At 33.3% G+C, this 57,671-nt stretch carries 54 protein-coding genes (1 of these 54 only partly in view); 46 read left to right on the forward strand and 8 right to left on the reverse strand.

Going from position 1 to position 57,671, the window contains the following annotated elements; translation table 11 throughout:
• The 8 genes from DWX29_RS08370 to DWX29_RS08405 all read left to right on the forward strand — a co-directional run.
• A partial coding sequence (locus tag DWX29_RS08370) for a fibronectin type III domain-containing protein (protein ID WP_199663687.1) occupies positions 1 to 706 on the forward strand: 706 nt, incomplete at its 5' end.
• A gap of 234 nt (positions 707 to 940) precedes the next feature.
• On the forward strand, positions 941 to 3,691 hold the full coding sequence (locus DWX29_RS08375) for a CotH kinase family protein (RefSeq protein WP_118565611.1): 2,751 nt from the start codon (positions 941 to 943) through the stop codon (positions 3,689 to 3,691).
• Between the two features lie 511 nt (positions 3,692 to 4,202).
• Positions 4,203 to 7,361 carry an isoleucine--tRNA ligase gene (gene ileS / locus DWX29_RS08380; protein ID WP_118565612.1) on the forward strand — a complete coding sequence of 1,053 codons (3,159 nt, stop codon included), beginning with the start codon at positions 4,203 to 4,205 and terminating at the stop codon, positions 7,359 to 7,361.
• 119 nt (positions 7,362 to 7,480) lie between these two features.
• Positions 7,481 to 9,952, forward strand: coding sequence for a glycogen/starch/alpha-glucan phosphorylase (locus DWX29_RS08385; RefSeq protein WP_118565613.1), 2,472 nt, complete (start codon positions 7,481 to 7,483; stop codon positions 9,950 to 9,952).
• Positions 9,953 to 10,200: 248 nt separating this feature from the next.
• On the forward strand, positions 10,201 to 11,223 hold the full coding sequence (locus tag DWX29_RS08390) for a SpoIID/LytB domain-containing protein (RefSeq protein WP_118565614.1): 1,023 nt from the start codon (positions 10,201 to 10,203) through the stop codon (positions 11,221 to 11,223).
• A gap of 91 nt (positions 11,224 to 11,314) precedes the next feature.
• Positions 11,315 to 12,115 (forward strand): peptidoglycan DD-metalloendopeptidase family protein, encoded by an 801-nt coding sequence (locus DWX29_RS08395; protein WP_158562667.1) that lies wholly within the window; start codon positions 11,315 to 11,317, stop codon positions 12,113 to 12,115.
• A gap of 372 nt (positions 12,116 to 12,487) precedes the next feature.
• Entirely contained in the window at positions 12,488 to 12,796 is a 309-nt protein-coding gene (locus DWX29_RS08400) for an autorepressor SdpR family transcription factor (protein WP_118565615.1), read from the forward strand.
• Positions 12,797 to 12,966: 170 nt separating this feature from the next.
• Complete coding sequence (locus tag DWX29_RS08405) at positions 12,967 to 13,605, forward strand: SdpI family protein (protein ID WP_158574522.1); 639 nt, start codon at positions 12,967 to 12,969, stop codon at positions 13,603 to 13,605.
• Between the two features lie 272 nt (positions 13,606 to 13,877).
• Here the strand turns inward: DWX29_RS08405 and DWX29_RS08410 are convergent, their stop codons facing one another.
• The gene (locus DWX29_RS08410; protein ID WP_118565617.1) at positions 13,878 to 17,579 is read right to left on the reverse strand and encodes a glycosyl hydrolase family 28-related protein; all 3,702 of its coding nucleotides are present in this window, start codon (positions 17,577 to 17,579) and stop codon (positions 13,878 to 13,880) included.
• A 236-nt stretch (positions 17,580 to 17,815) separates the two neighbouring features.
• Between DWX29_RS08410 and DWX29_RS08415 the strand changes: the two genes are divergently transcribed.
• Positions 17,816 to 19,114 (forward strand): leucine-rich repeat domain-containing protein, encoded by a 1,299-nt coding sequence (locus DWX29_RS08415; RefSeq protein ID WP_022088975.1) that lies wholly within the window; start codon positions 17,816 to 17,818, stop codon positions 19,112 to 19,114.
• A 733-nt stretch (positions 19,115 to 19,847) separates the two neighbouring features.
• Here DWX29_RS08415 and DWX29_RS08420 read toward each other — a convergent pair.
• The gene (locus DWX29_RS08420) at positions 19,848 to 20,393 is read right to left on the reverse strand and encodes an NADH peroxidase (protein WP_022088974.1); all 546 of its coding nucleotides are present in this window, start codon (positions 20,391 to 20,393) and stop codon (positions 19,848 to 19,850) included.
• 42 nt (positions 20,394 to 20,435) lie between these two features.
• Positions 20,436 to 20,816 carry a transcriptional repressor gene (locus DWX29_RS08425; RefSeq protein WP_022088973.1) on the reverse strand — a complete coding sequence of 127 codons (381 nt, stop codon included), beginning with the start codon at positions 20,814 to 20,816 and terminating at the stop codon, positions 20,436 to 20,438.
• A 487-nt stretch (positions 20,817 to 21,303) separates the two neighbouring features.
• Between DWX29_RS08425 and glpK the strand changes: the two genes are divergently transcribed.
• Both glpK and DWX29_RS08435 read left to right on the forward strand, forming a co-directional pair.
• Complete coding sequence (glpK, locus tag DWX29_RS08430; RefSeq protein ID WP_118565670.1) at positions 21,304 to 22,797, forward strand: glycerol kinase GlpK; 1,494 nt, start codon at positions 21,304 to 21,306, stop codon at positions 22,795 to 22,797.
• A 121-nt stretch (positions 22,798 to 22,918) separates the two neighbouring features.
• Positions 22,919 to 23,851, forward strand: coding sequence for a glycosyltransferase family 2 protein (locus tag DWX29_RS08435; protein ID WP_022088971.1), 933 nt, complete (start codon positions 22,919 to 22,921; stop codon positions 23,849 to 23,851).
• Positions 23,852 to 24,035: 184 nt separating this feature from the next.
• Here DWX29_RS08435 and gltA read toward each other — a convergent pair whose 3' ends face one another.
• Positions 24,036 to 25,424: an NADPH-dependent glutamate synthase gene (gene gltA / locus DWX29_RS08440; protein WP_118565619.1), complete on the reverse strand. Its 1,389-nt coding sequence runs from the start codon at positions 25,422 to 25,424 to the stop codon at positions 24,036 to 24,038.
• A complete protein-coding gene (locus DWX29_RS08445; protein WP_117910032.1) occupies positions 25,424 to 26,269 on the reverse strand; it encodes a sulfide/dihydroorotate dehydrogenase-like FAD/NAD-binding protein in 846 nt (281 codons plus the stop codon). The genes gltA and DWX29_RS08445 overlap by 1 nt, the downstream gene beginning before the upstream one ends.
• Before the next feature lie 522 nt (positions 26,270 to 26,791).
• Here DWX29_RS08445 and thiS point away from each other — a divergent pair.
• From thiS to DWX29_RS08470, 5 genes are all read left to right on the forward strand, one after another.
• Positions 26,792 to 26,986 (forward strand): sulfur carrier protein ThiS, encoded by a 195-nt coding sequence (gene thiS, locus DWX29_RS08450; RefSeq protein WP_118565620.1) that lies wholly within the window; start codon positions 26,792 to 26,794, stop codon positions 26,984 to 26,986.
• A gap of 215 nt (positions 26,987 to 27,201) precedes the next feature.
• Positions 27,202 to 27,972, forward strand: coding sequence for a thiazole synthase (locus DWX29_RS08455; RefSeq protein ID WP_117910033.1), 771 nt, complete (start codon positions 27,202 to 27,204; stop codon positions 27,970 to 27,972).
• Between the two features lie 106 nt (positions 27,973 to 28,078).
• Complete coding sequence (thiH, locus tag DWX29_RS08460; RefSeq protein WP_347497671.1) at positions 28,079 to 29,215, forward strand: 2-iminoacetate synthase ThiH; 1,137 nt, start codon at positions 28,079 to 28,081, stop codon at positions 29,213 to 29,215.
• Positions 29,216 to 29,345: 130 nt separating this feature from the next.
• Positions 29,346 to 29,969, forward strand: coding sequence for a thiamine phosphate synthase (locus DWX29_RS08465; RefSeq protein ID WP_022088965.1), 624 nt, complete (start codon positions 29,346 to 29,348; stop codon positions 29,967 to 29,969).
• A 124-nt stretch (positions 29,970 to 30,093) separates the two neighbouring features.
• Positions 30,094 to 30,510, forward strand: a complete 417-nt coding sequence (locus DWX29_RS08470) for a PH domain-containing protein (RefSeq protein WP_022088964.1) — start codon at positions 30,094 to 30,096, stop codon at positions 30,508 to 30,510.
• A gap of 224 nt (positions 30,511 to 30,734) precedes the next feature.
• On the opposite strand, the gene DWX29_RS08475 is transcribed toward DWX29_RS08470, so the two are convergent.
• On the reverse strand, positions 30,735 to 31,418 hold the full coding sequence (locus DWX29_RS08475) for a TIGR00266 family protein (protein WP_022088963.1): 684 nt from the start codon (positions 31,416 to 31,418) through the stop codon (positions 30,735 to 30,737).
• A gap of 311 nt (positions 31,419 to 31,729) precedes the next feature.
• On the opposite strand from DWX29_RS08475, the gene DWX29_RS08480 reads away from it, so the two are divergent.
• Positions 31,730 to 33,004, forward strand: coding sequence for an adenylosuccinate synthase (locus tag DWX29_RS08480; RefSeq protein WP_022088962.1), 1,275 nt, complete (start codon positions 31,730 to 31,732; stop codon positions 33,002 to 33,004).
• A gap of 141 nt (positions 33,005 to 33,145) precedes the next feature.
• On the opposite strand, the gene DWX29_RS08485 is transcribed toward DWX29_RS08480, so the two are convergent.
• The gene (locus DWX29_RS08485; protein ID WP_118565622.1) at positions 33,146 to 33,334 is read right to left on the reverse strand and encodes a hypothetical protein; all 189 of its coding nucleotides are present in this window, start codon (positions 33,332 to 33,334) and stop codon (positions 33,146 to 33,148) included.
• A gap of 452 nt (positions 33,335 to 33,786) precedes the next feature.
• Between DWX29_RS08485 and DWX29_RS08490 the strand changes: the two genes are divergently transcribed.
• The 5 genes from DWX29_RS08490 to DWX29_RS08510 all read left to right on the forward strand — a co-directional run bounded on the left by DWX29_RS08490 (position 33,787) and on the right by DWX29_RS08510 (position 38,539).
• A complete protein-coding gene (locus DWX29_RS08490) occupies positions 33,787 to 34,299 on the forward strand; it encodes an SEC-C metal-binding domain-containing protein (protein ID WP_022088960.1) in 513 nt (170 codons plus the stop codon).
• Between the two features lie 129 nt (positions 34,300 to 34,428).
• On the forward strand, positions 34,429 to 35,172 hold the full coding sequence (locus DWX29_RS08495) for a class I SAM-dependent methyltransferase (protein ID WP_118565623.1): 744 nt from the start codon (positions 34,429 to 34,431) through the stop codon (positions 35,170 to 35,172).
• Between the two features lie 57 nt (positions 35,173 to 35,229).
• A complete protein-coding gene (gene hslO, locus DWX29_RS08500; RefSeq protein WP_118565624.1) occupies positions 35,230 to 36,099 on the forward strand; it encodes an Hsp33 family molecular chaperone HslO in 870 nt (289 codons plus the stop codon).
• 195 nt (positions 36,100 to 36,294) lie between these two features.
• Positions 36,295 to 38,145 (forward strand): glycoside hydrolase family 16 protein, encoded by a 1,851-nt coding sequence (locus DWX29_RS08505; protein WP_118565625.1) that lies wholly within the window; start codon positions 36,295 to 36,297, stop codon positions 38,143 to 38,145.
• A 100-nt stretch (positions 38,146 to 38,245) separates the two neighbouring features.
• Positions 38,246 to 38,539, forward strand: coding sequence for a YerC/YecD family TrpR-related protein (locus DWX29_RS08510; RefSeq protein WP_022088956.1), 294 nt, complete (start codon positions 38,246 to 38,248; stop codon positions 38,537 to 38,539).
• 171 nt (positions 38,540 to 38,710) lie between these two features.
• Here the strand turns inward: DWX29_RS08510 and DWX29_RS08515 are convergent, their stop codons facing one another.
• The gene (locus DWX29_RS08515) at positions 38,711 to 39,337 is read right to left on the reverse strand and encodes a DUF1836 domain-containing protein (protein ID WP_022088955.1); all 627 of its coding nucleotides are present in this window, start codon (positions 39,335 to 39,337) and stop codon (positions 38,711 to 38,713) included.
• Between the two features lie 173 nt (positions 39,338 to 39,510).
• On the opposite strand from DWX29_RS08515, the gene pcrA reads away from it, so the two are divergent.
• The 24 genes from pcrA to DWX29_RS08630 form a co-directional block, all read left to right on the forward strand.
• Entirely contained in the window at positions 39,511 to 41,769 is a 2,259-nt protein-coding gene (gene pcrA / locus DWX29_RS08520; protein WP_118565626.1) for a DNA helicase PcrA, read from the forward strand.
• A 66-nt stretch (positions 41,770 to 41,835) separates the two neighbouring features.
• Positions 41,836 to 42,078: a hypothetical protein gene (locus DWX29_RS08525; RefSeq protein ID WP_022088953.1), complete on the forward strand. Its 243-nt coding sequence runs from the start codon at positions 41,836 to 41,838 to the stop codon at positions 42,076 to 42,078.
• Positions 42,079 to 42,413: 335 nt separating this feature from the next.
• Complete coding sequence (rlmD, locus tag DWX29_RS08530) at positions 42,414 to 44,075, forward strand: 23S rRNA (uracil(1939)-C(5))-methyltransferase RlmD (RefSeq protein ID WP_118565627.1); 1,662 nt, start codon at positions 42,414 to 42,416, stop codon at positions 44,073 to 44,075.
• A gap of 42 nt (positions 44,076 to 44,117) precedes the next feature.
• Entirely contained in the window at positions 44,118 to 45,029 is a 912-nt protein-coding gene (locus tag DWX29_RS08535; protein WP_118565628.1) for a hypothetical protein, read from the forward strand.
• Positions 45,029 to 45,580 (forward strand): Bsp6I family type II restriction endonuclease, encoded by a 552-nt coding sequence (locus DWX29_RS08540; protein WP_118565629.1) that lies wholly within the window; start codon positions 45,029 to 45,031, stop codon positions 45,578 to 45,580. The genes DWX29_RS08535 and DWX29_RS08540 overlap by 1 nt, the downstream gene beginning before the upstream one ends.
• Positions 45,581 to 45,799: 219 nt before the next feature.
• Positions 45,800 to 45,985, forward strand: a complete 186-nt coding sequence (locus DWX29_RS12685; protein WP_118565630.1) for a hypothetical protein — start codon at positions 45,800 to 45,802, stop codon at positions 45,983 to 45,985.
• Between the two features lie 159 nt (positions 45,986 to 46,144).
• Positions 46,145 to 46,702 (forward strand): DUF4417 domain-containing protein, encoded by a 558-nt coding sequence (locus DWX29_RS08550; protein WP_118565631.1) that lies wholly within the window; start codon positions 46,145 to 46,147, stop codon positions 46,700 to 46,702.
• Positions 46,695 to 47,195, forward strand: a complete 501-nt coding sequence (locus DWX29_RS08555; RefSeq protein WP_158574523.1) for an AHH domain-containing protein — start codon at positions 46,695 to 46,697, stop codon at positions 47,193 to 47,195. Before DWX29_RS08550 ends, DWX29_RS08555 begins: the two co-directional genes overlap by 8 nt.
• Before the next feature lie 14 nt (positions 47,196 to 47,209).
• Positions 47,210 to 47,647, forward strand: a complete 438-nt coding sequence (locus tag DWX29_RS08560; RefSeq protein WP_158574524.1) for a DUF4274 domain-containing protein — start codon at positions 47,210 to 47,212, stop codon at positions 47,645 to 47,647.
• Between the two features lie 539 nt (positions 47,648 to 48,186).
• Entirely contained in the window at positions 48,187 to 48,687 is a 501-nt protein-coding gene (locus DWX29_RS08565) for a replication initiator protein A (RefSeq protein ID WP_118565634.1), read from the forward strand.
• A 2-nt stretch (positions 48,688 to 48,689) separates the two neighbouring features.
• The gene (locus tag DWX29_RS08570) at positions 48,690 to 49,046 is read left to right on the forward strand and encodes a hypothetical protein (protein ID WP_118565635.1); all 357 of its coding nucleotides are present in this window, start codon (positions 48,690 to 48,692) and stop codon (positions 49,044 to 49,046) included.
• 6 nt (positions 49,047 to 49,052) lie between these two features.
• Positions 49,053 to 49,526 carry an ATP-binding protein gene (locus DWX29_RS08575; protein ID WP_118565636.1) on the forward strand — a complete coding sequence of 158 codons (474 nt, stop codon included), beginning with the start codon at positions 49,053 to 49,055 and terminating at the stop codon, positions 49,524 to 49,526.
• Complete coding sequence (locus DWX29_RS08580; protein WP_118565637.1) at positions 49,513 to 49,719, forward strand: hypothetical protein; 207 nt, start codon at positions 49,513 to 49,515, stop codon at positions 49,717 to 49,719. The genes DWX29_RS08575 and DWX29_RS08580 overlap by 14 nt, the downstream gene beginning before the upstream one ends.
• Positions 49,720 to 49,761: 42 nt before the next feature.
• Positions 49,762 to 50,109 (forward strand): helix-turn-helix transcriptional regulator, encoded by a 348-nt coding sequence (locus DWX29_RS12955; RefSeq protein WP_243053248.1) that lies wholly within the window; start codon positions 49,762 to 49,764, stop codon positions 50,107 to 50,109.
• Complete coding sequence (locus DWX29_RS12960) at positions 50,096 to 50,626, forward strand: hypothetical protein (protein ID WP_243053249.1); 531 nt, start codon at positions 50,096 to 50,098, stop codon at positions 50,624 to 50,626. Before DWX29_RS12955 ends, DWX29_RS12960 begins: the two co-directional genes overlap by 14 nt.
• 82 nt (positions 50,627 to 50,708) lie before the next feature.
• Positions 50,709 to 52,508: a recombinase family protein gene (locus DWX29_RS08590; RefSeq protein WP_347497669.1), complete on the forward strand. Its 1,800-nt coding sequence runs from the start codon at positions 50,709 to 50,711 to the stop codon at positions 52,506 to 52,508.
• A gap of 24 nt (positions 52,509 to 52,532) precedes the next feature.
• A complete protein-coding gene (locus DWX29_RS08595) occupies positions 52,533 to 53,558 on the forward strand; it encodes an FRG domain-containing protein (RefSeq protein WP_118565638.1) in 1,026 nt (341 codons plus the stop codon).
• Positions 53,559 to 53,831: 273 nt separating this feature from the next.
• Positions 53,832 to 54,164: a recombinase family protein gene (locus DWX29_RS08600; protein ID WP_118565639.1), complete on the forward strand. Its 333-nt coding sequence runs from the start codon at positions 53,832 to 53,834 to the stop codon at positions 54,162 to 54,164.
• Positions 54,165 to 54,217: 53 nt separating this feature from the next.
• Positions 54,218 to 55,231 carry a DUF4238 domain-containing protein gene (locus DWX29_RS08605; protein ID WP_118565640.1) on the forward strand — a complete coding sequence of 338 codons (1,014 nt, stop codon included), beginning with the start codon at positions 54,218 to 54,220 and terminating at the stop codon, positions 55,229 to 55,231.
• A 94-nt stretch (positions 55,232 to 55,325) separates the two neighbouring features.
• The gene (locus tag DWX29_RS12815) at positions 55,326 to 55,853 is read left to right on the forward strand and encodes a hypothetical protein (RefSeq protein ID WP_199663688.1); all 528 of its coding nucleotides are present in this window, start codon (positions 55,326 to 55,328) and stop codon (positions 55,851 to 55,853) included.
• A 137-nt stretch (positions 55,854 to 55,990) separates the two neighbouring features.
• Complete coding sequence (locus DWX29_RS08615) at positions 55,991 to 56,461, forward strand: helix-turn-helix transcriptional regulator (RefSeq protein WP_118565641.1); 471 nt, start codon at positions 55,991 to 55,993, stop codon at positions 56,459 to 56,461.
• A gap of 4 nt (positions 56,462 to 56,465) precedes the next feature.
• Positions 56,466 to 57,011: a hypothetical protein gene (locus DWX29_RS08620; protein WP_118391183.1), complete on the forward strand. Its 546-nt coding sequence runs from the start codon at positions 56,466 to 56,468 to the stop codon at positions 57,009 to 57,011.
• A 10-nt stretch (positions 57,012 to 57,021) separates the two neighbouring features.
• Entirely contained in the window at positions 57,022 to 57,312 is a 291-nt protein-coding gene (locus DWX29_RS08625) for a hypothetical protein (protein ID WP_118565642.1), read from the forward strand.
• Positions 57,313 to 57,314: 2 nt separating this feature from the next.
• On the forward strand, positions 57,315 to 57,671 hold the start of the coding sequence (locus DWX29_RS08630; protein WP_118565643.1) for a hypothetical protein. Its footprint extends 1,020 nt past the window's final position; only the first 357 of its 1,377 coding nucleotides appear in the window; it begins with the start codon at positions 57,315 to 57,317; its stop codon lies off the right edge, out of view.

Here is a 57,671-nt window from a genome sequence, read left to right on the forward strand (position 1 = left end):
ACAGACAACAAAAACGCCTGAGACAACAACTAAGATTGCAGAAACAACTACAAAGAAGCCTGAGCAGACTACAAATAAACAGGAACAGACAACAAAAACGCCTGAGACAACAACTAAGATTGCAGAAACAACTACAAAGAAGCCTGAGCAGACTACAAATAAACAGGAACAGACAACAAAAACGCCTGAGACAACAACTAAGATTGCAGAAACAACTACAAAGAAGCCTGAGCAGACTACAAATAAACAGGAACAGACAACAAAAACGCCTGAGACAACAACTAAGATTGCAGAAACAACTACAAAGAAGCCTGAGCAGACTACTAATAAACAGGAACAGACAATAAAAGTTACAGAAGCAACAAATAATGACGGAGCAAATCAGTCAACTATACAACCGACAGCTGATAAAAATATTTTAACTGTTGGAAAGGCAAAGATTACTAAAAAGAAATCATTAAAAAAGAAAATTAAGATAACCTTAAAAAGAGTAACAAATGCCAAAGGATATATTGTTCAGTATTCAACAAGTAAGAAGTTTACAAAAAAGACAACAAAGACAATTAATGTAGCAAAGACAACAGTTGTTTTGAAAAAATTAAAGAGTAACAAAAAATATTATATAAGAGTAAGAGGGTATGCTGTTTCAAATGATGAAAAGGTATATGGAAAATGGTCAGGAAAAACATCAGTTAAGACTAAATAATTAAAATCAGAATATTAGAAAAATAACTATGATATAAAAAAAGCATGTTGCGTTAGTGTAAAGAAGCCGCTAATGTAATGTGCTTTTTGTGTGCAATGATTCACAGAGATAAAATAACTCTATAAAAATTATTTCCCATATGAGCTTATTATTGTGAAAAACATTTTTATTAGATAAAATATTTAGTAAGAGATTTGATGAAAAAGGGAATTATTTAAGGAGATAACAGATTTTATGAATCAAAAAAAATTAAGAAAGGTATTCGCAATAGTTCTTGCAATGGTTATGATGATATCGGGAGTTAATTTCAATTACATTGCCAGGGCAGATGAAACTGAGGAGTCAACATCAACCAAGGCTCCAACAAACTTTAAGGTTATTAATTATGGAAAGTATACGGGAATTTATGTGCTGAAATTTGATTCAGTAGAAAATGCAACATCATATAAAGTATACATCGATAACGAAACAACTGCTGTGAAATCAGTAAAGAGCAGTGGTGAATATTTAACAAATAAGCAATTGAGCAAATATTCAAATGGTGAGCATACATTTTACCTTACAGCTGTTTACGCAGATGGTACGGAATCTGACAAATCAGAAGGAGTTATAGTTGATAAAGAAAACTCATCAGGAGATGATGATATTGCCCAGATTTATATTGAAACGGATAAAAATGTAGACGCCTTAAAAATTAATAAAGACATGGGAAAATTGACAGCATCAATTACAGCAATAGATAATCAGGGAAAGTATAAAGATATTGTTGATGCTACAAATAAAACAACAATTAAGGTGCGTGGAAATTCAACTGCGTTAGCAGACAAAAAAGCATATAATATTACATTTAACAAAAAGAAAGATTTGTTCGGCTTAAGCTCTGCATTTGACGGTACCGGAGCAGGAGCAAAGAAATGGAGCCTTCTTGCAAATGCATTTGATAAATCTTTAATAAGAAACAAACTTGCACTGGATTTAAATACAGCATTTGGAATTCCATTTACATCACAGTCAAGATTTGTTGACTTATATTTAAACGGCCGATATATGGGAAATTATCTTTTAGTTGAATCCGTTGAAGCCGGTACGGACAGAGTTAATATTGATTCGGAAAATCCGGAAAGTGATGATATTTTAATTGAGTTAGAGAACAATGAAAAAGATGAAGAAGGTGTAGATTATCTTATTACAACAAGATATGAACAGAGATTTAACATAGGTTCCCCTGAAAGAGGAGATATGTTTGATTCCGATACACCGGAAGACACTGCGGCAATACAAAAAAAGAAAGAAAGCACTTTAAAAATACTCAATGGTTTTGAAGATGCCCTTGCAACAGGTGATTTTTCAAAAGTAGAAAAATATATTGATGTAGAGTCATTTGTTAATTTTTATCTTGTAAGTGAAATATTTAAGAATCAGGACATCTCGTACAGCTCAACAAGATTTTACATTACAAAAAAGACAGGTGATGAAAAGTATAAAATATACGCAGGCCCGGCATGGGATTTTGACCTCTCAAGTGGAAATGTAGCCCCTCATTACTATGGAGATGCAGCTACAGACTATAAATATTGGAAAGCAACTGATATGAAATGGTTTGATAAATTAACATCCATAAAAGAATTTAAATTAAAAGTAGTAAATAGATTTTATGAAAAAATGGATGATATCACTGCATTATATAGTGGGGATAATAGTGAGATAAATACACTTCTTAAAGAATATGGAAATTCTTACAGAAGAAATTACACTGCCGTTGAAAATGGCGGAGCCGGATGGAGTGAAACAGTAAAAGATTCAGCAGACGGATATAGTTATGCAAATATCGGATGGGCATCATTTGATGCAGCTGTTAATTATTTAAGAGATTGGCTTGAAAATCGTGTTGAATGGTTAAAAGTAAAATGGTCTAAAGAGTATTATCTTGGTGAAAAGGATTATGAATATTCAAGCACTCAGGTTAATGGAAATTATAAGTACGACACTGATATTAAAATAGATTCGGTTGCATATAAGAATATCATAACAGGAAATGAAAATGTCGTTGCGTCATCAGGACAGAATTCAGCTAAAAATATTGTTGATGGAAATATGGGGACAAGATGGGGAAGTGAATATAAAGATCCTCAGAACATAGTTGTTGATTTAGGTCAGGTATATTCCGGCTTGAAAAAAGTAGCAATTAATTGGGAAGCAGCTAATGCAAGGGATTACATTATTGAACTTTCTACAGATGGCAACAATTATACTACAGCTGCTGACATAAGAGATGCTGCTTCAGAAAATAATCGCTTGGATGAGATTGTATTTAATAATGGAAAGACAGCAAGATACATACGAATTACGGGAACAGCCAGAAACTTAACATATGGATATTCTATATATGAAGTTGCCGTATATAATATTAAGGCTCCAATATTAACAGATTCCTTAAAGATTGAAGGAAATCAGATGAGTACATGTTTTGGTGGCGTTGATGGTGCAATAGGTATTAGAAGTATTTATTCTGTAGAGAATGCAATTGAGAATATTAAAGTAAGTGAAGTCGGAGTTATTTATGGAGTAGTTACAGAAAAAAATCCTATTTCTGTAAATGATATGATTATAAACAGCGATAATAAATATGTATATAATTGTGCAGCAACTGCAAAGGGCAAATTAGACAAGGTTTATGGAGATTCACAGACAGCATCATATTATGCAAGAACAATGAATATATCTGATTTTTCAGCACAGGGATATAGTATGACATATTATGTAAGACCTTATGCAATTTTAGAAGATGGAACAATAGCTTATGGTGACATAAAATCTTTCTCTATGTATAATATAGCAGATGATTTATATCAGGGTTCTAAGATGAATACAGTTATAGCACACAACTATTTGTTCAACAAAATTTTAAAGATTGTAAATAACAATTATAAGGAAGTTGAATATGGATGGGGAAACGGAATAGTTAAGCCATCGCAGGCAAATTAAAGTTATGATAAAATATAAATGTGATAAATTTAAAATGATTATATTTAGTGCTAAATAAATTTAAGTAGTTAACTTGATATCAATAATTTTATAATTGACAAATTAATAAATGCGATACTATAATATAATGTAAGTGTCAAGAGACATAGAAAGCGAATTTGTTCGCAATATGATAAAGACTTTGATGGAGACAGTAATATAGTAGTAAAAGTAATAGAGAGTCTGGGATGGTGGAAGCCGGATACAAGTAACTGGTATATGAATATCACTCCGGAGTTTCAACCCGAATGAATGACTGAATAACGACTGACTTAATTTGACGGAAGTTATTTAAGTAGGAGTTGACGGATTTCCTCCGTTACAGGGAACACATATGCAAGGAAACTTAAGTATGCTGTAAAGGTGGTTAAACGAATAACAGACATTCGTCCTTTATGGGCGGATGTCTTTTCTTTTTATTACAGCAAATTTTTAAGAAACTTATTTAATACTTAGTAAAGGAGTAAAAAATATGTACAACAAAGTATCACCAAATCTCGACTTTGTAGAAAGAGAAAAGAAAACAGAAAAATTCTGGAAAGACAATGACATTTTTGAAAAAAGTATGGAAAGCAGAAAGCAGGGACCAACATATACTTTTTATGACGGACCTCCAACAGCTAATGGAAAGCCACATATCGGACACGTTTTAACACGTGTTATTAAAGATATGATCCCAAGATACAGAACAATGAAGGGATATATGGTTCCAAGAAAAGCAGGATGGGATACTCATGGACTTCCTGTAGAACTTGAAGTAGAAAAGTTATTAGGATTAAATGGAAAAGAACAGATTGAAGAATATGGTATGGAACCTTTCATCAAGAAATGTAAGGAATCTGTATGGAAATATAAAGGAATGTGGGAAGATTTCTCAGGAACAGTTGGTTTCTGGGCTGATATGGATAACCCATATGTAACTTATGATGACAATTTCATTGAATCTGAATGGTGGGCTCTTAAGAATATTTGGGATAAGAAGTTATTATACAAAGGATTTAAGATTGTACCTTATTGCCCTAGATGTGGAACACCTCTTTCATCGCAGGAAGTTGCACAGGGATATAAGTCAGTAAAAGAGCGTTCAGCAATCGTTAGATTTAAGGTTGTTGGAGAAGATGCTTATTTCCTTGCATGGACAACAACACCTTGGACTCTTCCATCAAACGTAGCTCTTTGTGTTAACCCTAACGACACATATTGTAAAGTAAAGGCTGCTGACGGATATACTTACTATATGGCAGAAGCATTACTAGACACAGTATTAGGTAAGCTTGCTACAGAAGATGAAAAGGCTTATGAAGTATTAGAAACAATGAAGGGTGCAGACCTTGAAAATAAAGAATATGAACCATTATATGATTGTGCAAAAGCTATTGCTAATAAGCAGAGAAAGAAAGGCTTCTTTGTAACATGTGACACATACGTTACTATGAGCGATGGTACAGGTATCGTTCATATCGCACCGGCATTTGGTGAAGACGATGCTAATGTAGGACGTAAATATGACCTTCCATTTGTACAGCTTGTAAATGATAAAGGACAGCTTACAGACGATACACCTTATGCAGGATTATTTGTTAAGGATGCTGACCCTAAGGTATTAGTTGACCTTGATAAGAGAGGACAGTTATTCGACGCACCTAAGTTTGAACATGATTATCCACACTGCTGGAGATGTGATACACCATTAATCTACTATGCAAGAGAATCATGGTTTATCAAGATGACAGAAGTTAAGGATAAGCTTGTTGCAAATAACAATACAGTAAACTGGATTCCAAAATCAATAGGTGAAGGACGTTTTGGAAACTGGCTTGAAAATGTACAGGATTGGGGTATTTCAAGAAACCGTTATTGGGGTACACCGCTTAATATCTGGGAATGCTGCGATTGCGGATGTCAGGAATCAATTGGCAGCCGTGCAGAATTAGCAGAAAGAAGTGGAAATCCTGATGATGCAAAAGTAGAATTACACAGACCATATATTGATGAAGTTACATTCAAATGTAAAAAATGTGGTGGCACAATGAAGAGAGTACCGGAAGTTATTGACTGCTGGTTCGATTCAGGAGCAATGCCATTTGCACAGCATCATTATCCATTTGAAAATAAGGACTTATTTGAACAGCAGTTCCCGGCAGATTTTATTTCAGAAGCTGTAGACCAGACAAGAGGATGGTTCTATTCATTAATGGCTGAATCAACATTATTATTTGACAAAGCACCATATAAGAATGTTATTGTACTTGGTCATGTACAGGATGAAAATGGTCAGAAGATGAGTAAGTCAAAGGGTAATGCGGTTGATCCATTCGAAGCATTAGGACAGTATGGAGCAGATGCAATAAGATGGTATTTCTATACTAACTCAGCACCATGGCTTCCAAACCGTTTCCATGGAAAAGCAGTTCAGGAAGGACAGCGTAAATTCATGGGAACACTTTGGAACACATATGCTTTCTATGTTTTATATGCTGAAATTGACCAGTTTGACCCAACAAAATACACACTTAATTATGATAAGTTAAGTGTTATGGATAAATGGTTATTATCAAAACTTAATACTATGGTTAAATCAGTTGATGATAATCTTGCAAATTACAGAATCCCTGAAGCTGCAAGAGCATTAGATGATTTTGTAGATGATATGAGTAACTGGTATGTAAGACGTTCAAGAGAACGTTTCTGGGCGAAAGATATGCCACAGGATAAGATTAATGCATACATGACATTATATACAGCACTTGTAACTGTATCAAAGGCAGCAGCACCTATGATTCCATTTATGACAGAAGATATTTATCAGAATATCGTTAAGAATGTAGACGCAACAGCACCTGAAAGTATTCATTTATGTGACTTCCCTGAAGTTAATGAAGCTTTCATTGATAAAGAATTAGAAGAAAACATGGAAAATGTTCTTGAAGTTGTAGTAATGGGTAGAGCATGTAGAAATGCATCAGGAATTAAGAACAGACAGCCTATCGGAAAGATGATGGTTAAGGCAGAATTTAATTTATCTGAATTCTACAAAGAAATCATTGAAGATGAATTAAATGTTAAGACTGTTGAATTTACAGATGATGTAAGTGAATTTACTTCATATTCATTTAAACCACAGCTTAAGACAGTTGGACCTAAATATGGAAAAGTATTAGGAAAGATTAAGGCTGCACTTGCTGAATTAGATGGAAATAAGGCAATGGCACAGTTAAATGCTGAGGGAGCATTAAAATTTGAATTTGACGGAACAGAAGTTGTTCTTGAAAAAGATGATTTATTAATTGATACAGCACAGGTTGAAGGTTATGTATCAGAAAGTGACAACAATATTACTGTAGTTTTAGACACAAATTTATCACCTGAATTAATTGAAGAAGGTTTCGTAAGAGAAGTAATCAGTAAGATTCAGACAATGAGAAAAGAAGCCGGATTTGAGGTTATGGATAAAATCGTAGTTAATGTTTCTAAAAACGATTCAATTATTAAAGTAGTTACTGACAATTTAGACGAAATTAAGGCTGAAGTGTTGGCAAATGAAATCGTTTTTGATAAAATCGAAGGGTACTCAAAAGAGTGGAATATTAACGGTGAGAAAGTTACTCTTGGTGTAGAAAAAGTGCAGTAATACTTAATTCTAATAAAATATACTAACAGATAGCTTTGAAAGTGACGGATAATATTCTTATTCGTCACTTTATACTTAAGATAAGAAAAGTACCGTAAATAATTATGGAGGAAAACTAAATGGCAAAAACAGTGAAAACAGAGGCTGAAATCTTTAAAGAAGAATTTAAGAAAAAAGTCCGTGATGAAGCTAAGATGCTTTACAGAAAAACTCTCGAAGAAGTGTCAGACAGACATAAGTTTGTAGCAGTTGCATATGCAGTAAAAGATATTGTTATAGACCAGTGGATTGCTACACAAAAGGCATATGAAAAAACAGATGCTAAGACAGTATATTATTTATCTATGGAATTCCTTATGGGAAGAGCATTGGGAAATATGATTATCAATTTATCAAGCAGAAATGAAATTAAAGAGGCTATCGAAGAGCTTGGTTTAGATTTGAATGTAATTGAGGATCAGGAACCGGATGCAGCACTTGGAAATGGTGGTCTTGGTCGTCTTGCAGCATGTTTCCTTGACAGTTTATCTACATTAGGATATCCGGCATATGGCTGTGGTATCAGATACAAATATGGTATGTTCCAGCAGAAGATTGAAGATGGATATCAGAAGGAAATTCCGGAAGATTGGTTAAGACATGTTAATCCATTAGAAATTAAGAGAGAAGAATATGCCTGTGAAGTAAAATTTGGTGGATTCGTAAGAGTTGAACACAGGGACGGAAGAAATTATTTTATTCAGGATGGTTATCAGGCAGTTCGTGCAATTCCATATGATATGCCGATTGTAGGTTATGGAAATAACGTAGTTAACACACTTAGAATTTGGGATGCTGAACCAATTGTACATTTCAATTTGGATGAATTTGACAAGGGTGCATATATGGCAGCCGTTGAACAGGAGAATCTCGCTAAGACAATCACAGAGGTTCTTTATCCAAATGATAATCATTACGCAGGTAAGGAATTAAGATTAAAACAGCAATATTTCTTTATTTCTGCAAGTTTACAGATTGCAATTAAGAAATATTTAACAAAGCATGATGATTTAAGTAAGCTCCCAGAAAAGGTAGTATTCCAGATGAACGATACTCATCCTACACTTACAGTTGCAGAACTTATGAGATTATTAATGGATGAATATTTATTAGAATGGGATGAAGCATGGGCAATTACATCTAAGTGCTGCGCTTACACTAACCATACAATTATGAGTGAAGCACTTGAAAAATGGCCAATTGAATTATTCTCAAGATTACTTCCAAGATGTTATCAGATTATTGAAGAAATCAACAGAAGATTCATTATAGACATTGAAAATAAATACCCTGGAGATCATAGAAAGATTGAAAAGATGGCTATTATTTATGATGGTCAGGTTAAGATGGCTAACTTAGCTATTTGTGCAGGATTTTCAGTTAACGGTGTTGCAAAACTTCATACAGAAATTCTTGAAAAACAGGAACTTAGAGATTTCTATGAAATGTTCCCAGAGAAGTTTAACAACAAGACAAATGGCATCACACAGAGAAGATTCTTGCTTCACGGAAATCCATTGTTAGCAGAATGGGTAACAGGAAAAGTAGGAGATGACTGGATTACTGATTTACCTAAGATTCAGGGAATTGAAGTTTATGCAGATGATAAGAAAGCTCAGGCTGAATTTGCAAATATTAAATATCAGAACAAGGTTCGTCTTGCTAAATACATTAAAGAACATAATGGTATTGATGTAGACCCACGTTCAATATTTGACGTTCAGGTTAAGAGACTTCATGAATATAAACGTCAGTTACTTAATATTTTACATGTTATGTACTTATATAACCAGATTAAAGAACATCCGGATATGGATTTCTATCCAAGAACATTTATATTTGGTGCAAAGGCAGCTGCAGGTTATAAGATTGCTAAACTTACAATTAAGTTAATCAATAGCGTTGCTGATGTAATTAACAACGATGCATCAATTAATGGTAAGATTAAGGTTGTATTTATTGAAAATTATCGTGTATCAAATGCAGAAATTATTTTTGCGGCAGCAGATGTTTCAGAACAGATTTCTACAGCATCTAAGGAAGCATCAGGAACAGGTAACATGAAATTTATGTTAAATGGTGCTTTAACTCTTGGAACAATGGATGGTGCTAATGTTGAAATCGTTGAAGAGGTTGGAATTGATAATGCATTTATATTTGGTTTATCAAGTGATGAAGTAATCAATTATGAAAATAATGGTGGTTATGATCCAATGCAGATATTCAATGAAGATATGGATATCAGAAAAGTATTAATGCAGTTAATCAATGGATTCTATTCACCTGATGATCCTGAAAGATTTAGAGATATTTACAATTCATTGTTGAATACACAGTCAACAGATAAAGCAGACAGATATTTCATCTTAAAGGATTTCAGATCTTATGCTGAAGCTCAGAAGAGAGTAGAAGAAGCTTATAAAGATCAGGAAGGCTGGGTTAAGAAGGCAATGCTTAACGTTGCTCATGTTGGTAAATTTACATCTGACAGAACAATTCAGGAATATGTAGATGATATCTGGCATCTTGAAAAAGTGAAAGTAGATATGTAGGATATGATGTAAATATAGATTTACATTTACATATATCTTATGTATATAAAATATGAAAGTGTAAAGTTTTATGATTTTATGCCTATATGAAAAAATAGAAGACAATTACAATTGTCTAAAGGGTAAATTATAATATATATAAAGATGTTGTTACATTTTGAGTATCAGAATGTAATGGCATCTTTTTTTTTGAAATATAAAAGTTAAACAGGCATACAATATAATAATAACTTTGGTTGAAAGTATATATGAAAGTTAATAAAAAATTTGTTGGAGCTATATTTGTATTAATAACTTTGATAGGATTATTGATTTATATAAAGGGGACAGGAGCAAAACAGGATGATGGCAAAAAATTTAATAAATATATTGTTATAGATGGAAATGGTTATAAAACAAAAATGGATGTGGAACAATTTATTCCATGTGTCTTATTTGCACAAATGAGTTTGGAAAATAATATAGAAACAATTAAAGCGCAGGCAGTTGTAGACAGAACGTATATAGCTTATATGATGAAAAATAAGAAGGAAATTGAAGCGGATGAATTAGGACTTCCTTATATGTCATATGAAAAAATGATTAAAGTGTGCAAAGATGAAAAAAAATTAAAAGGTAAAAAAAGTGCATTAGATGTAGTGAAAAATATTGTGGGAAGTAGTAATAATGAGCAATTTAAAAGTAAAATGCAGATAATTGATAAAGTAATGAATGAAACGGCACTGATGGTAATGAAAAATAAGGGAGAAATAATTCTTCCGTTATATCATGAAATAAGTGGAGGAATGACAAGAAACGGATTAGAAGTATTAGGAGAAAAATATGGCTATTTGTTAGCAGGTGTATGTCAGGATGACTATAACAATAGTGATTACAAAAAGGAATGTTATTTTACAATGGCTGAATTAGCGGATAAAATGAAAAAAGCTAAAATTATAATTTACGATAATGAAAAGAATGAAATCGATTTAAAAAACATAACGGTAAATGAAATGATAGAAAATACGAATATAGCAAAGGATAGTAGTGAATATGCTGTGTCTGTAAAAATATTTGAAACCGGTATATCGGGTGAAGATTTTGCGAATGCTTTAAATGTAGATAGTTCAAATATCACGTTAGAGTACATAGATGACAAAATAAAAATAACTACTAAAGGAAAAGGGCATGGATTTGGATTAAGCATGAATCAGGCTGAAAAATATGGAGAGCAGGGAATGGGATACGAAGAAATATTAAAAAAATTTTATGATGTGACGATAGCTGAATAGAAAATAATATTTTGGTCCATACTTTAACTATAACAAAGTTAAAGAAAGGAGAGCATGGATTATTTTATAAAATATGACATGCGATAGTTTTATGGACAAAAAATTTATGGCCTCATTAGTGGTGTGCTTTGTTGCACTTACCATGGTTGCGGCGGGTACTTATTATATTGGTCAGAAAAAAGACGAAAAGACAATTAATGTAAAAAAAATTGCAAAGGTTGAGACAACAGTAGATTCTGAAAACATTGAAGCTGCTCAGAATGCTTTAGGCAAAGAAGTTACAACAGAAGGTGACAGAATAAGTATGGCAGAGGAAGAAGCTTCAAGTTATGAAGGAGAAACTAAAATTGTAAATGAAGAACCTACAACTGCTAAGGTTGTAGAGGAAAATACAGCATCAAATATGGATGAAAAAGATAATATGTATGGACTTTCTTCAGAGGCAGCAGCAGTTGTAAGCAATTTAAAATTCAATAAAAACAGTAAATTGCTCTGGCCTGTAGAAGGAAATATTTTACTGGAATATAATATGGAAAATACAGTTTACTTTTCAACTCTTGATGAGTACAAATGCAGTCCTGCGATAGCCATCCAAAGTAAAGAAGGTGCCGAAGTAAAAGCAGCGGCAAAGGGTGTGGTAACTGAATTAGGACAAAATGATGAATATGGAGTTTATATGAAAGTTGCTATGGGAAATGACTATTTTGCAACTTATGGACAGATAATAAACCCACAGTATGAGGTTGGACAGACTGTAGAAGCAGGTAGTGTAATAGGCTATGTAAATAAACCAACATCAAGTTATGAAAAAGAAGGAGATAATTTATATTTCCAGGTAACAAAGAAAAATAAACCAAAAGACCCTCTCAAATATATGGATTATCAGGATTAATTTAATTTGAAGCATCGGGTATGTTGTAATATGTGGGCATGGAAATATTAAGTGTAAAATCAAAAAAATAATTCTTGTTAAATCACAAACAGAAGAGATTTGCATACATTGTAATAAGTGTTAAATGTGTTGGCATTGGTAATCTATTTACAACAAGCAATAAGGCTTTTTTACGACGAGCAATCGTTCAATAACTTTAGCAGCCTGTTGCTTTAAATAGATTAGAACTGTAAGGTTCTTTATTCTAAGCAATATCTATTTAGAAAAAAATCTAAATAGATATTGCTTTTTTATATGCTTAGTGATACACTCTATTTAGATAAAGTTCTAATTAGAATTTTATCTAAATAGAATGAGAAAGGGGCAGAATAAATGGGATTTCATGAAACATTTAAGGCTTTGTCAGACCCGGTTAGAAGAGACATCCTTGTTCTGTTAAGAGATAAAACTATGTCGGCAGGAGAGATAGGAGAATATTTTGATTTGACCGGAGCAACAATGTCTTATCATTTGAATCAGTTGAAAAAAGCGGGATTAGTATTTGAGATGAAAGAAAAGAACTTTGTATATTATCAGCTTAACACTTCAGTTATGGAAGAGATGATATTGTGGCTTTCACAATTTGGAGGAGCGGAATCTAAAAGTGAGGAAGCTAAAAAGGATAAAAAACAAAAAGAATAAAGTTTATTTTATATAAATGTTTCCGTTAATTAGCTACCGACTAAAGGGCGGGCAATATATATTATTCAGGAGGAAACAAAATGAACGAAGTTCATTTTTTTTAAATGTTTCCGTCAATTAGCTACCGACTAAAGGGCGGGCAATATATATTATTCAGGAGGAAATTAAAGATGACAAAGAACAAAAAACAATTAATAATTACATCTATAGTATGTGTTTTACCAATGATTGTTGGAGCAATTTTATATAGTAGATTACCGGAGCAGCTTCCAACACATTTTGATATGAAAGGAAATGTAGATGATTATAGTTCTAAAGCTTTTGTTTGTTTTGGATTACCTATAATTATGCTGCTAATTAATTTATTTGTACATATAGGAATAAATAATGACCCCAAAAGTGAAGGAACAAATAAAATTGCTGTAGGTATTGGAAAATGGACAGCACCTGTTACATCTATTATTATATCAATAGTAAGTTTTGCTCCATCATTAGGGGTAGTACCTCCAGAGACAAAAACCTGGATATTTTTAGTAGGAATTTTAATTATAGTATTAGGAAATTATCTTCCTAAATGCAGACAGAATTATACTGTTGGAATAAAATTGCCATGGACTTTGAATGATGTAGATAACTGGAATAAAACTCATAGAATGGCAGGTGTGTTGTGGATAATATGTGGAATACTTTTTTCAGTAAGCGCTTTTTTAGGAAAAGTTGGAGAAGGGTTAATGATTGCACTTATAATCATAATGGTATGTGTACCGACAGCGTATTCATATGCTTTGTATAAAAAGAAAAATGCTTAGTGCTATGATATTACATATCGTTAAATTAATACAATGATTTATTTTATATTATGGCGGGAATGGAATTATACATCGAAAAACGCTTCTGTGCGAGTAAATTGTGATTTTAGCTATTTGAATATAACATAATAAAAAGTGTGTAGGTTTTAAGTTCAAATCTTAAATTTAGATTAATAAATCTAATGATTAAAATTGGTAAATTATAATCTACACACTTTTTTATTTGCCACTATAAGATGTGGTATTACATACATAAAATATTTATATATTAATTATTTGCTGATAGTGTTATTCCATTTATAAGGAATTTCTTTATAATCAGGGTCTACAACAGTCAATATATTGTAGAATAAATATTGATGTCCGTCATAAGTAGGCATTAAGTTATTCTGGTATAATGTATCAGCAATGCTATATAATGAGAAGTCATACACTTCGCTGTAAGCAATAGCTCCGTTTTCAAGAACTGAGTATGCACGTACATAATATTTTGCATTATATCTTGCAGCACCATAGCCGTTATGTGTCATTGTGCGGGCATAGTAAATTGCAGTTGCTGAATCACCATTATAATTTGAAATTACACCCTTAGCAGTAGCTTCGTATGAAGCAATATATTTGTTATCTGAATTAAATACAACATCATTTTTGGTTATCGGAGCATTAGCAAAACCATAAATTAATCCGGATGAAACAACTTTTTGACCTTTTATAGTAGATTCAGATGAATAAAGTATTCTTGAACCTCTAAGTACAGCACTAATCTGATAGCCTATGACTTTTACATCATTACTAATGAATTCACCTTTTGGTTCTATAGTAGTAGTTTCTTCAGGCTTAGTAGTTGGTTCTACAGTAGTAGTTTCTTCTGGTGTTTTACTCTCATCTTCATCTGAAATAAGGTCATTATTTGCGGCAGCATTTAATACATAAAATTCATGAATTGACCAGTAGTTAGATTTTGAACCGGTCTGAACAACTCTGACATATCTTGAATTTTGAACATTTACTTTAATAATTCCGTTAGTAGTTGTACCACTTGCGATTGCATTTCCCCAGTCTGTTCCATTAGAAGATACATATATTTCATAAGCTGCAGGAGCATCGCTTGAAGTACTTAAACCAACATCACAAATAATGGTGTTGTATGTTAATGTTTTTCCAAAGTCAACCATAAACCATTGACCGGGGGTCTGGGAACCATTTGTATCCCATCTTGTTGATGCATTTCCATCTAAAGCATTTTTAGCATTATTGTTGTTGTTAGAGGCTGTAGCTTTCCATGAATCACGTCCTGAAACCTGAGCAAGAGCACCTGATGAAGATACTGTTGAACCAAGTCCCATATTGCTATCAAATGATTTAAATGAGTCGGCATTATTATTTCTATTATTAAGAATAGAACCTGATATGGAAATATTCTTTTCACTTCCTGAATCAACAAATGCACTACCATTTTGGTTAGAAGCACTGGCAAGAATATTTAAAGATGCATTTGATACACTTGCTAATGTCTGCTGTCCCGGATTATTAAAATGAGCGCCGTATAATGTCAAATTACCTGAATTTAAAATTATTCCGCGTTGTGGTTGTCCCCAGAAATCGCAGTTATTAAATGTCGATTTAAAATTGCTGTTTTCTTCTGAATAGAAATAAGCTGTCTTTGGATTGTTATCTCCAATGGAAACAATCTGCGAGTTATCAAAGTTAAAGCTCTTAGTAACACCGGATGCCCAGTAAACAGCTCTTGTTGAACCATCAACACCTAATCCCATACTTCTACCGGAAGGACCACCGTTACCATCATTTTGTAATAAAGTTCCACGGTATGAACCATAGTGGAAATCATTGTATAATGTTTCGTTATCGCAATCTCCTAAAATAAGAAAATCTAAATGCTCAAGTCCATATGAATACAAAGGCGCGTTAGAAACGCCATTTGGCATATTGCTAAAGCTTCCAAATTTACTTTCATTTCCGCAGGCATAAACAATTACGTTAAACATAAGGTTATAAAGTTTTCCGTCAACTGAATTTCCACCTACTCTCACACCTGTATCAAAGGCGTGACCACCTAAAAAATCAACATAGTGGTTGTCGCATTTATATGTAAATAAGTCTAATGCTTTATAAGCAGCTCGAACGCCTGAATCAATTACATAAACATTAGCTCCCTGTCCCTGAATTGTGTAAGGGTACTTTGCCGGAAGCCAGTCTGCACTTCCGGAAAATACCTGTTCAGGGTAGTCGACTACAATGCCACGAATTCCACTGTCAGCTTTTAACTGAATAAAAGAATCTCCGTTTGGATTGTTTCTATTTTCATAAGCTTCAAGTATAGTACCTGAGCCATGAGGAACGCTCCATAAATCAACGGCACCGCGAAGCTCAACATTTGATGGAATTGCCAAATGTCCACGAACTTTGTATTTGCCACTAGGTAAAAATACGATTCCACCACCATCATTAGAAGCCTGATTTAATGCTTTCTGAATAGCAGAAGTATTATCATTTGAATCTGTAGTGGCATTATATGGCGAAACAGTGGCGTTATATAAAACTGTTCTTGCAGGTGTATGTGGGTCATATTCTACTTTAGTGAAATCTGAAACTTCACCGGTTACTACCGTACTATCGCTTAAAGTAGATTCATAAACAGATTTATTTGTGATTTTTCGACCTTTAGTAAATGCACATTCTGTTATGTTTCCACGACCTGAAGTACCATAATAAATCTGCGGAGTACTGTTGCTAAATGTTGTATTATTTGCAACAAATGTTCCACTGTTAATTGCAACACGACCTCTTGATACTTTTGATGAATTAAATGTAAGTTTTGTGCTTGAAGTATTAGGAATTCGTATAGCGTATTTAGATACGTCAATTTTTGTTTTTGTAAACTGTGCTGCATCTGATGTGTTTTCGCCAAGCACGATTCCGTTTTCACAATTATGAATATTTATCTCGTCAAATAAAATACCTACAGAGTTAGTCGCATTAATCTGAATACCTGTTTTACATTCGGATAAATCAAAGTTATAGTGATGGCCGTTTGGTGTAGTTTTGTCATCAGTTGATAAAGTTTTTTCTGTATCGTATCCGATATTATAACCATTAATATTAATGTTACATGTGTATGACCAATCGTTACGTCTCATTACGATACCGATTGAATTGTTGTACATGTAATCGTTGAAAGAAGTTGTGGTTGGGGCATTTGCAACACCTGAATTCTTCCAGTAGTCAGGTGATAAGTTTACATTTTCAATTCTTCCAACATCAGCTATTTTATCAATTTCTATACCTTTACATAATGTTGTTCCATAAAGTCCGTTAACTACAGGTGAAGCACCACCGTTGTCGTAGTTAAATAAAATGCCAATATATGAATTTAATAAAGTGACATTTTTAGTGTTACAATATTCGTTTCCAAAATAATTGTTGAATCCATAACGAATAGTTGGTGAATATGGAGTAATGTTATTCGGGTCCTGTTCAGGATACCATATTGTTAAATCCATAATTCCTGTTTCAGGAGCCATTTCAACAAATGGTGTTGTGCGTTCATTTCCATTTCGTCCTGTATAGGCCATAAGTAATGTCCCAATTGGAGCACTGTTATTTCGACTAGGCTTTTGCCAGTCACCACGAAGTGTAACTCCTTTAGGAATGGAAAGAGCGCCTTTTATTGCATAACGCCCGCTTGGAACATATACAATACCGCCTCCTAAATCTCCAACTTTGTTTAGAAGTTTTTGAAAAACATTTGTGTTATCTGTCTGTCCGTCGGCAACGGCACCGTAATCGGTTACATCATATGTTGCCACGAATACCTCTGACGAATCTAGAGTGTGAACAAGTTTATAAGATGGTTCACCTACATTGCCAAAGTCTGTAGTGGCACAGAAAGCCACTGTAGAGCCAAACAACATTAAGACAACAGTCCATAATGTTGCACGCAAAAATTTGTACATATGTACTACCTCCAATACTTTTATTATGGTTCTATTGAACCTATTTCTTACCCCAATAAAATTATAAATGCTTTTAGATAATGATACAAGAAAAATAAATTAAATTTAGTCAAGTTATCAGGAAAATAAAAGTTGCAATATAAATAAGAAATGTCACATATACTAAATGTTGCAAAGACGATATTGTTATGTTAAAATTAATCGGAACTAAAAATGTATTAATTAATGGAGGGTATATGAACAAGAAAAAAATTTTAGTTGTTTTAACTGCAATGATTATTAGCTTATGTGCAGTATTTGTAACTGTTGACGCAGCCACTAAGGTAAAGCTTACTAAGAAAAGTGTAGCTATGTATGAAGGTGACAGCATATTTTTAAAGGTTAAGGGAACAAAGTCTAAGATTAAGTGGAGCAGTAAGAATAAAAAGGTAGCCGTAGTTACTAAAAAAGGAAAGGTTAAGGCAGTAAAGAAAGGTAGAACTGTAATTTATGCTAAATTTGGGAAGAAAGTATTAAAATGCAAGATTATAGTTAATGAAAAGGTGACAAATAAAGATGTTATTAAGAATGATAATAAAGATACAATTGTAAATGAGACTACTACTAAAGAATCTATTACTAAAGAAACTACTACTAAAGAACCGGTAAAAGAAGAAATTACAACGAAAAAGCCAATTGATAACGGCACAGATAATGAAGAAGAAACGAACAATAATATTACTATAGGTAAATGGGTAGTGATGGATTTAGATGGAAGATATGCAATAGAGGGTTATCATGGAAGTGATAAAGAAATAACTGTTCCTAATGAACTTAATGGTGTGAAAGTGTGGTTGATTGATTCTGACGCATTTATGGACAATATGGATGTAGAGAAAGTCGTAGTTTCATATGGAATTCAGATTGTCAGAAGTTCAGCTTTTGAAGGATGTGATTATTTAAAGACAGTTGTTTTACCGGAAAGTGTTACAGGAATAGGTGATAGAGCATTTAAAAATTGTTATGAGTTAGAGAGTGTTAATGTGCCATCGGGTGTAGAGACTATAGGTGAAGAGACATTTATGGGTTGCAGTTCTTTAACTAGTATACAGTTACCTGATGATTTAGAAGAAATTGATAGTAGCGCATTTAATGGAAGTGGAATTACAAATATTGTTATTCCTGATAAAGTTACAGCTATTCTTTCTAAAACGTTTATGAATTGTAAAAATTTAGAAAGCGTTACTTTAGGAAAGAAAACAAGAGCAATTGGATTTCTTTCATTTGAAAATTGCTCAAGTTTGAAAAATATTGTTTTACCGGAAACTTTAGAAAAAATAGGAATGAGAGCTTTTGCCGGATGTACTTTCTTAGAAAGTGTAACTGTTTATGCGGGAGAAGTAGATATACTGAAAGATGCATGGATTAAAAATCCTAATTATTCTAGGGATGAAGAGCCAATACCTCTTGAATGTACAATTATTGGAGTTAAAGGTTCTCTTGTAGAGGCCTATGCCATAGAATATGGATTAAAGTTCGAGGAGATAGAGGAGTAGGAGTTTTTATTAAGTTGAAGTAATAGATACATCATTATTTATGCACATTTTATTCTAAATAAAATTATTGAGGGCGAAATATCTATCGGTAGTAATTTTTCATATTTTTATATTAGTGAATTTTGTAAATAAATAATGAGATTAAGCTGATGCACAAACAATTTGTTGCAACAATTTAGCGGATTTGATATGATATCTTTGGGTACTACCTAGAAACGGTAGGCGGTTAGTCCTTCAGAAGAGGGACTAAATCCTCTGATTACATGGAAATCTTCATAGGAAGAAATCTGGATTTACTTAATGAGTGATTTTGAGATTTTATACATAGTGTTGATGATTATTTCGATTATAGTTACCATACTTATAGAATATATAAATAACTTAAAAAAGTAACCGCCGTCTGCAAATGGTTTGGTTACTTTTTTAACTAAAATATTTGTGACTAACCGTCTATCGGTAGTACCTTTTTCTATATCTATAGTATCAAATTTATATAAATAATTCAATGGTAAATTACGAGCAGTTTATGTCGCAATATTAAAAAAAGCCGAGCACCATTCATAGCCCTGCGGGCTATTTCATGGACGGCTGTCGTATAAATTACGAGCAACCTCCAGCTCGAATCCGCTTCACTACTTCTCGCTGGAGATTGTCACAACATTAAAATAAAATAGCTTACACCTTTGTGAGTAAACTCCCAGGTGTAAGCTATTTATTTTAACGTTGCTCGTAATTAGCCAAAGTATCTTTTTAATAAGCCTTCGAATGCTTTGCCGTGTCTTGCTTCGTCTCTTGCCATTTCATGTACTGTGTCATGGATTGCATCGAGGTTTGCAGCTTTTGCTCTCTTTGCGAGGTCAAATTTTCCAGCTGTTGCACCGTGTTCAGCTTCAACTCTCATTTCAAGGTTTTTCTTTGTGCTGTCTGTTACAACTTCACCGAGTAATTCTGCAAATTTAGCAGCGTGTTCAGCTTCTTCATAAGCAGCTTTTTCCCAGTATAAACCGATTTCAGGATATCCTTCTCTATGAGCAACTCTTGCCATTGCAAGGTACATTCCAACTTCTGAGCATTCACCTTCAAAGTTTGCTCTTAAGTCAGCAAGAATATCTTCGCTTACTCCCTGAGCTACACCTACAACGTGTTCTGCAGCCCATTCTTTTTCGCCTTCTTCAACTTTGTTAAACTTATCTGCACCTACACCACATACTGGACACTTTTCAGGTGCTGAATCTCCTTCATGTACATAACCACATACTGAACATACAAATTTTGCCATTTTTAATTCCTCCATTATATATAATTATTTTTTAGTGACTTACTAATCTTTCTTATTGCACTTAGGACAAATGCCGTAGTAGTAAGTTTGGTGACCTTTTATTATTCCGTCAAAATGATCTTGAGCTATCTTGTTAATCTGTAACTCTTTCATAAATATATCTTCAACTTTACCGCATTCTGTGCAGATGAAGTGGTAGTGGGGTTCTGTGTGCCCATCAAAATGTTCCTTACCATCGCCTAATTTTAATGAAAGGACTTCACCTTGTTCAACCAGAAATGAAAGATTACGATATACAGTTCCAAGACTGATGTTAGGAAGTATTAGCTTAACACTTGCATAAACATCGTCTGCTGTAGGATGATCATATCGGCTTAATAAGTTTTCTCTGATTAACTCACGTTGCTTACTGTATTTGACCATTTGCTTTCCTCCATAACAATAATAGTAACGATTACTGATATTATAATATCTAATGAATCCTAATTTGTCAACACTTATTTTTAAAAATATGATAAAATATTTAGCTATTATGTTAGGGAAATATGACATCGGGGTAAAAAGCAATCGCCTTTAATGAGCGTATCGGGACGTGCCTAAGAATTTTTGCCAGCTTATGTTCATGTGGATTTAGACATTTTGACTCTGTTATAATAAAACATTTAACAATTGTGAATTGAAAAATGGAGGAAACGTAGTAAATGAAAGACGAAAAATCATTTGCAATGCAAGCATGAATTCTTGCATTTATAAAGAATAAATTTACAATATAAAAAGAAAATATTAATATTTCATCTTAATAAAATATGATACAATTATATATAAGTTTTAGAACGTGATAAATAATGAAGGAGGAGCGTAATTCAGATATTTCTGTGCGATGAGTATTTGTGGTTACGCGAAGTTACATATGGAAAAATACATTATGGCACTTGATCAGGGAACTACAAGTTCAAGATGCATTTTGTTTAATAAAAAAGGTGAAATAATAGCTCAGGCAAATCAGGAATTTACACAAATATTCCCAAAACCCGGCTGGGTTGAACATGATCCGGAAGAAATTTGGCTGACACAGTTACTTTCAATAAGAAAAGTAATGAATATGGCTGGAGTTAGTGGCAATAATATAGAAGCAATAGGAATCACTAATCAGCGGGAAACTACAATTGTGTGGGACAGGAATACAGGAAAACCGGTGTATAATGCGATTGTATGGCAGTGTAGAAGAACTGCTGATATTATTGATGATTTGGAAAAACAGGGAAAGAGTGATTTGATAAAGAAAAAGACAGGATTGATTCCCGATGCTTATTTCTCAGGGACAAAGATTAAATGGATTTTAGACAATGTTTCAGGAGTGAGAAAGAGAGCGGAAGCGGGAGAACTTGTATTTGGAACTATTGATACATGGCTTATATGGAAATTAAGTGGTGGAAGTGTTCATGTAACAGATTATACAAATGCTTCAAGAACAATGTTATTTAACATTAAGGAATTGAAATGGGATAATGAATTGCTTGAATTGTTAAACATACCAAAGCAAATGCTTCCAGAGGTTAAAACTTCAAGCGGAATATTTGGTTATGCAAGCAAAGATATATTGGGAAATAATATTCCGATTACAGGAGTGGCAGGAGACCAGCAGGCAGCATTGTTTGGACAGGGATGTTTTGAAAAAGGCGATGTTAAAAATACATATGGAACAGGATGCTTTTTATTGATGAATACAGGAAACACACCTGTTGAATCGCAAAATGGGCTTATTACAACAATAGCAGCATCAACCGATGCAAAAGTTGAGTATGCACTTGAAGGTAGTGTTTTTGTAGCGGGAGCAGCGATTCAGTGGCTTCGTGATGAAATGAAACTTGTGGAAAGTGCACCGGAGAGTGAGGATATGGCTTCTAAAGTTGAAGATACAAATGGAGTTTATGTTGTACCTGCTTTTACAGGTTTGGGCGCTCCATATTGGAAGCAGAATGCCCGTGGAATGGTTGTAGGACTTACAAGAGGAACAAGCAGAGAACATTTTGTAAGGGCAACACTTGAGTCATTGGCATATCAGACATATGATTTGGTAAAGGCAATGGAAAGTGATTCAGATACTTCAATTAATTCGTTAAAAGTAGACGGAGGAGCTTGCGCAAATAACCTTCTTATGCAATTCCAGTCAAATATATTGCAGACAAATGTAGCACGCCCAAATGTAATTGAAACTACAGGTTTAGGTGCAGCATATCTTGCAGGACTTGCAACAGGGTATTGGGCAAGCAAGGAAGAAATAAAAGCCAATATGGGAATTGAAAAAACATTTGAGCCTGATATGGATAAAAAAAAGGTAGAAAGAATGGTAAAAGGGTGGCATAAAGCTGTCAAATGTGCCATTTTCTATAGTGAAGAATAAGTTAAAAACGAAAGTTTTCTGACTATATGAAGATTTAAAATAAATAATAAAGCAATTAAGATGATAAGTATTTACTAATGCAGTATTAAAAATAATTGGACTACAAGGAGAAACTAAAAAAATGAGTATTTTATCGGTGGTAATTCCGGCATACAATGAGGGAGCGATGCTTCATAAAACAGCAAATGTTGTATCAACTATTTTAGAGGAAAATAATATAGATTATGAAATAGTATTTGTAAATGATGGCTCAAAAGATAATACATGGGAAGAAATTGAAATAGCAAGTAAGGCTAATCCAAAAGTTAAAGGAATTTGCTTCTCAAGAAATTTTGGAAAAGAAGGAGCAGTATTTGCGGGGCTTGAATTTGCTCATGGTGATTGTTGCGCAGTTATGGATTGCGATTTGCAGCATCCGCCTGAAACTTTAGTGGAAATGTATAAACTTTGGAAACAGGGATTTCAGGTTGTTGAAGGAGTAAAGGCGACAAGAGGAAAAGAAAGTGCAATTCATAAATTATTTGCAAAGACATTTTATAAAATTATAAGTGATGCAACAAAGATTGATATGTCAAGGGCATCAGATTTTAAATTGTTAGACAGACAGGTTGTTGATGCGTTTATTGCTTTACCTGAAAGACAGGTATTTTTCAGGGCATTGTCATCGTGGGTTGGATTTAAAACTACATATGTGGAATTCGATGTCCAGGAAAGAGAAGCCGGAGTATCAAAATGGTCATTTAAATCTCTTTTTAAATATGCAATTAACAATATTACGTCATTTACAGTTGCACCTATGCAGATAGTTACCGGTTGTGGGATGTTTTTATTTGTGTTCTCTATTATTTTCGGAATTTTTTCATTAGTGAAATATTTTAGTGGAAAATCATTAGAAGGATTTACAACAGTTATTTTACTTTTACTTATCATAGGTAGTATTTTGATGATGAGTTTAGGTGTAATTGGTTTCTATATTTCAAAGATTTATGAGGAAGTAAAAATGAGACCTCGTTATATTGTGGCAAAAACAACAGATGATAATAATGAAAAATAGCTGATAACAGAAGTTATAAAAAGACCTGCTCAATTTAATATACATTTAAGATTATGAATGTATATTAAATTGAGCAGGCTTTTTTTTATAAAGTCAGGGTCAAAAATCCCTGACTTTGATGCCTACGGATTGTCATATGCTACGTATTTAAACACACCCTGGCATTTTATTATATATTAATTAATTATTTATTCTGTAAGTAAGCATCAATGCTTTCAGCAGCCTGTTTTCCTGCACCCATAGCAAGGATAACAGTAGCAGCACCTGTAACAGCATCTCCACCTGCGTAGATTCCTTCACGTGTTGTCTGAAGAGTGTCTTCATTTACAACTAAACATCCACGCTTATTTGCTTCCAAACCTTCAGTAGTTGTTCTTATTAATGGGTTTGGTGAAGTACCGATTGACATGATAACTGTATCAACATCAAGCTCAAAATTACTTCCTTCAACCTCGATAGGACGTCTTCTTCCTGAAGCATCAGGCTCACCAAGTTCCATTTTAACGCATTCCATTTTAGAAACACGACCATTTTCGTCGCCGATAAGTTTTACAGGATTATTTAAGTTCTTGAAGATGATTCCTTCTTCAATTGCATGATGAACTTCTTCCTTACGTGCAGGCATTTCTTCCATACCACGACGGTAAACTACGTATACATTTTCAGCACCAAGACGCTTTGCAGTTCTTGCAGCATCCATAGCAACATTACCACCACCTACAACAGCAACATTTTTGCTCTTAATAATAGGTGTATCATATTCAGGTAAGTAAGCTTTCATAAGGTTAGCACGTGTTAAGTATTCATTTGCTGAATAAACACCGATTAAAGCTTCGCCTTCGATTCCCATAAATGATGGAAGTCCGGCACCTGAACCTACGAAACATGCTTCATAGCCCATATCAAAAATTTCATCGATTGAAAGAACCTTACCTACAACCATATTTGTCTCAATGTCAACACCAAGAGCAGCAAGGTTATCAACTTCCTTCTGAACGATAGCCTTTGGAAGTCTGAATTCAGGGATACCGTAAACTAAAACACCACCGGCTTTGTGGAATGCTTCAAATATAGTAACCTGGTAACCTTTCTTAGCTAAATCTCCGGCACATGTAAGTCCTGAAGGACCGGCACCGATAACAGCAACTTTTCTTCCGTTGCTAACAGGTTTTTCCGGTGCAGCAAGGCTGTTTGCCATATGGTAATCAGCACAGAATCTTTCCAAACGTCCGATTGCTACAGGTTCACCCTTTATACCACGAACACAATTTCCTTCGCACTGTGATTCCTGTGGACATACACGACCACATACAGCAGGAAGCCCGTTTGTGCTTGTAATGATTTCATAAGCTTTTTCAAATTCTCCGGCAGCTACCTGTTCAACGAATTCAGGAATTCTAACATTTACAGGACAACCGTTTACACATGGTTTGTGCTTACAATTTAAACATCTTGTTGCTTCTTCAATAGCCATTTCAGGAGTGTATCCCATGGCAACTTCTTCAAAATTCTTATTTCTTACATTTGGTTCCTGCTCAGGCATAGGAACTTTTGTTAAAGACATATTTGCCATTATTTGTCACCTCCAGCCATTTTATACATACGACAATGTTCTTTGTCGTGAGCTTCTTTTTCTTTATATGTAGAATTACGTTTCATTAATTCATCAAAATCAACTTTATGTCCGTCAAAGTCAGGACCATCTACACATGCAAATTTAATTTTCCCATCTACAGTAACACGACATCCACCACACATACCTGTTCCATCAATCATAATAGGGTTTAATGAAACTAAAGTTTTAATATTGTATGGTTCTGTTACCTTTGCAACGAATTTCATCATAGGAACAGGTCCGATGGCGATAACTAAATCATAGTCATTTCCGGCATCGATAAGGCTTTGTAATTTGTTTGTTACAAATCCCTGTTCGCCATAAGAACCATCATCAGTTGTTATATATAAATTGTCGCAAACATCCTTGAATTCATCTTCAAGAATAACGATATCTTTATTTCTAAATCCGGCGATAACATCAACCTTAGCACCATTATTAAATAAAGCTTTAGCTGATGGGTAAGCGATGGCACATCCAACACCACCACCGATAACGCAGGCTTTCTTTACTCCGTCTAATTCTGTTGCTGCACCTAATGGCCCAACAAAATCTAATAAAGCGTCTCCTTCATTTAACTTAGAAAGAATCATTGTTGTCTGACCTACAATCTGGAAAATGATTGTTACAGAACCTTTTTCAGGGTCTGTATCTGCGATTGTAAGAGGCATTCTTTCACCATATTCATCAATACGAAGAATAATAAACTGACCAGCTTTTGCTTTTTTTGCGATAAAAGGTGCTTCTATTTCTAAAAGTACAACTGTATCGTTAAGCTGTTTTCTTCTTAAAATTTTGTACATAGTAAACTCCTTAACATAATAAATATTTATATTCTACTTAAAATCTTCACTAGTATACCATAGTAGGAAAAAGTACGCAATTCCAAAAACTGCATAAATATAGAAAGAATTGTATAAAAATCCTGTTATTGAGCAAAAATAGAAAGTTAAAATTATATCAATTATGTAATTTGTCAAAAAAATTGCTTTTGAAAAAATAGATTTAGTATAAGCAACAATTTTAAGCCAATAAAGCATGTTGACAATTAAATTTATGTATTTTATACTTTAAGACGAGTCTAAAATAGATTAAATAAAGTCAAGACTTAAGAACAGTAAATGATGTTAGAAAAAAGTGTGGCTTGTAGGAGATAATATACAAAGCATTCATACAATTTTGACATCATTAAATTAAAATAATTTAAATTTAAATATTGTACAGTTGAGATTGAACAGGAGTTCATGAAGGGGTACACCACCACGGGTGTAGTTTCTTTGTGGACTCCTTTTTTATTTGGCTAGTGATATGGAAGGAGGAAAATAATGAAGATAAATGGAAAAGATTTTGTTTTGAATAAATCAACTACAGTAAGCGAGTATTTAGAAAAAAACGGATATGTTCAGGCACATATAGTTGTTGAATTAAATGAAAAGATTTTGCCAAAAAATATGTATGAAAAAACATACTTAAAAGACGATGACTGCCTTGAAATCCTAACTTTTATGGGTGGAGGCTGATTTGAAAATATAATATGTCAGGCTAATCTGCTTAATTAAGCAGGAAAAATTATAGCGATAGGAAACTGTGACATTTAAGCAGAAAAAATTATAGCGATAGGAAACTGTGACATTTAAGCAGGAATAATTATAGCGATAGGTAATTGCAACATTTATTTTAAGAATATTGTAGAGTTAAGATTTTGATTTAGAAGCAGTGTTAAAGGAGGAACATTATGAATAAGGATACATATTCAATTGGAGGACATGAGTTTGAATCTCGTTTTATTTTGGGATCAGGAAAATTTTCTCTTGATTTAGTTAAAGCATGTATTGAAAAAGCACAGACACAGATTGTTACATTAGCACTTCGCCGTGCAAATGAAGGTGGAATGGCAAATATACTGGATTACATTCCGGACAATGTTACTTTATTACCTAACACATCAGGAGCAAGGAATGCAAATGAAGCAGTAAGAATTGCACGTCTGGCAAGAGAAATGGGATGTGGCAATTTTGTTAAATTAGAAGTAGTTCATGATTCTAAATACTTGCTTCCGGATAACTATGAGACGATTAAAGCAACAGAAATTTTAGCAAAAGAAGGATTTGTTGTTATGCCATATATGTATCCTGATTTGAATGCAGCAAGGGCGTTAAAAGAAGCAGGGGCAGCCTGCATAATGCCATTAGGAGCTCCAATTGGTTCAAATAAAGGACTTGCAACAAAAGATTTTATCCAGATACTTATAGATGAAATTGATTTGCCAATTATTGTAGATGCAGGAATTGGACGACCTTCACAGGCGTGTGAGGCAATGGAAATGGGAGCTACTGCTGTAATGGCAAATACGGCAATTGCTACTTCAGGAGACGTGGAAGTTATGGCTGAAGCATTTAAGAAAGCAATTGAGGCCGGAAGAAGTGCATATTTAGCCGGACTTGGACAAACTATAGAAAAAGGTGCAAGTGCATCATCACCATTAACAGGATTCTTGCATGATTAACAGGAGGCTTTAAAAAATGAAAAATGAACAGAATAACAATCATGTAAATGAGAGTATTTTAAGCGAACAGATTTTAGAAGACCAGAAGAAAAATAGAATTAATCATATGGAATATTTGCCGGGAATGGAAAACATAGGTTCAGAGATAATGAATAAAGTAGTTAGTGAAATGAACAATTATGACTATGACAAATATACAGAATATGATGTAAAGAGAGCACTTAACAATACAGAAAGAAGTGTTGAGGATTTTAAGGCGTTACTATCACCGGCAGCGCTTCCATTTATTGAAGAGATAGCCAAGGCAGCACAGATAGAAACAAGAAAACATTTTGGAAACAGCACTTATATGTTTACACCAATTTATATTGCAAATTATTGTGAAAATTACTGTATTTACTGCGGATTTAACTGCCATAATAAAATAAAACGAGCTTGCCTTAATGATGAAGAAATAGATAGGGAAATGAAGGCAATCGCTGATACAGGACTTCAGGAAATTTTGATTTTAACAGGGGAGAGCCGTGCAAAATCAACAGTTGAATATATTGGAAATGCCTGCAAAATAGCAAGAAAATATTTTAAGGTAATCGGACTTGAAATTTATCCTGTAAACTCAGACGAATATGCATATTTGCATGAATGTGGAGCTGATTATGTTACGGTATTTCAGGAAACTTATAATTCAGACAAATATGAAACTTTGCATTTAGCGGGGCATAAGAGAATTTTCCCATATAGAGTGAATGCACAGGAGAGAGCATTAAAAGGTGGCATGAGAGGTGTTGGATTCGGTGCACTTTTAGGACTTGATGACTTTAGAAAAGATGCATTTGCTACAGGATATCATGCATATCTTTTACAGAGAAAATATCCACATGCAGAGATTGCGTTTTCGTGTCCAAGATTGCGACCGATTATTAATAACGATAGAATTAATCCTATGGATGTTCACGAGACTCAGCTTTTGCAGGTTGTATGCGCATACAGATTATTTATGCCATTTGCCAGCATAACAGTATCAACAAGAGAATGTGCAAGAGTCAGAGATAATCTTGTCCAGATAGCTGCTACTAAGATTTCAGCCGGCGTTAGTACAGGAATTGGAAGTCATGCAAAGGATATTGAAGATAAAGGTGATGATCAGTTTGAAATCTCTGACGGACGTTCGGTTGATGAAATCTATAACGATTTATTAAAGGTCGGAATGCAACCTGTAATGAGTGACTATATTTATGTATAGCAGATGGAGTTTATGAGCTATTTTAGAAAAGTAAGAAAACTTATAAATGCTTATTATGCATAACACACAAAATTTGTTATGTATAACAAGTGGAAGTTAAGAGAGTTTATTTTTGTGGTAGGTGAAGTTTATGAGTGACACATATGAAAATAAAATCAAAGAAAACGGATATATAAATGATAAAGTTATATGCGTTACAAACAGACATTTAAGCGAAAAGTCATTAGCCAGGCAGGTAGAAATAGTATGCAAATTTCATCCAAAAGCTATAATTTTGAGAGAAAAAGATTTGCCGGAGGATGAGTATATGACTCTTGCAAATGAGATACTTGATATTTGCAAAAAAAATAATGTTAAGTGCATATTACATTTTTATCCTAATGTGGCAAAAAAGTTAGAGTGTGATGCAATCCATCTGCCTCTTTTTAAACTTAGAGAAAATCAGAAATGCTTATCAGGATTTAAAATAATAGGGACTTCGGTTCATTCGGTAGAGGAAGCAATTGAAGCACAAAATCTAGGTGCGACATACATAAGTGCAGGACATATATTTGCAACAGATTGCAAAAAAGGTGTTCCACCAAGAGGATTAGAATTTTTAAAAGAAGTGTGTCAAGCGGTAAACATTCCGGTCTATGCAATTGGGGGAATTAAGCTGTCAGATGAACAAATAAAGTTAATTACAGATTGTGGGGCAGCAGGCGGATGTATAATGTCAGGAATGATGAAACTGAAATTAGAAGATATGGAATAAAGATTTTGCCAGTTGATTAAAAAAATGAGAAAGACTATCAGGAGATAATTAGTTTACATATTACAGAAATTTTATTAAAATAAAATGAGTAATTAATAACAAAGATAGAAATGAGGGTTTTATTATGAGCAGAGTAATAGAAGAAAACGGACGAAGAAGCGCAGAAAAGGAATTGTGGTCAGATAAGAAAAGAACAATATTTGGACTTCCAATTTCATTTACAAAATATACACTTACAGATACGAGACTTATTATTAAAAGCGGATTTTTAAACATTAAAGAAGATGAAATCATGCTTTACAGAATTACAGACATTACATATAAGGCAAGTCTTTGGGAAAGAATGTTTGGAGTTGGCAAATTGTTCTGTGATTCAGCTGATAAATCAGCAACTAATTTTATTGTTGGACCTATAAAGGAGGCTGTAAAGGTAAGAGATTTGCTTTCTGATAATGTAGATGAACAGAGAGATAAAAAACGTATCAGAGGAAATGAATTTTTCAATGATTCAATGGATGATGACATGGATTTACAGAATTAATATGATGACATGAAGTTGAATAATGAGAAATCATAGTCATATAAAATCAAGAAAGTTAAAATTATTTTGTAAAATTCAATCTAGAGATAATGAATTATAAATAAAAAGCACCTATCCTTCAACAAACGTGAAACAATTTCAAATTTTAGATTTGAATTTGCATAATACACTATAGTTGTAAAAGGTAGGTGCTTTTATGTTTATATTTTTAATTTAAACAAAAATTATTTTGAAGATGTTGGGATGTACTGGGCAAGTGTAGATGCCATATTTGAAATAGGCATTGTCTGAAGCCATACTCTTCCAGGACCTGTAATATATGTATTGAAAATTCCTTCGCCACCAAATAAGATGTTCTTTACGCCAGGAACAGTCTTAATATCCATCTGACAGCTTTCAGACATAGCTGCAAGATGTCCTGTGTCTACAACAATTTGTTGACCTGCTTCAAGATTATATTCAACAACATGACCATCAAATTCTGCAAATACAATTCCGTTGCCTGCAACCTTTTGCATGATGAAGCCTTCACCACCAAATAAACCTGAACCTAATTTTTTTCTAAAATGCATAGAAAGTTCAACTCCACGTGATGAAGCTAAGAATGCAGATTTTTGTAAGATCATTGCATTGCCTGGAGTTATTTCAAATGCTTTAATAGAACCCGGAAAGCATGAAGCAACAGCAATTTCACCGGGACCACCTTGGGCTGTGTAAATATTTTGAAATAAGGTATCTCCTGAAAATGCTCTTCCAAGTACTTTTCCAATTCCACCATTAGTAGTTGTTTCCATTAACATGTTTGGTGACATCCATGACATTCCACCACCTTCGGTAATAATGCTTTCACCGGCTTCCAAGTTCATAATTACAACTGGGAGTGTATCTCCCTCAATACGGTAATTCATAAAAATCCTCCTTATATATGTTTATATTTTGTATTTCTTTTTAATATATGAACTGTTATGTGCTAGATATTTGTAAAATCTTATCTGACATTTAAAAGTATTATAGCATATACTTACCGATAATATGTAAGAAACGGATGCAGATTAAGAAATTTATAAGGTTTATAAACATTTACTAGCATTTTTTGCAGTTAGATAGTATAATGTATGTGGTCAAACCACGGGCTTTAGTTATGTAAACCATATTTTAGGAGTTTGACTAATACAGGTAAACAGTTATTTACCAGGTACAAAGTTTAGGAGGATACTAAATGGTAAGAGCAATAGTAGGTGCCAACTGGGGCGATGAAGGTAAAGGTAAAATTACAGACATGCTTGGTGAAAAGTCTGATATAATCGTTAGATTTCAGGGAGGAAGCAATGCAGGTCATACAATTATAAATGACTATGGTAAATTTGCATTACATTTACTTCCATCAGGTGTATTTTATCAGCATACAACATGTATTATCGGTAATGGTGTTGCACTCAATATTCCATACCTTCAGAAAGAAATAGATGAAATAGTTTCAAAGGGTGTTCCAAAACCACACATTCTTGTTTCAGACAGAGCACAGATTCTTATGCCATATCACATTGATTTTGATGCATACGAAGAGGAAAGACTTGGAGGAAAGTCATTTGGCTCAACAAAGTCAGGTATTGCTCCATTTTATTCAGATAAATATGCAAAGATTGGTTTTCAGGTTTCAGAATTGTTTGATGATGACATTTTAAAGGAAAAAGTATACAGAGTAGCAGAAATGAAAAATGTTATGCTTGAACATATGTATCACAAGCCATTAATTGACCCTGAAGAATTATTAAAGACATTACATGAGTACAGAGATATCGTTGAACCATATGTTGCTGATACATCATTATTTATCAGCAATGCATTAAAAGAAGGCAAAACAGTTCTTTTAGAAGGACAGTTAGGTTCATTAAAAGATCCTGATTTTGGTATTTACCCAATGGTTACATCTTCTTCAACACTTGCAGCATACGGTGCAATTGGAGCAGGTATTCCACCATATGAAATTAAAGATATTATTACTGTTGTTAAGGCATATTCAAGTGCAGTAGGAGCAGGTGAATTCGTAAGTGAAATATTTGGAGATGAAGCAGATGAACTTAGACGCCGTGGTGGTGACGGTGGTGAATTCGGAGCTACAACAGGTCGTCCAAGAAGAATGGGATGGTTTGATGCAGTTGCTTCAAGATACGGATGTAGAATGCAGGGCGCTACAGAAGTTGCACTTACAGTATTAGACGTACTTGGATATTTAGATGAAATTCCAGTATGTGTAGGATATGAAATAGATGGAGAAGTTACAAGAGACTTCCCTGTAACAGCAAAGCTTGCAAAAGCAAAACCTGTTTACAAAGTACTTCCAGGTTGGAAAGAAGAAATCAGAGGAATTACAGAATATGACAAGCTTCCGGAAAACTGCCGTAAATACATTGAATTTATAGAAAAAGAATTAGAAGTACCAATCACAATGGTATCAAATGGTCCGGGAAGACATGAAATCATATACAGATAGGCAATGAGCCATCGCACAAAAATAGAGAGAGATACACGATGTGAGTTTACTCACAAGAGAGTATCTCTCTCTATTTTTGTATGTGGCGAAGCCACTGACGAAATAGACCGAAGGTCTATGAGTACAGATGGCACATTGCCATTATTTCCCACCTAAAACCTTAGCTATCAGTAAAATAGCATATATCAAACATGGAAGAACAACGATGCTCCATGCACAAGCCATAAATGCTGAATTATTTCCCATTATTGCAAAAACAAGACAGGCAATAATTAAAACAGCAAGGATTCCAATTGTAGCAAAAACTAAAAATTTTTTTAATTTATCCATAAGAACGCTCCTTTAACATTTGAGAAGTAATATTGTTTATTTGTACACAAATACTTTTGTATTATAGAATAAGATGTCAAAAAATAAAAGTACGGGGGAAGTAAAAAAATATTAAAAAGAAAAAACATATAAATAGTTAATAAGACAAATTTTATAAAAAGTTAATATGAAAAATTAAATAATAGGAAAAATAAATGAAAACCTGAAAATAAATCTAAAGATATGAAAAAATCCAATAAAAAGTTTTATTGCAATTATTCTCAATTATTCGTATAATATCTAAAGTATGCGTAGTTTGTTTACACAAATTAATTTAAAAATAAAGTAGCAGTTATGATGATGAGGTAAATGATTTCAGATATTATGAGAATAAAGAGTTTGTGAACATTCTTGTGATTCTTTTATCGTATATTACATCATGACAAAAGTTAAGTTATGGAGGAATTTGCGTAATGGCAGAGAAAAAATACTTATTAGAAACTTGGAGAGAAATTGCTTACAATCAGAATCAGACTCAGCAGCAGTTTGACGCATTTTGGGATGCATATTTTGTTCAGGAAAAAGAAGTTTACAAAGATATTCTTGGAAACAAAGATGTTGTAGTAAAAGGAACTATTAAAGAACTTGCTGATAAGTACAATATGGAAGTACTTACAATGGTAGGATTTTTAGATGGAATTAATGATAGCTTAAAGGTATCTAACCCAATTGATACATTTGAAGAAGATACAGAAGTAAGTCTTGAATATGATCCTGAATTGTTATACAAGAACATGGTTGAAGCTAAGGCAGATTGGTTATACGGCTTAGAAGAATGGAATGACATTCTTACACCAGAAAGACAGAAGGAATTATATAGAGAACAGAAAAAGTCAGGAACAATCGTTAAGGAAAAGAAGATTGGACGTAACGATCCATGCCCATGTGGAAGTGGAAAGAAATACAAATTCTGTTGTGGAAGATAATTATAGGGCGGTCCGGCTGTTAGCTTGGCCGCTTTAGTTTATTATATAGAAAATTGACAGTAGAAATTTAAGAATAATATAAGTATGGAGTTTAAAGTTTATAGAAACCTTAATTTTTAGGAGAAAAATATGGAGGCTTATACCGGATTTGCCGCAGTTTATGATGAATTAATGGATAATATTCCATATGAGGAATGGGGCAAATATTTAATAGAATTATTAAATGAATATGAAGTGAAGGATGGAATTGTATTAGACCTTGGTTGTGGCACAGGAAATATAACAGAGATTCTTGCAAATAATGGTTATGACATGATTGGAGTAGACAACTCTCAGGAAATGCTTAATATAGCGATGGAAAAAAGAGGTGACGATACATCTATATTGTATTTGCTCCAGGATATGAGAGAATTTGAATTATATGGAACAGTTGCTGCAGTTGTAAGCATTTGCGATTCGCTTAATTATCTCACTGAATATGAAGATGTTGTAGAAACATTTAAACTCGTAAGAAATTATTTAGACCCGGGTGGAATTTTCATATTTGACTTAAATACGGTTGGAAAATTTGAACAGATTGGAGATTCGGTAATAGCTGAAGACAGAGACGACTGTAGCTTTATTTGGGAAAACACATTTTACGAAGAAGAACGTATAAACGAATATAATTTGTCGATATTTGTTCAGGGCGAAGATGGCAGATATGATAAATTTACGGAAAATCATTACGAGAAAGCATATTATTTAGAAGAAATACGTCAGGCTTTAGAGGAAGCAGGACTTGAATATATAACGGCGTATGAGGCATTTACTAAAAATCTGGCAAATGATAATCAGGAAAGGGTTTATGTGATTGCCAGAGCAAATAAGTAAAAATAGAAAAACAATCGAGGAAATGAAATATAGAATAAAAAATAAAGGAGAAATTAAATGAGTGAAGATTATATTGTAAGAGCAATGGCGGCTGATAATCAGATTAGGGCATTTGCAATTACATCAAGAAATATAGTAGAGACAGCAAGACAGCATCACAATACAAGTCCTGTTGCTACAGCTGCTCTTGGAAGACTTCTCACCGGAGGAGCGATGATGGGAGTTATGATGAAGGGTGATGATGATATCCTTACACTTATGATGAAAGGCGACGGACCGATAAATGGAGTTACGGTAACAGCAGATTCTCATGGAAATGTAAAAGGATATGTAGGCAATCCTAATGTAATCATCCCTGCGAATTATGCAGGAAAATTAGATGTCGGAGCTGCAATTGGATATGGAACATTGACTGTAATTAAGGACATGGGATTGAAAGAACCATACTCAAGTCAGGTGCCACTTGGTACAAGTGAAGTTGCAGAAGATTTAACATATTATTTTGCTACATCAGAACAGGTTCCTTCAGCAGTAGCGTTAGGTGTTCTGATGGAAAAAAATAACACAGTAAAGCAGGCAGGCGGATTTATAGTACAGCTTATGCCATTTGCTGAAGAAGAAGTAATATCTGCGTTAGAAGAAAAAATAGCTAAGATAACTTCTGTAACAGATTTGCTTGAAAAAGGGATGACACCGGAAGATATCTTAGAATTTGTATTAGGAGATTTAGGCGTAGAAATAACGGATAAGGTGCCAACACAGTTTTATTGCAACTGCAGTAAAGAGAGAGTTACAAAGGCATTAATGGGAATTAACAAGGCTGAAATTAAAGATATGATTAATGAGGGTAAGGACATTGAAGTGAATTGTCATTTCTGTAACACAAATTATAATTTTAGTGTTGAAGAATTAAAAAAATTACTGTAAAAAAGTTTTTAGTAAATAAATTATGACCTATTGTTTGCAAAAGTAAAATTGTAAATATTAGGTCTTTATTTATATAAGTAAACAAATTTGTAAGAAAATAGGTGAAAATTAACAAAAAATATTGTAAAAAACGTTTTCATTTGTTTAAATATACATATATCATAAAAAGAGAAAATGATTTAGGAGAAAAGAAATATGAGAAAGTGGTTTAGAAAATGTATGGCGTCATTGTGCGCTGCAACAATTGCGTTCAGTGGAATGTATATTGTTGGAAACGAAAGTACAAAAGATGTAAAGGCCGACGGAGAATACCAGTTGGTGTGGAGTGATGAATTTGATGGTACAGAGCTTAATAGAAATAATTGGAATGTAGAAGTTAACGGTAATGGTGGAGGAAATAATGAACTTCAGTATTATGTTGACCGTACAAACAATATTCAGGTTAGTGATGGCACATTAAAGATTACTGCCAGAAAAGAAAACTATGGTGGTAAAAGTTATACTTCAGGAAGAATTAATTCTAAAGGAAAACAGGAATTTAAATATGGAAAAATTGAAGCTAGAATGAAACTTCCAAGATTTTCAGGAATTTGGCCGGCTTTTTGGACACTCGGGGCAAATTATAGTTCTGTAGGATGGCCTAAATGTGGTGAAATGGACATTATGGAAGCAATAAATGATAATAATACGGTATTTGCAAATCTTCATTGGTCATATAAAAATAGTCAGGCTGATACAAAAGGAAAAACATATGATGTAGGCGATAGAACCCAATGGCACACATATGGAATGGAGTGGGATGAGAATAGTGCTGCATTTTATGTTGATGGATATGTATATGAAAGATATACCATTTCAACACAGTCTGAAATGGAGGAATTTAGAAAAGCTCAATTTATTATATTAAATCTTGCTGTAGGTGGACAACTCCCAGGATATAATATTAATCAAAATGGTTTTCCTGCAACAATGGAAGTTGACTGGGTAAGGGTTTATCAGAAGCCTGAGAAGGAATCAACAAAATATACAGGTCCAACAATTACAGTTAACCAGGATGCAATAGGTGAATATACAGGTGCATGGACTTCATTCTTTGGACAAACATGGTGTGGAACTTATGGAAATGTAATTGGTAATGGAGCTAAGGTAACTGATGGGGTTACTATAAATGTAACAGATGCAGGAATAATACAAGGTGATAGTCAGTGGAGTGCTCAGGCGAATATAGAAGGATTAAAATACTATGCCGGAAATGATTACGTATTAAAATGTACATTAGTTTCAACTGAAAGCAAAAAAGTATTTGTAAAAATTGCAGGAGACGATGAAGAGTCAATTAGTGGAGAATACATTACATTGGTAAAAAATCGGCCATATAACTATGAGAAAAAAGTGAGCATACCAAGTGATTATGCAGGAAAGCTTGATTTGAAATTTGGATTTGGAAGAAGTGATGGGGATCCAATGGTTCAGAATGGAAGTTTTAGTGCAAAAATAACGAATTTATCATTTTCAACAACGGCAGTAATTCCTGACCCAAGTTATGCAGAAACGACAACTAATAATGGAAATAGTGGGAACAACAGCACAACTAATAATGGAAACAACAGCACAACTAATAATGGAAATAGTGGAAACAACAGCACAACTAATAATGGAAATGCCGGTAATAATGAAACAAATAACAGTAATATAAATAACACAGACATAACTAACAATGTTTCTGATGTAAATAATATTGATAACATTTCTATACAGCAGATTCAGAATAGTAAAACTAAAATAATTAGTGCAAAGAGCAAAAAGAAGAGAAGCGTAAAAATAATTATTAAAAAGCAGACTAATGTTACAGGCTATGTTATCAAATATAGTACAAATAAAAAATATTATGGCTATAACACAAAGCAGATAAAAAAGAATATTTATAACTTTAAAAAACTTAGCTCAAATAAAAAATATTATTTTAAGGTCAGAGCTTACATAAAACAGGATGGAAAGAAAATTTACGGAAAATGGAGCAAGAGTAAAAAAGTAAAAGTTAAATAGAAAAATCATTATTAGGACAAATAATATAAGAAATAACTGGACTTTCAGACTTTAGAGTGTTAAAATGTGAAAGAGAAAAAGATAGCACAGGAGGCAATTTATGAGTAAGTCAGTTAGAACAAAGGAAGTAGATCATTTATTTGCAGCTATATTATCATTGGAAACAAAGGAAGAATGTTATACATTTTTTGAAGATGTATGTACCATAAATGAATTATTATCAATATCACAGAGATTTGAAGTGGCTAAGATGCTTAGAGAAGGAAAGACATATTTAGAGATTTCAGAAGACACAGGGGCATCAACAGCTACAATCAGCAGAGTTAACAGATCTCTTAATTATGGTAATGATGGTTATGATATGGTATTAAAGAGAGCCAAATATGATGATTAGCTTTGAGCATTCTGGATTAGAAGATAGTATTTAATATTAAAGTAATTAACACTTCGCTTTTTGAAAATTCAGTTTCATAAATAAGGTCTTACCTTATACAAATTAAAAGCCTTAAATTTTGAATTAGAAACAAAATTTAAGGCTTTTAAAATACAGTTACACTAAATTCTACTATTTATCAGTTTTATTCTTATCACTCTTATTTTTGTCAGATTTATCTTTTGAGTTTTCCTCCTTTGGAAGAGAGTCAATCAACTTTTCGATAATCATTTTTCTTGCAAGGCATTCGTAAGTCAAAGTCGCAATTAGCGTAAGTGTCTGCAAATATTCTTTATTATCTTCATTATCCAAATTTGAAAAATACTCATTGGATTTTACGTACGCATCAATAATCGACTGATTATCGTCAGTATCTTTCATATATTGAATGAATAATTTAAAAATTTCTTCAAGACTATTATTTCCATCATTAAAATAATCTTTAATTAATGGGGACAAGGCCGTATCAATATCATTAATTGAAATAATATTTTTAAGATAAAATATCATCATTAAAAGAATTAAATGGTCTTTGGAATATTTTTTCTTTTCGGGAGGTGGTAATAAACGACTTTTAGCATAATTATTAATCATGGTTTTTGTTAAGAGCTTGTCGTCGTCGTTACGTTTGCTTCCCTCAAATTTATTATTTAAATAGGTTGTTACCTGGTCCATATATAAATCAATGTTTGGTATATCGTCTATGTTAAATGAGTTAAAGTCGTTTAATATAGACTCAATTATTTTATCACTTTCCATATATACCTCCTTATGTACAAAAAATATTATAATACATAGTAATGAAAACTACAAATAAAATTTATTACAAATAGCAGAAAATATGTTCGATTTTTTTAGAAAATATGATATGATAGCAGAAGTATATAAAAATTTGCCTAAGTGGATTATAAAAATAAGGAAAAGGTATATTTATGAGCAGATATGATACATTAAATGATATGCAGCAGATGGCTGTATTTCACACGGAAGGTCCATTGCTTATTCTTGCCGGTGCAGGAAGTGGAAAGACTAGAGTGCTTACACACAGAGCAGCTTATCTTATAGAAGAAAAGGGTGTTTCGCCATGGAATATTATGGCAATCACTTTTACAAATAAGGCCGCATCAGAAATGCGTGAAAGAATTAACAACATAGTTGGATTTGGTGCTGATCAGATATGGGTAAGTACATTCCATTCTACATGTGTACGAATTTTGAGGAGACATATTGAATTTTTAGGATATGATAATAGATTTACAATTTACGATGCAGATGATCAGAAGAGTCTGATAAAAGATATTGTAAAGAGAATGAATTTAGATTCTAAATTTTACAAAGAAAGAGCTGTGGCAGGAAAGATTTCTTCCTATAAAGATGAACTCATAAGTCCTGAACGTGCAATAGAGATAACAAAAGGTGATTTGAGAGAAAATACAGTTGCTAAGATTTATCTTGAATATCAGGTTCAGCTTAAGAAAAATAATGCTTTAGATTTTGATGATTTGATTGTAAAAACAGTAGAATTATTTAAGAAATATCCAGATGTGCTGGATTATTATCAGGAAAGATTTAAATACATTATGGTAGATGAGTATCAGGATACAAATACAGCACAGTTTCAGTTGATTCGCCTTCTTGCATCAAAATATAGAAATTTGTGCGTTGTAGGCGATGATGACCAATCAATTTATAAGTTTAGAGGAGCGAATATTACAAATATTCTCTCATTTGAAAAATATTTTGAAAATGCACGTGTTATCAAGTTAGAGCAGAATTACCGTTCTACAAAGAATATTTTAGCTGCCGCAAATGGAGTAATTGCAAACAATCAGGGAAGAAAAGACAAAACATTGTGGAGTGACAATGAAGAAGGAACGCAGATTGATTTGTATCAGGCGGAAGATGCTTATGATGAAGCTAATATGGTTGCAAAAGAAATTAGAAAAAAAGTGAATGCAGGAGACTATAAGTATAGTGATTTTGCGTGTCTGTATAGAACTAATGCTCAGTCAAGAACATTAGAAGAAAAACTTCTTTTGGCAAATGTTCCTTATAAGATTATCGGCGGACAGAATTTCTATCAGCGTAAAGAAATTAAAGACATTTTGTGCTATTTGAAAACAGTAAATAATTCTACGGATGATATTGCTGTAGCAAGAATTATTAATGTTCCAAAGAGAGGAATCGGAGCTACTTCTATTGGAAAGGCGCAGGCATATGCAGTTGACCATGACATTAATTTGTATAATGCGTTAGAACTTGCATATATGAATCCTGAACTTAGCAGAGCTTCAGCAAAGATTAAGAAATTTACTGATTTTATTGAAGAATTAAGAGAGTACAGTCAGGAGCATTCAATAAAAGAATTAGTAGATAAGATTATTGAAGATACAGGATATGTGACAGAACTCGTTTTGGAAAATACAGACGAAAGCAAGGCAAGAATCGAGAACATAGAAGAATTGATAAGTAAGGTTGTAGAATATGAATCAACAACAGAAAATCCGGATTTGGCAGGATTTCTTGAAGACGTTGCTTTGGTAGCGGACATAGATAGTCTTGATGAGGATAGTGACTATGTGGTCCTTATGACCATACATAGTGCAAAGGGACTTGAATTTCCTAATGTATTTTTATGTGGAATGGAAGAAGGATTATTTCCGGGAATTTCAGCAATTTGTGCCGAAGACCAAAGTGAAATTGAAGAAGAAAGACGTCTGTGTTATGTTGCAATTACAAGAGCAAAGGAAAATCTTGTAATTAGTTATGCAAAGAGACGTATGGTTCATGGAGAAACAAGATATAATATTATTTCACGATTTATAAAGGAAATACCAACACAGCTTATTAATAGTAAAAATGTAACAGACAGAGTCGCAGCAGGACAGATTCCTAAGAAAGAGGAATTTGGAAATGCGAGCAGAGCAAGTCAGAATGCATTTAGAAATAAGCCATTTAAGAAAACTTCGTATGGTGAACCTAGCACAAAACCTGCATTTGGTAAATCATTTACAATTACAAAACAGCCGGTTGATTATGTAGTTGGAGACAGAGTTAAACATATTAAGTTTGGTGAAGGAACAGTGCTTAATATTGAGGATGGCCCAAAAGATTATCAGGTTACGGTAGCATTTGACAAAGCAGGTCAGAAAATTATGATGGCTTCATTTGCAAAACTTAAAAAACTGTAGTAAAAACAGCACTAAAATGATATACTATTCTTATGAAATATAACTTGTAGTGAAAGGAGTACGGATATGGACGAATTAATCAAGGGAGTTAAGATTGGCAAGATTATTGGCAAAGAAGAAAAGAAGTCTGACGTAGTTAAGATAGTTGGAATCGTACTTGGAGTGCTTGCAGTAGTGGCAGCAATTGCCGGAGTAGCTTATGCAATTTACAATAAAATTACAGAAGATTATTATGATGACTTTGAAGATGATTTCGATGATTTATTTGAAGATGATGAAGAAGATGAAAGTGATTTTGTGGAAGAATAAATCGTTACGCCATAGTGAATGGCAGGTCATGTAGATTTGTTTTTTAAACAATAACCGATGAATAAGTTAAGTCCACATATAACAATTGGAATGTATAGCATTTGACCGAATTGTGTATGTGGACTTATTTTGTAATGATGTTTGAGGCAAAAGAACCAAATTATGAGCAAGCTCATGTGAGATTAAAATTAGTGATTTTGATGCCTACGGATTGTTCCGTGCTATGCACTCTCACAATCCTATCCAATATTCGCATATCGTGGGAATTATCCCACTTTTATGCTCATATTGTGCCCCTGGCATCATTAAAATATTAGCAGATAGAGGATAAATAAATGAAAAAAGGAATGGAATACCAGGGAGTGGTAGAGAAAATAGATTTTCCAAATAAAGGAACAGTAGATTGTGGTGAGAAAGGTGTAGCTTTAGTTAAAAGAACTATTCCGGGCCAAAAAGTAAGTTTTGTAGTTTCAAAGAAGCGTTCAGGCAAATGTGTTGGACGTTTAAAAGAAGTGCTTGAAAAGTCACCACTTGAAAATGCAGAACCACTTTGCCCACATTTTGCGGATTGTGGCGGATGTTCTTACCAGACAATGGATTATGAAAATCAGACTAATTTGAAAAAAGAAATGGTTAAGAATATTTTAGATGGAGTAATTACAAATAAAGATTATGAATTTGAAGGAATCCTCAAAAGCCCTGTTCAGTGGGAATACAGAAATAAGATGGAATTTTCATTTGGAGATGAATATAAAGATGGCCCTTTGGCATTGGGATTACATAAAAGAGACAGTTTCCACGATATTGTTACGGCAAAGGAATGTAAAATTGTAAATAAAGATTACAACAAAATTTTGACTTGTGTATTAGAACATTTTGCAGAAAGAAATGTAAAATTTTATCATAAAATGAGACACGAAGGATACCTTAGACATTTGGTTATTAGACGTGGTGTAAAGACAAATCAGATTATAATGAGTATTGTTACAACATCGGATGCAAACGGTGAGGCAGCGGCAGATTATAATATTTTAATTGATAAGTTATGTAAAATTCATTTGGAGTGTGAACTTAAAGGTGTGCTCCAGATTATAAATGATGGTTTGGCTGATGTGGTTCAAAGTGATGAGACAAGAGTACTTTATGGTGAAGATGTAATTTATGAAGAATTATTGGGACTTAGATTTAAGATTTCGACATTTTCATTTTTCCAGACAAATTCTTTAGGGGCTGAAGCTCTTTATTCAAAGGCAAGAGAGTATGTTGGAAGCACTAATGATAAAATGATATTTGACCTTTACAGCGGTACAGGAACAATTGCACAGATTCTTGCTCCTGTTGCAAAAAAAGTTGTAGGTGTTGAAATTGTTGCAGAGGCGGTAGAAGCTGCTAAAGAGAATGCTAAATTAAACGGACTTAATAACTGTGAATTTATTGCAGGGGATGTGTTAAAGGTCATTGATGATATTAAGGACAAGCCGGATTTAATAGTTCTTGACCCACCAAGGGATGGTATTCATCCAAAGGCTTTACAAAAGATAATTGATTTCGGCGTAGACAGAATTGTATATATTAGCTGTAAGCCAACGAGTCTTGCAAGGGATTTAGTAATTCTACAGGAGCAGGGATACAGGGTTGAAAAAGCGTGTGCGGTAGATATGTTCCCGCAGACCGTGCATGTGGAGACGGTGGCGCTGTTGTCCAAACTTTCTGATGCAAAGGATAATATCGAAGTAACGGTGGATATGGATGAAATAGATGTAACATCTGCTGAAAGTAAAGCAACTTATGAGGAGATTAAGAATTATGTGCTTAAGATATATGGTTTGAAGGTTTCGAATCTATATATTTCACAGATAAAAAGGAAATGTGGGATAGAGGTTGGAGAAAATTATAATCTGCCAAAGTCGGAAGGAAGTAGACAGCCTCAGTGTCCGATAGAGAAGGAAAAGGCAATTAGGGATGCACTGAAACATTTTGGAAGATTTAAAATATAAAGACGGTTGTAAATGAAAGTTCACATCACACAAGGAGGAAATATGGATATAAAAAAAACAGATGTTTTTGGTGGAATAGGTGTTTTAGTTATTCAGATGATTGCCAATGGAATATTATATGCTTTTCAAAAAGACAATATACATTTAGTCATAGGTATAGTATTTGCTCTAATTGTTTCTGTTTTTGTTGTGATTATTATTAGTTTAAATAGAAAGATTAAAAAACAAGAAGAGTACTATGATGAAAAGATTGAAAATTTAGGAATAGATGATTTAAAGAAAGAAAAAGAAGAATTGATTAAATCTATGGAATTTTTAAAGGAAAGAATATCAGATGTAGAGCACGAAAGGGATGACATAGAGCAAGAAATTGAAAGATTAGAACAAGAGTTGGAACTATTCAAAAATAAGTGTGAATATTACATAAATACAAATTCAGTTAATAGAAAGATATTATATTCGTTAAAGAATAACGAAAAATGTGAAAATACAGAATTACAAACATTAATCTCAGAAATAGAATATATTTTCAGAGATGATGTATTTTCAAAAACGGCAAAAATGAATACAAGCATTTTTCGAAAAGATAGGCAAGACTTATGTTCGATTTTAGTGTCTACTAAACATTCACCTGGGACGATAAATAAGTTGAGGTTAGATAAAGAGTCCTTGGTTGGAACGGCATTTTGTGAAAAAAGAGTTATTTATTGTGGTGATATAAATAATAGAAGACCAGATGTCCCATTTGTTGAGTTAAATGAAAATAGACAGTATCACTCTATATTGGCAATACCACTGATAGTTGATGATTCTACAGAGTTTGTTTTGGTTATAACATGTACAAAGATAAATTGTTTGCAAGAAACGTATAATAAATATCAAGATGTTATACAGAGATATTTAGAATTATTGTGCATTTTATTGTTTATATCTTCAGATAAGGAGGAAGTATAATGATAAGAAAAGAGAAGTTTTTAGAGATTCCTGAAAGAGAAATCCCTGTAAATATAATTCAATATGAAAAAGAGGATATTTTCCTATTACAAAAGTTGTTTTCTGACTGGATGAATTTGAATGAAAAAATAAAGAAAATAGGTGGTAGACCAAGTATTTTACCACCAGAATTTGTAGAGGCACTAGTAGCATATAAGATGGGATATTGGAAAATTGATGACATGCGTCTTGGCTTTGACTGCTTTGATCCTAATGCTCCAGAAGGAAGTAATCGTATTGAAATAAAGTATGCAACAGGACGAACCGATTTTTCAAGTTTCTCATCGGTAATTAAATGGGATAGATTGATTTTTGTGAAATTTTATAATGAATCACCGAAAGATTGTTATTTTGAAGTTTATGATATTGATATTCAAATGATACTTGAAGAATCAGAACATTTTGGTAGATATATGTATGATAGACGAGGAGTTAGACCACGTATTAGTGTTATTAAGGAACTAATTGAGCGCGGAATATATAGAGAGAAAAGGGAGTTCTCGTTGTTTTAGTGATAATTGTTTATATATAGAGATTTAATATGATTGTGAATGTAAAAAGGATGAAATAGAAATGTATGAGTTACATTTGTCTTCAGTTAATAACAAGGTTACTAATAAAGGAATGCGTTGGGGGGACGGATATGGATGGAAAGAAGTTTATAATTGACTGAGAAAAGGCAAATTTAGCGATGACATTTAGAATAAAATCGGAGTTACAGAGAAGATTAAATGCTCAATATGATAAAACAGATTAATATACTGCTTTTGTTAAAAAAGTTATCTCTATTTGATACAGCGGTGATTGTGTTCGAACTTTCTGATACAAAATACCATATTGAAGTCAAAGCGGATGTTGATGAAATAAATGTTATTTTGGCTACATACTATGGAAATATTGACAAGAGGTTTAGCTAGTTTTAATAGACGATTAAGATTCGAGAAAAATTGGTAACAAAGTACAGCTGTTGCTTTTTTTATGATATAAATAAATTCTAATATGCTACGAATTGGATGTTTGAAAAAATTGATTTGTCACTTATGTTAATAATATTATTGTAGTACCACTATGAAAAGTTGGAGGAACAAAGAAAAGGTAACAAAGCTTTTGTTAGAGATGTATTTGTTTGTTTTTATGAAGATGATTATAAGTTTGATTCAACATGTGGAATTTGGTTCCGAAACAAGCAAGCATATAAAATATTAAAGCATTTCGCAGGAATTATTACACCTGATTTTTTAACATATTATGATTTTCCAGATCCTTTGAAACGATGGAATACATATCGTATGAGAGCATTTGGATATTGGTATGGGAAATTATGTGGAAAACAGGTTATAAATAATGTTCGTGGTGATTTGGTTGATAGCTGGGAATATTGTTTTGATGGAATATCACAGAATAGTATTTTGGCGATAGGAACGGTTGCAAGTGATGTAAAAAAATTGTACTACCGTTCTACATTTGAGACATGGTTGGATGAAATGGTATTCATATTAAAGCCCAAAGTAATTCTTGTTTATGGCTCATCAAATTATGCTTGTTTTGATAGACTTAGGGAAAAAGGGATTCGTATAGTGACTTATCAAAGCAAAACTGCAAGGTTTTATGCTGGAGGTGAGTCAAATGAGTAAAGGATATAGTGGACTTTTTGACGGCATAGCTGTTGTGGAAACACGTATTATTCCAGGCAAAGATGGAGTTGTTACAGGAGGAAAATCATTAACACTTGGAAAAAATATGTTAGCTGAGATGAATGTATCAAAAGAAACAAAATGGTCGGGATATCAGGCACAACATATTATCCCATCTGATATTAAAAATCATCCGGTGATTCAAAAAATTGGAATGGATCCAGATGATGCGAGTAATGGTATATTTTTACGAGTTCCAAGTAAAGATATCAGTGTTAAATCAAGGCATAGAGGATATCATTCTGTCTATTCACAGTTTGTTAGGCAAGAATTAGATAAGATAGGGACAGAAGGAAGTTATGTTTCTATTCAACGAAAAGTACTAAGGTTACAGCATAATTTGAAAAAGTTGCAGGAGAAAGGTTTACCACTCTATTCATCTGAAGGAGCGACAATAGAATTATGGAATAAACAAATGGAAAAACTAAAATGAAAGGATGTAGCAAGGTGAAAAAAGAATTAATATCAGAATTAATTTATAATAAAGACATACAGGGAACAATGGATTATTTAATGAAATGTAGCGATGCAGAAGATTTACAGTTGTATGCGTATAATTACAATTGGTCTAATGGTTTTGAAATACCAAACATAATAATTAATAATTCTAATTGTTCAATGAGTACAGCATTATATATTTTTTATGCAGCTGATGGATTTAAATATTTAATGGAAAAAACAGTGGATACAAATATGGAAGAATGGAAGATATTTATTGAAAATTTGCATTCAAAAATAATAATGAAAAGTTTTGTCAACAAGGATATAGCTTTTCAGGTTCCGCTTACAAAAATACAGGTATTCAAGCTAAAAAAAGTAATAGATGATAAAGAAACAATTTTTTTAGAAAACCATAGCGGAATAGATTGCAATATTGATTTATAATTAATAGTGTTTTAAAACAAAGATAATCAAAGATATTTGTCACAATATATCTAGGTTAATGTATAAAAACGCAGAAAGGACACACGATAAATATTAGTTAAGAATCAAAGAAAAAAGGACAACCCTGGGACCCGAAGTCCCAAGGATTAAGTAATAATTATGAAAAAACTGTTGTTTTACGGTGTAAACTTTTGGTAAAAGGTTTTAGGAGAATTCCTAACAAGATGCAATTGTATATACAAATGCGTATCTTGCAAAAGACATCACACCTCATTTGTTGCCATATTTAATTACATATAAGTACATTTAAATACTTAGAAAAACAATCATATATGATATAAAATAATGAAATTCGACCAAGATAGAATTCGACAAAAGATTTTTTTAGTACTAAAATATTTTTTAGAAGTTCAAATGGGTTGAAAGCTGATGAATTAATATAAAATTTAATAATAAAAGCCTTATTATAAACAGTAGTTCAAAAGACTAGCTGTTTATGGATAAGGCTTTTTTTATTGTCGAAAGGAAGGTGTGAGAGAGTGAATCAATATATAAAAAGGGAAACAAAAATAGAAAACTATGACCCATGTCCAAGATTTTTGTCAAAAATGAAGGTTTCGCCAATAGCAAAACTCGTATACACAACATTATTGGGTAGAACTTTTTTATCAAGGAAAAACGGACTAAAGGATGAAAATGGGAATGTATATGTAATTTATCCGGTAAGAGCATTAGCAAAATACATAGGTAGGACGGAACCTGTGATATATGGTGCACTAAGTGAGTTGGAAGTGTTGGATTTAATTGAAAGAAAAAAAGTCCATAACGGAATGGCAAATCATATTTATGTAAAATTCCCGGATAAAAAAGAGAATGTAAGACTGAATGCAAAAAAGGTTTATGAAACTACTAAAGAAGATATTAGTGGAGTACCAAAGAACTCTGAAGACAACCCATTAAGTAGTTTTAATACTAATAAAAGTATTAAAAAAGAAACTAATAAATATTTAAGTAAATACGAAAAAGAAGGAAGGTTATAACAATGGCAAATAGTAAGTTAAATAAAATAGTAACAAAAGTTATGGACGATATACAGGATGGTACAACAAAGTGTGAGCATTGTCCGTACTGTGGAGAAAAAATTATTTACACAAAAAACAAAATTACAGGGAATATGGTTCCATGCAGATGCAAATGTGAAGAAAAAAGAGAGGAAGAAGAGGAAAAGAGAAGAATTGAAGAAGAAAGAAAAAATCTGATTATAAAGGCAAAGTATGAATGCTTTAATCATAAGAGTATGTGGAAACAAACTTTTGAGAAATACAATGGTCTTAATGCCAAGATGTATGTTGCAAAAGATTATGTCGCAAATTGGGAGAAAATGTATGAACATAACTGAGGGTTAATGTTGATTGGAAATGTTGGAACAGGTAAATCATACATGGCAAGTGCCATTGCAAATGCTCTAATTGAAAAGGGAGTAAAAGTAAAATTTACAAGCTTTATTGAAATAACCAATGACATTTTCAGTGCAAGTGATAAAACAAAATATGTTAAAAGTCTTAATAAATATGATTTGTTAATTATTGATGATGTTGGTACAGAAAGAAACACAGAATATACACTGGAAAATATTTATTGGGTTATCGATGAAAGAGTGAGTGAGGGAAAGCCATTAATTATAACAACCAATACAGACATAGATAAAAAAGAAAATGATGAAAATTTTAATAGAAGACGTATCAATAGTCGAATAAGAAATGTTTGTATTCCTGTAGATATTCCTAATTATAACATTAGAGAAATAATGTCAAAGAAACATAATGAAACGTGTGCTGAAATCTTTTGGAATGGAGGCGGGTCAAATGGAAAAGAGTAAAGACGATATATGGTGTGGATTATCCAAGTTTCTTAGTGAAATTATAGAAAAGTATGCCGAAAATTTAGAAAAAGATTTAAGAGGAAAAAATAGCACATCAATAATTACTGTTAGAAAAATATATAAAAAGTATATATCTATAGAGTTATTACAAAAAAAGAGACACATTGATATTGACTATTATGTTAGCTAGTATTAATATGAACGTAAAAACGTGCATAAAATGGAGTCAAATATGATAATAAGTGAAAGAATTTTTGAAATAATGAAGGAACAGAAAATGAGTCAAAGAGAACTCTCAAGGAGAACCGGGATAACAATCAGTACAATTAGCGATTGGAATACCAAGAAGTCGAATCCGGCTTCTGATAAGTTATTGGTTATTAGTGAGGCTTTGGGGGTTTCTGTAGAAGAATTACTTACAGGTTCAGAAACGTTTAAAGAAAATTTATCAGAGGATATTGATTATAAAAATGTTGAGGATCATAAGATTTTGGAAGATTACCATAAGTTATCTAAAAGTCAGCAGATGCGTTTATTAAAATACATGAAAAGATTAGGGGAAATGAATGGAGAAAAATAAGAACATAAGCGTAATTAAGGATTTAAATGGAAAAGATATTGTTTTGATTAATGATATTAAATTTAAGGGCAAACGTTCTATTAATTGGGATGATGTCAAGGAATATTTGAAAGAATCAGTTGGTGAATTTTATATAATACTTGAAACAGGAGATGTCATATACATTGGAGCTGATTTGCCGGATGAATATACTGGTTCAAATGATACATATGGGTTAAAAGGAACAAATGCCAAGGCAAAGGCTAATGCTTCACAAGGTATTGGGGAAATGATAGAAATTGCTACAGACTCTAAATTTATAATTAATAAAAAGGATAAGCATAAAATTGATGCGGCTAATGGCTGGTATAGATTTGATTCACGTTTTGCTTTACCGGTATTTGATGAGAATGGAGAAATAGAAAGGTATAATGTTTTTCATGTCTTCCTGATAGTTAGACATGATGCCAACGGTAAGAAATATTTGTACGATGTTATAAAAACAAAAAAAGAAACGAGCAACCCGCTTAGCTACTGACAAGTCAGCACGTACGGTATAAAAACCCATTTCTTAATACAAAGGGTACTATTTATTAGTGAAAATGTCAAGGAGAAAAATTGTGAATAATAAAAAAACAAAGGTTTATATATATACTCGTGTTTCTACAGTTATGCAGATAGATGGTTATTCATTGGAAGCTCAGAAAAATAAAATGAAAAATTATGCTGAATTTAATGATTTTAAGATTGCAGGAGAATATGAAGATGCAGGAAAGTCAGGGAAGTCCATTGAGGGAAGAATGGGATTCAATCAGATGATTGAGGACATAAAAAGTGGAAAACTTTTAATCTCTGTTTTGTCTGCGGTTGCAGAAATAGAAAGAGAAAATATCATTGAACAGACAATGAATGGACGGAGAGAAAAAGCACGACAAGGTGGGTGGAATGGTGGATTTGCACCATACGGATATTATCTGAAAGACAATCAGCTCTTGATAGAAGAAACGGAAGCTGAAGCAATCAGAATTATATTTGATAAATTTGCTAATTCTGATATAGTACTTGGCGGAGTAGCAAAATATCTTAATCTTCAAGGTATAAAGAAGATACCTCGTCAGAACGGCACATTGGAAACTTGGAGCAGTCATTTTATACGGTTGATATTAGACAATCCTGTTTATTGTGGAAAGATTGTTTATGGCAGAAGAACACGAGAAAAGGTAAAAGGTACAAAAAATGAATATAAGCAGGTTCATGCAGAGGATTACATTCTGGAAGATGGACAACATGAAGGAATTATCAGCGAGAAATTGTGGCAAAAGGTTCACGCAAAGCGTATGGCAACAGGAATTAAACAGCCATCCAAAATCGGTAAGGATAGGTCACACCTTTTGACGGGGATATTAAAGTGTCCCCTTTGTGGAAGTTTAATGTATACGAACAAACACGCTTGGACAAATAAAGACGGCACATACAAAGAGGTTTACTATTATATTTGTGGTAGAAATAAGCAGGAGCGAGGACATCATTGTGATTATAAAGCATCGCTAAGAAAAACAGATATTGAGCCACTTGTAATTGAAGCTATTAAGGAATTGGTAAGCGATAAGTATTTTGCAAAAGAGATTGAAAAGCGTATTGGCGTACAGACCGATACAACAGCTATTGATAAGGAACTTGCCAATTACGAGAGTAAGCTGAAAGAAGTAGATTTGAATAAAGCCCGTCTGGAACGAGAGATTGATAATCTGCCTATTGATGCTCGTTTCAGAGAAAGGAAAATCCACGACATGACTTTAAGACTTGATGCCTTGTATGATACGATTGTAGAGTTGGAAGAACGGATTGAAGATGCAAAGCTGAGAAAAAGTTCTATCGAAATGGAAACAATCACTCTGGACAATATTTACAAGCTTATGCTGAATTTCGGAAAGCTCTATGATATAATAAGTGACGAGGAAAAGAAAAGCCTTATTACTTATCTTATAAAAGAAATTCAGATATATCCAAATGGGGAGTCAGAGCAGCCTTTGAAGTCGATAGAGTTTAATTTCCCAATATATCGGGATGGTCAAGAGGTAAGGCGGCTCTTGTGGGAAAAAGGTAATACCGTTGAAACGGTTGTTAAATTATCCCTCAAAAAAGATACCCCTAAGATTGAGGTTACAATGGAGCCTGAGGAAGAGAGTAATTATACACCAGAAGAAAAAGCTACATATCCGAAGATTAAGGAATATGTGAAGAACAAGTATGGTGTGAATGTGCATACTTCTTACATTGCACAGGTTAAGCGGATGTGTGGACTGGATATGGTCGAGAACTATAATAAGTCCAAGAAAGAGAATCCAGAAGTGAAGCAATGTCCGCAGGAAAAGGTGGAGTATATTAAGGATGCGTTGAGATACTTTAATGAGATATAAATGGCAATAAGATAAGAGGTAATAATGGAAATATCAGTATATTTGAAAGATTATGTGGAAAAATTAAAAAAAGATAAAATGAAACCATTTTATAATAAGAAAAATAATAATTTTGAAATAGATAATATTTATGATTATCTCAAAATCATAGATATCTTGCAAAATGAAAAAGAAAAAGACAGGAATGCAGTGTTTAAAGAATTTTATTATAGAGGCGTTTCAAATAGTGAATGGGAATTATTGCCTAGTTTAGCTGTTAATGACTTAGAGTTTTATGAGCCTGTTATGATTGAAGAATTTAAAAAAGCATATCCCTCGGAATTTGATGTAAAAGATGATTTTGAAATAATTGCCAAAATGCAACATTATGGTTTACCTACAAGATTGTTAGATTTTACGTCAAATCCCCTAGTGTCGCTATATTTTTCGTGTAGTGATATTCAGCAAAAGGAAAAAGATGGAAAAGTGATAGTTGCTTTGCCAAGAAAAAATCTATATGATGGGTTGGATGAATATAGAGATTTGATATATAAAGCCCATGACCAAAGTTTTTTATTGAGTTGGTTGGAAGAGAACCCAGGTAATTTGTATACATATTTAGGAATGGTATATGTACCAAATTCTTTGTTTTTCAAAACCCCAAGTTATATTACAGAAAGAGAAAAAAGACAAAGTTCTGTTTTTATGCTTTTTGCGAATAGCATAGTTGATGTAGAAAAGGATACTTGTATATCAGATGAAGAAGCTGCATATATAATTTTAGAGGGAGAAGAGTATTATAAGAAGCACTACGGAAGTGAAAAATCTATCTTTAAATTACATCCAACATTGAAACGTTTATCGAAACAACAATATCAAATGAATTTTACAGAAGTTATCATTCCTAAAAAAGTAAAGAAAGATATTTTAAGACAATTGTCTAATATAGGGATAAGCAAAAGTTATTTGTTTCCAGAAATGGAATATACTGCGGAGTATATAAAAAATAAATACATTTTTGGAACACAAAGATTGATAAATGGAAATTTTGATGCTGATTATGAATTATAAGTATATTAAATTAGTAGACATTGAGGGTGATTTATTTATTGAAAAAACTGACTTAAAGCTATGTTAATTTTATATTTAAATGTTATTAGAAGGGAAGGTTGAAATACACCTTCTTTTTTTATACCCATTTTTAAGGAGGTGGTGCCAAAAAGTATACAAAAATACTGGAACGTTTCGTAAAGAGATGTCCATACATTTCGGGACTGTTTAGCAGTCCTTTTTTTGTAGTTTCAAAAAGTACACATTTCAGGACTAAGGAAGGAGCAAATAATCATGAAGAGATATGGTTATCACAGAACAAGTACAAGAGAACAGCATTTAGACAGAGGTATCAAGGAGATTACAGCCTATTGTGAGCATAACAATCTGGAACTGGAAAAGATATTTACTGATCAGCAGACAGGAAAGAATTTTAATCGTCCAAGATATCAGGTATTAAAAGAGGATGTATTAAGAACTGGTGACGAGTTGATTATTACTGAGGTAGACAGGCTTGGCAGAAATAAGCAGGAGACATTAAAGAAATTGCAGTATTACGCAGAGAGCAGGAACGATGAGTATAAATATGCAGAACTTGCAACGCAGGAGGATTTCGACAAGTTTTAATGGTAATAATTATTAATAATATGTTATACTCAAATCAGTAAGGCGGTGATTATATGGTTAATAGCCATTTTATTCCTCAACTCATTTTGAGACATTTTTGTGAAGACGAAAAAATCCAGTATTATGATTTGAGTTCAGGAAATATAGAGTCCAGGAGTACCAAATCAGTATTTTCCGAAAAAGGGTATTATCCTGAGAATATTGAGAAAGACTTATGTCACAAGATAGAGGTTCAGTTTGCTAATATATTGAACAACAAAATTCTTAAAGAAAACTACAATATTGCTTTAACATCAGAGGACTTATTAACAATAAAGAAGTACTTAATTATTACGACTTTAAGAGTTAAGGATGAAAATATGGAGCATAATCTCTGGTATAAGACCTTAAAAAGAGATGGATTTATTTTTGAGAATGACCCGTTTAAGAATATAATCAGTGGTGATTTCTACGAAAACATGAATAAGATTTTAGAATGTCAAAATAAGGAAGAGTTAGTTAGGATAGCAAATAAGGGCGAGAACATTAATCTTTTTAATTATGTGAGAGATGTTGTTTTTTCGTATAATGTATTTGTAAGAACAAACAATAGTAAAGAGGATTTAATTATTACTGATAGAGGGTGGGCTGCATATATGGGGCCTATTGGTGTAAGAAAGATGAACGCACTAATGCAAAGTGGTCGGTTTGAAGATGCTATGTTGCTTCAAATGGTATCACCGCAAGATTATGGGATATTTCCTTTATCAAGAAATATGGCAATAATTACAATGAGTCCTGCATATAAACAGCACTTAAAGGGTTCAGGTACAAGGATAATATATCCGCCACATGCCCCAACTTTATCTGCGTGTTTGGGATTTGGGAGTGAAGATACGATAGAACCACCTACAAATAAATTTTTAAAATCTGGTGTGATGGTGTATCAGTATAAAATTAAACAGTTAGTAAAAAGAGATGTCATCTTTTTGAATTCATTGTTACTAGATTATGCGAATCAGTTTTTTGGCTATGCAAATGCGGATAAAGTAAGATTAAGTTTGAAGGAAAAGAATATTGATATTTAGTTGAGAGCATCAATCCTTAAGTGGGTTGGTGCTTTTTCTTGCTCGGAGAAATCCGAGCATTTTTTATGTCAAAATTTAGGAGGAGGTGAGCGGTGTGGCAAGCAGAATACAGGGAATTACAGTAGAAATTGGTGGGGATACCACCAAGCTTCAGAATGCTCTTAAAGGTGTGAACGGACAGATAAGGTCTACCCAGTCACAGCTTAGTGATGTCAAGATTGTCTGCGGCAGCACTTATTCCAGAGTTAAGTACACCACGAGAGCTGGTACGGCAATAACTAAATGGCGCTGCGGTTCATGCAATAAAACAAATGGACACAAGATTTGCAGCAACAGGTATGTTACGGATGAGACTTTCAAGAAGCTATTTGTTATGAGCTGGAATGAGATAGTGGAGAAGCAGACTAATTACCAGGAAAGTTGGCAAGACAGTATTAAAGGTGATGATGTTCTTTTAAGATATAAGACTAGGTTGGTAATGCAGCACGCGGCAGCAGGGACAATAAATGAGTTCAATCTAGAGCTTATGCTGGCGGTAATGGACCACATAACAGTGTTTGAAGATGGCAGGCTTCAGATAAAGTTTTATGATGGAACAGAGTTTGAAGTAGAAACGGAATAAGGGAGTAGAGTTAAATGGCCGATAGGTGAACCGAGAGTGGTTTGCTTACCGGCTTTTTTGTTTTACAAAATAAAAAAAGTTTCTTTTTGACAAAATATTTGTCAATGTATAATATATAAACATAAGGAGGTGCCAATATGAATGAAATAGAAAGATTACAGGATAATTTATTATTGATAAGACGCGCCGCTGGGTGGACTGCTGAGGAGTTTGGCGAAAAGATCGGTGTTACAAGACAGACAATTAATAATCTTGAGGCAAAAAGAAATAAGCTAAATAAAACTCAGTATATTGCTATGAGAGCAGTAATCGAAGCAGAGATGGCAAAGGCACCAGAAGAAACAGAAATGCTGGGGTGCATATTAGAAGTGTTTGTAGACAACCCTGAGAATTATAATGAGAAGGATAAAGAGGAATTGTTGGCAAAGGCGAATATGCTTACACCATCAATTCTTGCAGGAACAACTTCTAGAAAAGCGGTATCTAAAGAGCTGATGGGAGCTGCAGGCGCAATGGGATTAGCGGTCGCAATGGTAAATCCAGTCGTTGCAGTTGGCGCTGCAGTTGCAGGAGGCTGGCTGGCAAAAATCTTAAAAGAAAAGGAGTAGCTATATGGGAGAATATATTAAAAAGAAAAAAGACATGAACTTTCAATCAGTTGATTCGTTACAATCAGTTGTTAATGTTGTAAACGAAGCTGCGGCTGCTTTAAATGATAAGAAGAGAACAATAAAGGAGAGTGCTATCCCGGAGGTTCTTTCAGGTGCATTGGGTGCAGGTATCGGTGGAATAGGTTCTTTTGCTGCGTTATATGGACTTGGTACAGTCGGACTTTCAGCAGCAGGAATAACATCTGGATTAGCCGCAGCAGGTAGTATTGTCGGTGGAGGAATGGTTGCAGGAGTTTTTGTTTTGGCAGCTCCAGCAGTTGTACTAGCAGCCGGCGGAGTAGGTGTTGCTTCACACTTGAAAAATAAACAGTTGAAGCAGGAAAAGGAAAGATTATATCAGGAAGCATTGAGGCAGCATGAGGCTATTATTAAAGCATTAAAGGAAGAAGTTAATGCTGATAAGGAGAGACTGGATTACTTGAAAAGTCTTAATATTTTATTGCAGAGGGCAGTTGAAGACTTACAGCATGATTTAGGTGTAGCATAGGAGGTGTTTTATGTCAGATTACGAAATAAGTAATGTTGATCCTAATCAAGAATTAGCAGGACAAGGCTCTGATAATTTTTGGTTGATAGCTGCAATTGGCCTTGGACTTACAACTATTGGGATTGGCATAAAAGATTTCTTTACCAGTAGAAAACTTAAACAAGAAAGAGAGAAGAATAAACTATATCAGGAGGCTTTAAAAAAGCATCAAGCTCAAATAAATGAACTGAAAAATGAAAAGGAGCGTCGTGAGTATAGGGACAGGCTCTGGGCAGAAATTCAAGCTGAAATGGAGGAATAGTTATGGGAAAATATAAGTATTCTGAAGAAGAACAAAAGATGAATAATGTTCTGAAATATCAAGATGATCAACTTAAGGAACTATTGGCGGAGAGTCGAAGTACTCGTAATGAAACAGATGCAGAAATAGAGGCAATGGAGACTTTTTTGAGGAAAAGAGGTCTGGATCCTAGTAAAGCAGCTAAGCAAAGTACTGTTGTAGAGGCACCTAAAAAAGTAATGGTTTTACCTTCCTGGGAGAATCTTTGTGCAGAAGCAGAGTCTGTTGTCGGTGGCTCATGTGAGCTTGAATCAATATTTACTGAGGCTGAATTAAAAAGCAATGAGCTTGCAATTCAACAGTTAAATAAAGAATATAAT

The organism is Eubacterium sp. AF19-12LB, from assembly GCF_003479125.1.
Classification (GTDB): Bacteria; Bacillota; Clostridia; order Lachnospirales; family Lachnospiraceae; genus Eubacterium_U; species Eubacterium_U album.

Coding starts and splice junctions, on each gene's coding strand:
- DWX29_RS08480 (WP_022088962.1), top strand. CDS start 31,730: ATGGTAAGAGCAATAGTAGGTGCCAACTGGGGCGATGAAGGTAAAGGT.
- DWX29_RS08445 (WP_117910032.1), bottom strand. CDS start 26,269: ATGTACAAAATTTTAAGAAGAAAACAGCTTAACGATACAGTTGTACTT.
- DWX29_RS08540 (WP_118565629.1), top strand. CDS start 45,029: ATGATAAGAAAAGAGAAGTTTTTAGAGATTCCTGAAAGAGAAATCCCT.
- DWX29_RS08410 (WP_118565617.1), bottom strand. CDS start 17,579: ATGTACAAATTTTTGCGTGCAACATTATGGACTGTTGTCTTAATGTTG.
- DWX29_RS08580 (WP_118565637.1), top strand. CDS start 49,513: ATGGAAAAGAGTAAAGACGATATATGGTGTGGATTATCCAAGTTTCTT.
- DWX29_RS08415 (WP_022088975.1), top strand. CDS start 17,816: ATGAACAAGAAAAAAATTTTAGTTGTTTTAACTGCAATGATTATTAGC.
- DWX29_RS08625 (WP_118565642.1), top strand. CDS start 57,022: ATGTCAGATTACGAAATAAGTAATGTTGATCCTAATCAAGAATTAGCA.
- DWX29_RS08515 (WP_022088955.1), bottom strand. CDS start 39,337: ATGGAAAGTGATAAAATAATTGAGTCTATATTAAACGACTTTAACTCA.
- DWX29_RS08455 (WP_117910033.1), top strand. CDS start 27,202: ATGAATAAGGATACATATTCAATTGGAGGACATGAGTTTGAATCTCGT.
- DWX29_RS08405 (WP_158574522.1), top strand. CDS start 12,967: ATGACAAAGAACAAAAAACAATTAATAATTACATCTATAGTATGTGTT.
- DWX29_RS08475 (WP_022088963.1), bottom strand. CDS start 31,418: ATGAATTACCGTATTGAGGGAGATACACTCCCAGTTGTAATTATGAAC.
- DWX29_RS08620 (WP_118391183.1), top strand. CDS start 56,466: ATGGGAGAATATATTAAAAAGAAAAAAGACATGAACTTTCAATCAGTT.
- DWX29_RS08470 (WP_022088964.1), top strand. CDS start 30,094: ATGAGCAGAGTAATAGAAGAAAACGGACGAAGAAGCGCAGAAAAGGAA.
- thiS (WP_118565620.1), top strand. CDS start 26,792: ATGAAGATAAATGGAAAAGATTTTGTTTTGAATAAATCAACTACAGTA.
- DWX29_RS08535 (WP_118565628.1), top strand. CDS start 44,118: ATGGATATAAAAAAAACAGATGTTTTTGGTGGAATAGGTGTTTTAGTT.
- DWX29_RS08400 (WP_118565615.1), top strand. CDS start 12,488: ATGGGATTTCATGAAACATTTAAGGCTTTGTCAGACCCGGTTAGAAGA.
- DWX29_RS08390 (WP_118565614.1), top strand. CDS start 10,201: ATGAAAGTTAATAAAAAATTTGTTGGAGCTATATTTGTATTAATAACT.
- ileS (WP_118565612.1), top strand. CDS start 4,203: ATGTACAACAAAGTATCACCAAATCTCGACTTTGTAGAAAGAGAAAAG.
- DWX29_RS08525 (WP_022088953.1), top strand. CDS start 41,836: ATGGACGAATTAATCAAGGGAGTTAAGATTGGCAAGATTATTGGCAAA.
- DWX29_RS12960 (WP_243053249.1), top strand. CDS start 50,096: ATGGAGAAAAATAAGAACATAAGCGTAATTAAGGATTTAAATGGAAAA.
- DWX29_RS08555 (WP_158574523.1), top strand. CDS start 46,695: ATGAGTAAAGGATATAGTGGACTTTTTGACGGCATAGCTGTTGTGGAA.
- DWX29_RS08570 (WP_118565635.1), top strand. CDS start 48,690: ATGGCAAATAGTAAGTTAAATAAAATAGTAACAAAAGTTATGGACGAT.
- DWX29_RS08615 (WP_118565641.1), top strand. CDS start 55,991: ATGAATGAAATAGAAAGATTACAGGATAATTTATTATTGATAAGACGC.
- DWX29_RS12955 (WP_243053248.1), top strand. CDS start 49,762: ATGATAATAAGTGAAAGAATTTTTGAAATAATGAAGGAACAGAAAATG.
- DWX29_RS08495 (WP_118565623.1), top strand. CDS start 34,429: ATGGAGGCTTATACCGGATTTGCCGCAGTTTATGATGAATTAATGGAT.
- DWX29_RS08575 (WP_118565636.1), top strand. CDS start 49,053: ATGTTGATTGGAAATGTTGGAACAGGTAAATCATACATGGCAAGTGCC.
- DWX29_RS08435 (WP_022088971.1), top strand. CDS start 22,919: ATGAGTATTTTATCGGTGGTAATTCCGGCATACAATGAGGGAGCGATG.
- glpK (WP_118565670.1), top strand. CDS start 21,304: ATGGAAAAATACATTATGGCACTTGATCAGGGAACTACAAGTTCAAGA.
- rlmD (WP_118565627.1), top strand. CDS start 42,414: ATGAAAAAAGGAATGGAATACCAGGGAGTGGTAGAGAAAATAGATTTT.
- DWX29_RS08490 (WP_022088960.1), top strand. CDS start 33,787: ATGGCAGAGAAAAAATACTTATTAGAAACTTGGAGAGAAATTGCTTAC.
- DWX29_RS08375 (WP_118565611.1), top strand. CDS start 941: ATGAATCAAAAAAAATTAAGAAAGGTATTCGCAATAGTTCTTGCAATG.
- DWX29_RS08600 (WP_118565639.1), top strand. CDS start 53,832: ATGAAGAGATATGGTTATCACAGAACAAGTACAAGAGAACAGCATTTA.
- DWX29_RS12685 (WP_118565630.1), top strand. CDS start 45,800: ATGCTCAATATGATAAAACAGATTAATATACTGCTTTTGTTAAAAAAG.
- DWX29_RS08595 (WP_118565638.1), top strand. CDS start 52,533: ATGGAAATATCAGTATATTTGAAAGATTATGTGGAAAAATTAAAAAAA.
- DWX29_RS08385 (WP_118565613.1), top strand. CDS start 7,481: ATGGCAAAAACAGTGAAAACAGAGGCTGAAATCTTTAAAGAAGAATTT.
- DWX29_RS08510 (WP_022088956.1), top strand. CDS start 38,246: ATGAGTAAGTCAGTTAGAACAAAGGAAGTAGATCATTTATTTGCAGCT.
- DWX29_RS08465 (WP_022088965.1), top strand. CDS start 29,346: ATGAGTGACACATATGAAAATAAAATCAAAGAAAACGGATATATAAAT.
- DWX29_RS08395 (WP_158562667.1), top strand. CDS start 11,315: ATGGACAAAAAATTTATGGCCTCATTAGTGGTGTGCTTTGTTGCACTT.
- DWX29_RS08485 (WP_118565622.1), bottom strand. CDS start 33,334: ATGGATAAATTAAAAAAATTTTTAGTTTTTGCTACAATTGGAATCCTT.
- DWX29_RS08505 (WP_118565625.1), top strand. CDS start 36,295: ATGAGAAAGTGGTTTAGAAAATGTATGGCGTCATTGTGCGCTGCAACA.
- thiH (WP_347497671.1), top strand. CDS start 28,079: ATGGAATATTTGCCGGGAATGGAAAACATAGGTTCAGAGATAATGAAT.
- DWX29_RS08420 (WP_022088974.1), bottom strand. CDS start 20,393: ATGGCAAAATTTGTATGTTCAGTATGTGGTTATGTACATGAAGGAGAT.
- hslO (WP_118565624.1), top strand. CDS start 35,230: ATGAGTGAAGATTATATTGTAAGAGCAATGGCGGCTGATAATCAGATT.
- DWX29_RS08605 (WP_118565640.1), top strand. CDS start 54,218: ATGGTTAATAGCCATTTTATTCCTCAACTCATTTTGAGACATTTTTGT.
- gltA (WP_118565619.1), bottom strand. CDS start 25,424: ATGGCAAATATGTCTTTAACAAAAGTTCCTATGCCTGAGCAGGAACCA.
- pcrA (WP_118565626.1), top strand. CDS start 39,511: ATGAGCAGATATGATACATTAAATGATATGCAGCAGATGGCTGTATTT.
- DWX29_RS08425 (WP_022088973.1), bottom strand. CDS start 20,816: ATGGTCAAATACAGTAAGCAACGTGAGTTAATCAGAGAAAACTTATTA.